This window comes from Bacillus mesophilum (assembly GCF_008923265.1).
Classification (GTDB): Bacteria; Bacillota; Bacilli; order Bacillales; family Cytobacillaceae; genus Cytobacillus; species Cytobacillus mesophilum.
In genome coordinates this window covers 288,357-345,662 of record NZ_WBOT01000004.1, presented here as the reverse complement: position 1 = coordinate 345,662, position 57,306 = coordinate 288,357, and the positions used below count along the sequence as shown (strand labels likewise).

Annotated in this window: 61 protein-coding genes, 1 pseudogene and 2 riboswitches (2 of these 64 running past the window's edge); of the genes and pseudogenes, 23 read left to right on the top strand and 39 right to left on the bottom strand. The window is 39.4% G+C overall.

Features of this window, described 5'->3' with window-relative positions; translation table 11 throughout:
• Positions 1-1,028, bottom strand: partial view of a fumarate hydratase gene (locus F7732_RS14845; RefSeq protein ID WP_151574796.1) — the 5' portion only. 520 nt of this gene lie to the left of the window's left edge; the window shows 1,028 of its 1,548 coding nt (coding positions 1-1,028); it begins with the start codon at positions 1,026-1,028; its stop codon lies off the left edge, out of view.
• Positions 1,029-1,207: 179 nt separating this feature from the next.
• On the opposite strand from F7732_RS14845, the gene F7732_RS14840 reads away from it, so the two are divergent.
• Complete coding sequence (locus tag F7732_RS14840) at positions 1,208-2,431, top strand: translocation protein TolB (protein ID WP_151574795.1); 1,224 nt, start codon at positions 1,208-1,210, stop codon at positions 2,429-2,431.
• A gap of 283 nt (positions 2,432-2,714) precedes the next feature.
• On the opposite strand, the gene F7732_RS14835 is transcribed toward F7732_RS14840, so the two are convergent.
• From F7732_RS14835 to F7732_RS14825, 3 genes are all read right to left on the bottom strand, one after another.
• The gene (locus F7732_RS14835) at positions 2,715-2,900 is read right to left on the bottom strand and encodes an SE1561 family protein (RefSeq protein WP_080848407.1); all 186 of its coding nucleotides are present in this window, start codon (positions 2,898-2,900) and stop codon (positions 2,715-2,717) included.
• A gap of 84 nt (positions 2,901-2,984) precedes the next feature.
• Positions 2,985-4,670, bottom strand: coding sequence for a gamma-glutamyltransferase (ggt, locus tag F7732_RS14830; RefSeq protein WP_151574794.1), 1,686 nt, complete (start codon positions 4,668-4,670; stop codon positions 2,985-2,987).
• An 88-nt stretch (positions 4,671-4,758) separates the two neighbouring features.
• Positions 4,759-5,301 carry a hypothetical protein gene (locus F7732_RS14825; RefSeq protein WP_240056639.1) on the bottom strand — a complete coding sequence of 181 codons (543 nt, stop codon included), beginning with the start codon at positions 5,299-5,301 and terminating at the stop codon, positions 4,759-4,761.
• Positions 5,302-5,453: 152 nt separating this feature from the next.
• Between F7732_RS14825 and yfkAB the strand changes: the two genes are divergently transcribed.
• Positions 5,454-6,593: a radical SAM/CxCxxxxC motif protein YfkAB gene (gene yfkAB, locus F7732_RS14820; RefSeq protein WP_151574793.1), complete on the top strand. Its 1,140-nt coding sequence runs from the start codon at positions 5,454-5,456 to the stop codon at positions 6,591-6,593.
• A 29-nt stretch (positions 6,594-6,622) separates the two neighbouring features.
• Here the strand turns inward: yfkAB and F7732_RS14815 are convergent, their stop codons facing one another.
• Positions 6,623-7,468 (bottom strand): YfkD famly protein, encoded by an 846-nt coding sequence (locus tag F7732_RS14815; RefSeq protein WP_151574792.1) that lies wholly within the window; start codon positions 7,466-7,468, stop codon positions 6,623-6,625.
• A gap of 400 nt (positions 7,469-7,868) precedes the next feature.
• Entirely contained in the window at positions 7,869-8,924 is a 1,056-nt protein-coding gene (gene cax, locus F7732_RS14810; protein ID WP_151574791.1) for a calcium/proton exchanger, read from the bottom strand.
• A gap of 357 nt (positions 8,925-9,281) precedes the next feature.
• Here cax and F7732_RS14805 point away from each other — a divergent pair, with 357 nt between their 5' ends.
• On the top strand, positions 9,282-10,457 hold the full coding sequence (locus F7732_RS14805) for an MFS transporter (RefSeq protein WP_151574790.1): 1,176 nt from the start codon (positions 9,282-9,284) through the stop codon (positions 10,455-10,457).
• Positions 10,458-10,653: 196 nt separating this feature from the next.
• A complete protein-coding gene (locus F7732_RS14800) occupies positions 10,654-12,576 on the top strand; it encodes a heavy metal translocating P-type ATPase (protein ID WP_151574789.1) in 1,923 nt (640 codons plus the stop codon).
• Between the two features lie 793 nt (positions 12,577-13,369).
• Here F7732_RS14800 and F7732_RS14795 read toward each other — a convergent pair.
• Positions 13,370-14,194 carry a YihY/virulence factor BrkB family protein gene (locus F7732_RS14795; protein WP_151574788.1) on the bottom strand — a complete coding sequence of 275 codons (825 nt, stop codon included), beginning with the start codon at positions 14,192-14,194 and terminating at the stop codon, positions 13,370-13,372.
• A complete protein-coding gene (locus tag F7732_RS14790) occupies positions 14,170-14,541 on the bottom strand; it encodes a YtxH domain-containing protein (RefSeq protein WP_192913034.1) in 372 nt (123 codons plus the stop codon). The genes F7732_RS14795 and F7732_RS14790 overlap by 25 nt, the downstream gene beginning before the upstream one ends.
• A 189-nt stretch (positions 14,542-14,730) precedes the next feature.
• Here F7732_RS14790 and F7732_RS14785 point away from each other — a divergent pair, with 189 nt between their 5' ends.
• The gene (locus F7732_RS14785; RefSeq protein ID WP_151574787.1) at positions 14,731-14,955 is read left to right on the top strand and encodes a DUF1128 domain-containing protein; all 225 of its coding nucleotides are present in this window, start codon (positions 14,731-14,733) and stop codon (positions 14,953-14,955) included.
• Between the two features lie 33 nt (positions 14,956-14,988).
• Here the strand turns inward: F7732_RS14785 and F7732_RS14780 are convergent, their stop codons facing one another.
• Together F7732_RS14780 and treR are read right to left on the bottom strand one after the other, a co-directional pair.
• The gene (locus F7732_RS14780; RefSeq protein ID WP_066449542.1) at positions 14,989-15,501 is read right to left on the bottom strand and encodes a type 1 glutamine amidotransferase domain-containing protein; all 513 of its coding nucleotides are present in this window, start codon (positions 15,499-15,501) and stop codon (positions 14,989-14,991) included.
• A 78-nt stretch (positions 15,502-15,579) separates the two neighbouring features.
• Positions 15,580-16,299 carry a trehalose operon repressor gene (gene treR / locus F7732_RS14775; protein WP_192913033.1) on the bottom strand — a complete coding sequence of 240 codons (720 nt, stop codon included), beginning with the start codon at positions 16,297-16,299 and terminating at the stop codon, positions 15,580-15,582.
• Positions 16,300-16,502: 203 nt separating this feature from the next.
• On the opposite strand from treR, the gene mnmH reads away from it, so the two are divergent.
• The gene (gene mnmH / locus F7732_RS14770) at positions 16,503-17,570 is read left to right on the top strand and encodes a tRNA 2-selenouridine(34) synthase MnmH (RefSeq protein ID WP_151574786.1); all 1,068 of its coding nucleotides are present in this window, start codon (positions 16,503-16,505) and stop codon (positions 17,568-17,570) included.
• A gap of 171 nt (positions 17,571-17,741) precedes the next feature.
• Positions 17,742-18,065, top strand: coding sequence for a helix-turn-helix domain-containing protein (locus F7732_RS14765; protein WP_151574785.1), 324 nt, complete (start codon positions 17,742-17,744; stop codon positions 18,063-18,065).
• Positions 18,066-18,194: 129 nt separating this feature from the next.
• On the opposite strand, the gene sinI is transcribed toward F7732_RS14765, so the two are convergent.
• The 8 genes from sinI to F7732_RS14725 form a co-directional block, all read right to left on the bottom strand.
• Positions 18,195-18,332, bottom strand: a complete 138-nt coding sequence (gene sinI, locus F7732_RS14760) for a DNA-binding anti-repressor SinI (protein ID WP_151574901.1) — start codon at positions 18,330-18,332, stop codon at positions 18,195-18,197.
• A gap of 39 nt (positions 18,333-18,371) precedes the next feature.
• Positions 18,372-18,515, bottom strand: a riboswitch (cyclic di-GMP riboswitch).
• Positions 18,516-18,621: 106 nt separating this feature from the next.
• Positions 18,622-18,861 carry a PHD finger domain-containing protein gene (locus F7732_RS14755; protein WP_151574784.1) on the bottom strand — a complete coding sequence of 80 codons (240 nt, stop codon included), beginning with the start codon at positions 18,859-18,861 and terminating at the stop codon, positions 18,622-18,624.
• Positions 18,862-18,921: 60 nt separating this feature from the next.
• Entirely contained in the window at positions 18,922-19,221 is a 300-nt protein-coding gene (locus tag F7732_RS14750) for a DUF5658 family protein (protein WP_151574783.1), read from the bottom strand.
• A 24-nt stretch (positions 19,222-19,245) separates the two neighbouring features.
• The gene (locus F7732_RS14745; RefSeq protein ID WP_151574782.1) at positions 19,246-19,809 is read right to left on the bottom strand and encodes a TasA family protein; all 564 of its coding nucleotides are present in this window, start codon (positions 19,807-19,809) and stop codon (positions 19,246-19,248) included.
• A 27-nt stretch (positions 19,810-19,836) separates the two neighbouring features.
• Positions 19,837-20,784, bottom strand: coding sequence for a TasA family protein (locus F7732_RS14740; RefSeq protein ID WP_151574781.1), 948 nt, complete (start codon positions 20,782-20,784; stop codon positions 19,837-19,839).
• A gap of 65 nt (positions 20,785-20,849) precedes the next feature.
• The gene (locus F7732_RS14735; RefSeq protein WP_151574780.1) at positions 20,850-21,443 is read right to left on the bottom strand and encodes a TasA family protein; all 594 of its coding nucleotides are present in this window, start codon (positions 21,441-21,443) and stop codon (positions 20,850-20,852) included.
• A gap of 85 nt (positions 21,444-21,528) precedes the next feature.
• A complete protein-coding gene (sipW, locus tag F7732_RS14730) occupies positions 21,529-22,110 on the bottom strand; it encodes a signal peptidase I SipW (RefSeq protein WP_151574779.1) in 582 nt (193 codons plus the stop codon).
• Positions 22,111-22,857: a hypothetical protein gene (locus tag F7732_RS14725; protein WP_151574778.1), complete on the bottom strand. Its 747-nt coding sequence runs from the start codon at positions 22,855-22,857 to the stop codon at positions 22,111-22,113.
• 329 nt (positions 22,858-23,186) lie between these two features.
• Between F7732_RS14725 and F7732_RS14720 the strand changes: the two genes are divergently transcribed.
• On the top strand, positions 23,187-23,519 hold the full coding sequence (locus tag F7732_RS14720) for a helix-turn-helix domain-containing protein (protein WP_066449573.1): 333 nt from the start codon (positions 23,187-23,189) through the stop codon (positions 23,517-23,519).
• Positions 23,516-24,136 (top strand): class D sortase, encoded by a 621-nt coding sequence (locus F7732_RS14715; RefSeq protein ID WP_240056638.1) that lies wholly within the window; start codon positions 23,516-23,518, stop codon positions 24,134-24,136. Before F7732_RS14720 ends, F7732_RS14715 begins: the two co-directional genes overlap by 4 nt.
• A 360-nt stretch (positions 24,137-24,496) precedes the next feature.
• On the opposite strand, the gene F7732_RS14710 is transcribed toward F7732_RS14715, so the two are convergent.
• Both F7732_RS14710 and F7732_RS14705 read right to left on the bottom strand, forming a co-directional pair.
• Positions 24,497-25,408 (bottom strand): pseudouridine-5'-phosphate glycosidase, encoded by a 912-nt coding sequence (locus tag F7732_RS14710; protein WP_151574777.1) that lies wholly within the window; start codon positions 25,406-25,408, stop codon positions 24,497-24,499.
• 15 nt (positions 25,409-25,423) lie between these two features.
• The gene (locus F7732_RS14705; RefSeq protein WP_151574776.1) at positions 25,424-26,521 is read right to left on the bottom strand and encodes a carbohydrate kinase; all 1,098 of its coding nucleotides are present in this window, start codon (positions 26,519-26,521) and stop codon (positions 25,424-25,426) included.
• A gap of 141 nt (positions 26,522-26,662) precedes the next feature.
• Between F7732_RS14705 and F7732_RS14700 the strand changes: the two genes are divergently transcribed.
• On the top strand, positions 26,663-27,079 hold the full coding sequence (locus F7732_RS14700; protein WP_151574775.1) for a MarR family winged helix-turn-helix transcriptional regulator: 417 nt from the start codon (positions 26,663-26,665) through the stop codon (positions 27,077-27,079).
• A gap of 11 nt (positions 27,080-27,090) precedes the next feature.
• Positions 27,091-28,281: an MFS transporter gene (locus tag F7732_RS14695; RefSeq protein WP_151574774.1), complete on the top strand. Its 1,191-nt coding sequence runs from the start codon at positions 27,091-27,093 to the stop codon at positions 28,279-28,281.
• Positions 28,282-28,531: 250 nt separating this feature from the next.
• Here F7732_RS14695 and motB read toward each other — a convergent pair whose 3' ends face one another.
• Together motB and motA are read right to left on the bottom strand one after the other, a co-directional pair.
• Complete coding sequence (gene motB, locus F7732_RS14690) at positions 28,532-29,356, bottom strand: flagellar motor protein MotB (RefSeq protein WP_066449589.1); 825 nt, start codon at positions 29,354-29,356, stop codon at positions 28,532-28,534.
• Entirely contained in the window at positions 29,349-30,143 is a 795-nt protein-coding gene (gene motA, locus F7732_RS14685; protein ID WP_066449592.1) for a flagellar motor stator protein MotA, read from the bottom strand. Before motA ends, motB begins: the two co-directional genes overlap by 8 nt.
• Positions 30,144-30,443: 300 nt before the next feature.
• Between motA and F7732_RS14680 the strand changes: the two genes are divergently transcribed.
• On the top strand, positions 30,444-31,148 hold the full coding sequence (locus F7732_RS14680; RefSeq protein WP_151574773.1) for an alpha/beta fold hydrolase: 705 nt from the start codon (positions 30,444-30,446) through the stop codon (positions 31,146-31,148).
• 368 nt (positions 31,149-31,516) lie between these two features.
• Here the strand turns inward: F7732_RS14680 and F7732_RS14670 are convergent, their stop codons facing one another.
• A complete protein-coding gene (locus F7732_RS14670) occupies positions 31,517-31,891 on the bottom strand; it encodes a DnaJ family domain-containing protein (protein ID WP_151574771.1) in 375 nt (124 codons plus the stop codon).
• Between the two features lie 141 nt (positions 31,892-32,032).
• Between F7732_RS14670 and F7732_RS14665 the strand changes: the two genes are divergently transcribed.
• Positions 32,033-32,224 carry a hypothetical protein gene (locus F7732_RS14665; RefSeq protein WP_066449594.1) on the top strand — a complete coding sequence of 64 codons (192 nt, stop codon included), beginning with the start codon at positions 32,033-32,035 and terminating at the stop codon, positions 32,222-32,224.
• 52 nt (positions 32,225-32,276) lie between these two features.
• Here the strand turns inward: F7732_RS14665 and hutH are convergent, their stop codons facing one another.
• The gene (hutH, locus tag F7732_RS14660; RefSeq protein WP_151574770.1) at positions 32,277-33,773 is read right to left on the bottom strand and encodes a histidine ammonia-lyase; all 1,497 of its coding nucleotides are present in this window, start codon (positions 33,771-33,773) and stop codon (positions 32,277-32,279) included.
• A 232-nt stretch (positions 33,774-34,005) separates the two neighbouring features.
• Entirely contained in the window at positions 34,006-36,198 is a 2,193-nt protein-coding gene (locus F7732_RS14655; RefSeq protein WP_151574769.1) for a DNA topoisomerase III, read from the bottom strand.
• Positions 36,199-36,365: 167 nt separating this feature from the next.
• On the opposite strand from F7732_RS14655, the gene F7732_RS14650 reads away from it, so the two are divergent.
• The gene (locus F7732_RS14650; protein ID WP_151574768.1) at positions 36,366-36,947 is read left to right on the top strand and encodes a GNAT family N-acetyltransferase; all 582 of its coding nucleotides are present in this window, start codon (positions 36,366-36,368) and stop codon (positions 36,945-36,947) included.
• Between the two features lie 28 nt (positions 36,948-36,975).
• The gene (locus F7732_RS14645; RefSeq protein WP_151574767.1) at positions 36,976-37,761 is read left to right on the top strand and encodes a MerR family transcriptional regulator; all 786 of its coding nucleotides are present in this window, start codon (positions 36,976-36,978) and stop codon (positions 37,759-37,761) included.
• A 49-nt stretch (positions 37,762-37,810) separates the two neighbouring features.
• Here F7732_RS14645 and F7732_RS14640 read toward each other — a convergent pair whose 3' ends face one another.
• Together F7732_RS14640 and F7732_RS14635 are read right to left on the bottom strand one after the other, a co-directional pair.
• Complete coding sequence (locus tag F7732_RS14640; protein ID WP_151574766.1) at positions 37,811-38,272, bottom strand: hypothetical protein; 462 nt, start codon at positions 38,270-38,272, stop codon at positions 37,811-37,813.
• A gap of 187 nt (positions 38,273-38,459) precedes the next feature.
• Positions 38,460-39,077 carry an HAD family hydrolase gene (locus F7732_RS14635; protein ID WP_151574765.1) on the bottom strand — a complete coding sequence of 206 codons (618 nt, stop codon included), beginning with the start codon at positions 39,075-39,077 and terminating at the stop codon, positions 38,460-38,462.
• A gap of 501 nt (positions 39,078-39,578) precedes the next feature.
• On the opposite strand from F7732_RS14635, the gene F7732_RS14630 reads away from it, so the two are divergent.
• From F7732_RS14630 to F7732_RS14615, 4 genes are all read left to right on the top strand, one after another.
• Positions 39,579-40,583: a TRAP transporter substrate-binding protein gene (locus F7732_RS14630; protein ID WP_151574764.1), complete on the top strand. Its 1,005-nt coding sequence runs from the start codon at positions 39,579-39,581 to the stop codon at positions 40,581-40,583.
• A 17-nt stretch (positions 40,584-40,600) separates the two neighbouring features.
• Positions 40,601-41,143, top strand: a complete 543-nt coding sequence (locus F7732_RS14625) for a TRAP transporter small permease (RefSeq protein WP_151574763.1) — start codon at positions 40,601-40,603, stop codon at positions 41,141-41,143.
• Complete coding sequence (locus F7732_RS14620) at positions 41,140-42,435, top strand: TRAP transporter large permease (RefSeq protein ID WP_151574762.1); 1,296 nt, start codon at positions 41,140-41,142, stop codon at positions 42,433-42,435. Before F7732_RS14625 ends, F7732_RS14620 begins: the two co-directional genes overlap by 4 nt.
• A gap of 180 nt (positions 42,436-42,615) precedes the next feature.
• Complete coding sequence (locus F7732_RS14615) at positions 42,616-43,848, top strand: aminopeptidase (RefSeq protein WP_151574761.1); 1,233 nt, start codon at positions 42,616-42,618, stop codon at positions 43,846-43,848.
• Between the two features lie 47 nt (positions 43,849-43,895).
• Here F7732_RS14615 and F7732_RS14610 read toward each other — a convergent pair whose 3' ends face one another.
• The 3 genes from F7732_RS14610 to queF form a co-directional block, all read right to left on the bottom strand.
• The gene (locus F7732_RS14610; RefSeq protein WP_151574760.1) at positions 43,896-44,102 is read right to left on the bottom strand and encodes a hypothetical protein; all 207 of its coding nucleotides are present in this window, start codon (positions 44,100-44,102) and stop codon (positions 43,896-43,898) included.
• Positions 44,103-44,572: 470 nt separating this feature from the next.
• The gene (locus tag F7732_RS14605) at positions 44,573-45,706 is read right to left on the bottom strand and encodes a hypothetical protein (RefSeq protein WP_151574759.1); all 1,134 of its coding nucleotides are present in this window, start codon (positions 45,704-45,706) and stop codon (positions 44,573-44,575) included.
• A gap of 334 nt (positions 45,707-46,040) precedes the next feature.
• Positions 46,041-46,538, bottom strand: a complete 498-nt coding sequence (queF, locus tag F7732_RS14600; RefSeq protein WP_151574758.1) for a preQ(1) synthase — start codon at positions 46,536-46,538, stop codon at positions 46,041-46,043.
• A 95-nt stretch (positions 46,539-46,633) separates the two neighbouring features.
• Positions 46,634-46,680: riboswitch (PreQ1 riboswitch) on the bottom strand.
• Positions 46,681-46,924: 244 nt separating this feature from the next.
• On the opposite strand from queF, the pseudogene F7732_RS14595 reads away from it, so the two are divergent.
• Positions 46,925-47,356: pseudogene (locus F7732_RS14595) on the top strand (peroxiredoxin-like family protein); the annotation flags it as partial.
• 312 nt (positions 47,357-47,668) lie between these two features.
• Here the strand turns inward: F7732_RS14595 and F7732_RS14590 are convergent.
• The 4 genes from F7732_RS14590 to cls all read right to left on the bottom strand — a co-directional run bounded on the left by F7732_RS14590 (position 47,669) and on the right by cls (position 52,700).
• On the bottom strand, positions 47,669-47,956 hold the full coding sequence (locus tag F7732_RS14590; protein WP_151574756.1) for a hypothetical protein: 288 nt from the start codon (positions 47,954-47,956) through the stop codon (positions 47,669-47,671).
• 263 nt (positions 47,957-48,219) lie between these two features.
• Positions 48,220-49,560: a TldD/PmbA family protein gene (locus tag F7732_RS14585; RefSeq protein WP_151574755.1), complete on the bottom strand. Its 1,341-nt coding sequence runs from the start codon at positions 49,558-49,560 to the stop codon at positions 48,220-48,222.
• A 1-nt stretch (position 49,561) separates the two neighbouring features.
• The gene (locus tag F7732_RS14580; protein WP_151574754.1) at positions 49,562-50,953 is read right to left on the bottom strand and encodes a TldD/PmbA family protein; all 1,392 of its coding nucleotides are present in this window, start codon (positions 50,951-50,953) and stop codon (positions 49,562-49,564) included.
• 229 nt (positions 50,954-51,182) lie between these two features.
• On the bottom strand, positions 51,183-52,700 hold the full coding sequence (gene cls / locus F7732_RS14575; RefSeq protein WP_151574753.1) for a cardiolipin synthase: 1,518 nt from the start codon (positions 52,698-52,700) through the stop codon (positions 51,183-51,185).
• Between the two features lie 158 nt (positions 52,701-52,858).
• Here cls and F7732_RS14570 point away from each other — a divergent pair, with 158 nt between their 5' ends.
• The gene (locus F7732_RS14570; protein WP_151574752.1) at positions 52,859-53,377 is read left to right on the top strand and encodes a GNAT family N-acetyltransferase; all 519 of its coding nucleotides are present in this window, start codon (positions 52,859-52,861) and stop codon (positions 53,375-53,377) included.
• Between the two features lie 94 nt (positions 53,378-53,471).
• Here the strand turns inward: F7732_RS14570 and F7732_RS14565 are convergent, their stop codons facing one another.
• The 3 genes from F7732_RS14565 to F7732_RS14555 form a co-directional block, all read right to left on the bottom strand.
• Positions 53,472-53,798 carry an SCP2 sterol-binding domain-containing protein gene (locus F7732_RS14565; RefSeq protein WP_151574751.1) on the bottom strand — a complete coding sequence of 109 codons (327 nt, stop codon included), beginning with the start codon at positions 53,796-53,798 and terminating at the stop codon, positions 53,472-53,474.
• 152 nt (positions 53,799-53,950) lie between these two features.
• Positions 53,951-54,466 carry an acyl-CoA thioesterase gene (locus F7732_RS14560; RefSeq protein ID WP_151574750.1) on the bottom strand — a complete coding sequence of 172 codons (516 nt, stop codon included), beginning with the start codon at positions 54,464-54,466 and terminating at the stop codon, positions 53,951-53,953.
• Between the two features lie 22 nt (positions 54,467-54,488).
• Positions 54,489-55,430, bottom strand: a complete 942-nt coding sequence (locus tag F7732_RS14555; RefSeq protein WP_151574749.1) for a magnesium transporter CorA family protein — start codon at positions 55,428-55,430, stop codon at positions 54,489-54,491.
• A gap of 213 nt (positions 55,431-55,643) precedes the next feature.
• Here F7732_RS14555 and F7732_RS14550 point away from each other — a divergent pair, with 213 nt between their 5' ends.
• Both F7732_RS14550 and F7732_RS14545 read left to right on the top strand, forming a co-directional pair.
• The gene (locus F7732_RS14550; protein ID WP_151574748.1) at positions 55,644-55,910 is read left to right on the top strand and encodes a hypothetical protein; all 267 of its coding nucleotides are present in this window, start codon (positions 55,644-55,646) and stop codon (positions 55,908-55,910) included.
• A gap of 73 nt (positions 55,911-55,983) precedes the next feature.
• Positions 55,984-56,637, top strand: coding sequence for a cation:proton antiporter regulatory subunit (locus F7732_RS14545; protein WP_151574747.1), 654 nt, complete (start codon positions 55,984-55,986; stop codon positions 56,635-56,637).
• Between the two features lies 1 nt (position 56,638).
• Here F7732_RS14545 and F7732_RS14540 read toward each other — a convergent pair whose 3' ends face one another.
• Complete coding sequence (locus F7732_RS14540) at positions 56,639-57,175, bottom strand: RNA polymerase sigma factor (RefSeq protein WP_240056637.1); 537 nt, start codon at positions 57,173-57,175, stop codon at positions 56,639-56,641.
• An 84-nt stretch (positions 57,176-57,259) separates the two neighbouring features.
• Positions 57,260-57,306, bottom strand: partial view of a polysaccharide biosynthesis protein gene (locus F7732_RS14535; protein WP_151574746.1) — the 3' end only. It continues 1,288 nt past the right edge of the window; 47 of the gene's 1,335 nt are visible here — the last part of the coding sequence; its start codon lies off the right edge, out of view; the stop codon is at positions 57,260-57,262.

The following is a 57,306-nucleotide window of genomic DNA, read 5'->3' as shown; positions in this document are numbered from 1 at the left end:
TCTCCCACTTTTAGACTGCGGATTTTCTCTTCAGTAATCGGTGCCTGCAGTTCAATCACCGCATTGTCCTCTGAAGTCGCAGCTACTTCCTGCTCTGCATCCGTTTTGCCAAAATCAATCTGTTCTCCATCCTGATACATCCAATCTTGGATTTCTCCAGTTTCTGCATCAATTGTGATTCCGAGACGGCGGAATGCCCAGCAGTTATAAGCAACAGATACGAAGAAACTGGCAGGGATACGGTTCATGACGCCAACTTTACAGCCTAGCAGCGTAATCTCACCGCCAAAACCCATTGTGCCAATGCCAAGCTTGTTGGCATTTTCAAGGACATACTCCTCAAGCTTGCGCAGGTCTTCGTTTTCGTTTACATCTTCAACAGAACGGAAAAGCTGTTCTTTTGCTAGATCATATCCAGAAGAACGGTCTCCGCCGATGCCAACACCAATAAAGCCGGCGCTGCACCCTTGTCCTTGTGCTTGGTACACAGAGTGCATGATGCATTTGCGAATGCCATCTAAATCACGGCCAGCACGGCCCAGGCCGTCCAGCTCACATGGAAGGCTGTATTGGATATTTTTATTTTCACAGCCGCCTCCTTTTAAAATAAGGCGCGCATCAATATAGTCTTTTTCCCATTGTTCAAATTTAATGACAGGTGTCCCTCCGCCAAGGTTGTCCCCGCTATTTTCGCCTGTTAAGGAATCAACGGAGTTTGGACGCAGCTTGCCGTTTTTCGTCGCAAGTGCAACAGCGTTCGTAATTGCTTCTTTAATCACAAGCTGATTGACGCCAACTGGTGTTTTGATTTTAAAGGTTGGAAGTCCGGTATCCTGGCAGATTGGCGAGATATTATCGTCAGCCATTTTGATATTGTTTGTGATCGTGTCCAGGCTCATTGCAGATCTTGTTCCAGCGCTTTCTCTTTCTTTTCCAGCTCGAATCGCACGGCGAACATCGTTTGGCAGCTTTGTTGACGTTTCTACCACTAAGTCATACATGCTTTGCTGTAATTTTTCAAGATTCATTATTGCCTTCCCCTCTCTCTTCTCCCCTGTTTTGCCCATTACAATTCTAAATATTTTCTCTTTTATTATACCCTGTTCTCCTATGTGTGCAAGGGATTGAATACGCTTACGAATATCTGCCATTTTTACTACATTGCATGGATAGTTTAGGACATCTTATTGGGTAAGGAGGGTTGTTTATGAAAATTAGGGTGTTATTATTCTTAATGATTTTCTTATGCTTTCAGGTGGGAATTGCTAGTGCGGAGAGCCCGCTTACAGCTGCATTTATTCGGGATCATCAGTTATGGATTAAACAAGGCGAAAAAGAAGTGCAGCTGACCAAGGGTGCTTATGTTCGTTCCCCGAAATGGTCTTATGATGGCCGCTTTATTGCTTATACAGATGGAGATGAGAGCGGCGAGAAGTCAGAGCTTTTTATTTATGATATTGAGAAAAAAGAGAGTTTTCAGCATTATCCTCATGTTAATACTTTTAGCTTTAAATGGTCACCTGTACGAAATCAGCTGGCTTATACTGACGGTACTGTTCTTAACGTGACTAATGAAAAAAATGGCCGCCCTCAAGGATTTGAAAATGTTTCATTAGGAGTCAGCTCTTTCGAATGGTTTCCTAATGGGAAAGAGTTCATTGTTTCCGCTGAGCCCAGTATAAGTCCCGCCGGCTGGGGACCTATCCACCTTTTTAAAGTTGCTAGTGATGCTAACCTTTCCCAAGATAAGATCCACCCGTTTTATACGATTCAAACGAATGATTCTGATTTGTTCGCCATTTACGCAAATGATTTTAAGTGGAGCTATGATGGAAAATGGCTTAGCATGATTGCTATCCCTACTGCATCATGGTCAAATGATAGCAATTCATTATGTGTGATCGACAATCAAGGAGGGCAGTTCCAGAAGATCGGTAACATGCTAGGATTTAAAGACTGGGTAAAATGGGCCCCATCTTCCAACCAATTAGCCTATATTTCTGGCGAAGGCCGATTTTTTGTGAAAGATAAAAAAACAGCCATAGCCGACATGCCTGCTATTAAGAATGAAAAAGTTTATACACCAGAAGGGTTTGTTGATTTGGATTTAGAATGGTTCTCTCAAAATGAGGTAATTGTGGCACGAGCGAAAGAAAATCTGGAGTGGAACGAAGGACCGGTGCCGACTATGTACACTGCTTTATATGTGATTGATATTCATTCAAGCATCCAAAAGCAAATTTCATTTCCTAAGAAGAGGGAAATCGACCTGGCTCCGCAAGTGGTTGGAAATAAGCTTACTTGGAAGCGGAGTAGCGCTGTGTACAGTCCTGGTGATGTGTGGGTGAGGGATGGAGTAAACGGAGAAGAGTATGTGTGGCTGAAAAACATTGAAGAGGCGCCAGTATTTTATCAGAAACGAGGGAATTAAAAAGATTTTTCATAAAAATATGGTGCAAGGAGGCATCCTGTCCTCGTAAAGGGCAATCTTTCACCGCAAAAGCTCTTATTGACTAGAGTTTGCATCTTAAAAACAGGCTATCCGCCGTCCCAGACAAAATATCTGCCTTTAAAATGATATATCCGCCGTAAAAAAATTTTTTCCGCCGTTATTTGAATTTATACGCCAAACGCCAAAACTAAACAAACTTCCAGCAACAAAAAAGCAACCAAAAAGGGCCGCCCGCGCACTAAACACGGACAGCCCTTATCCCTTACATATCGCGATGCTTAAATTCACGGCATTTGGATTCTAAATCGTCAATCATATCAATTAAGCGGTCAATATCTTCTAGTTCTGTATTTTCAGGCTCGATGGCATCCAATACGTCTAAGAACATATTAAGGCGCTGTTTTAGAAATACTACTTGTGAATTTTTGTCTTGAATCTGGCTACCCATGGGCTCTCTCCTTTCATCTCAGAACAATCCTACAGGAAAAGAAGCTGTGACGCAAATGGATATCCCCTTTATTATGCCCGCCAATTAATCGTTTAAGCCGGCAGCTTTTCCTTCCCGGCTGAAATCTGCGGCTCCATGTAAAAGACCATTTTCGCCATCAATCACAATAGCCTGGACATTGCCGATTGAGCTTGGCTCGTCTCCAAAATCAAAGCCCATTGCCTGAAGCTCGCCTTTGGCATTCTGATCCATCTCTCCTTCCCATTCGACTAATGGGCCGGTGGTGACAAATATGCGCGCCTCGTCAATGGCATCTTTAATACTCACACCAAAATCAAGATAATGAACAATCGTTTGAAACACTGAAGCAATTATCGTTGGACCACCCGGTGAACCTAAGGTCAGGACAGGTTTCCCATCCTTGAATAGAATGGTCGGGCATTTACAGCTGACAGGACGCTTCCATGGTCCAGGTTCGTTTGTACCGCCTGGATTAGCATCAAAGTCAGTCAGCTCGTTATTCAGTATAAAACCATAATCACTGACCATGATTCCTGATCCAAATGGATGCTCGACTGTTGAAGTACAGCTTGCGATATTGCCCCATTGGTCCACAACGGTAAAATGAGTGGTTTCACTTTTTTCCATATCATCCGGCTGTTTCACAGGGGGCTTCTGATCATCTTCAAGCTTCCATGGATTTCCGAAATCGATGGCATCGTTCCTTCTTTTAAAATTGATATATTGTAGTCGTTCTTTTATATATTGTTCATCCAGCAGTCCTTTTGTCGGAAGTTCAGCAAATTCCGGATCGCCTGAAAAAGCCACTTTATCGGCAAAAGCCAGACGCATGGCTTCTAAAAATAAATAATATTTTTCTTTTGATTTGATGTCATATTTGGATAAATCAAACGTATCGAGAATCTTTAAGATCTGCAGCATGGTAACGCCACCTGCTGTTGGCGGTGCTGCACTGGCAATTTTGTGGCCTCTGTATTCGCCCCAGACAGGCTCATCTACTGTGGCGGAATATTCCTTTAAATCCTCAAGTTCGATTAATCCTCCTTCCTCTTTCAGCTCAGCTACAATCGCTTCGGCGATCTCCCCTTCATAAAAGGCTTTTATCCCTTTTTCCTGAAGCAGGCGAAAAGTGTTTGCCAGCTTCTCTTTCACAAGAAGATCACCTTCTCCGAGTGCAGCTCCTTCTGGGAAGAAGAACGATTTTGCATGTTCACCTAAACGGTGGCCATGCTGTTCAAGCGCATTGCTTAACACCCAATTGACTTCCACCCCTTCTTCAGCCACATCAATAGATGGCTGAATTAAATCAGCAAGAGGCATTGAACCATACTTTTTCAAGGCAGCATCAAGTGCACTGAGGATGCCGGGAATGCCCACTGCTGACGCATGTGTTGACCTTTCTTTAAATGGAATAACCTCTTTATTTTCATCTACAAACATGTTCGCATAAGCAGCTTTCGGGGCTCTTGAATGACCGTTAAAAATTTGCACTGTATCCTCTTTCTTTTGATAGACCATAAAGAAGCCGCTGCCGCCGATTCCTGTCATCATCGGTTCAACGACATTCAATGCAAACTGGATCGCTACAGCAGCGTCTACCGCATTTCCGCCTTTCGCCAATATGTCTCTGCCAATATCGCTTGCGATTGGATGCGCTGTCACAACCATCCCTTTTGTGCCGGTATCTGTCTCCCTTTCATGGGAGGTTTTCTGCATTTCTCTCGTTAATGACTTTGCTCTTCTGCTCATCTTTTGGGGTCTCCCTTCACACTTCTTTGATGATAAAAACCTCTGCCGGAGCAGAGGTTTGCATGAAGCGAACTACATAATCATACGTTTATTTTGAATACTTATTTTCTTGTGGATCTGTTGCAAGATCCTCATTATTTACTGGAAAAGCTGTACCTGCCTGGCTGCCATAGAATTCAGATTTTTCTTGTGTGCCTCCAGTGGAAACAGGCTGATCCATTACCTCGGAGCCGGCTTGTTTTACTTTTGAACCGATATCCTTAAGATCATGTTTAGCATCCTTTGCAACTTCTAATGCATCATTGGAAACCTCTTTAACCACATCCATGTTGCTGAAGATATCTTCATTCACACGCTGATATAGCTTTTGAGCATCACTGATCGCTTCTTTTAATGTGTTAGAAGCACTTTTAAACTGGCTGATCATTTGATCTTTTACCTCACCAGGGTTTTCCTTCACTTCTGTAATCATTTTGCTGGATGTTTCTTTAATGCCCAATGCTGTATCTTTCACCTTATTTCTAGTTGTCGAATCAAGCAATGCCAATGCTCCGCCAATCATGCCACCGATTAGAATGCCTTTTAATAATTTGCTGTTCTGTTCTTGGTCTGAATAAGTTTGATTACCCATTGTTGATCCTCCTCAAAAATATATGATGCTTGTCTTTTCCCATATAAAAGGAGAATTAAACGCCTAGTTGACAGAACGCTGTGTTCGATTAATAATGACTAGAGATTTCTCCCCCATTTTGGGAGTATTATTTTTTTAAAGGAGTTAACGTAATGACTTTGCCATTAGCCCCGATTACACCGAATTTTGATCCTTGGGAAGCTTATATGGATATAGAAGAATTTGGCGGAATGACGCTTTCAAACGTAGAGTTTACAACTACAGTGCTTTGTAATATGAGATGTGAGCATTGCGCGGTCGGCTATACATTGCAGCCGAAGGATCCTAGCGCACTGCCGATTGAATTGTTCTTGAATCGCCTGGAGGAAATACCTCATCTGCGCTCACTTTCCATTACCGGCGGCGAGCCGATGCTTTCAAAAAAATCAGTGGAAAATTATGTCGTCCCATTGCTTCGTTATGCAAGAGAACGCGGAGTGCGCACACAAATCAACTCGAACTTAACAATTGAGCTTAGTAAATATGATGCGATTTTACCTTACTTGGATGTGCTTCATATTTCGCACAACTGGGGAACTGAAGAGGATTTTATTGAAGGCGGCTTTGCCATGATGGAACGAAAGCCTACCATCAGCCAGCGCCAGGCATTATTTAAACGCATGATCGATAATAGCGCTGAGCTTGTCAAAGCAGGTGTGATGGTATCGGCAGAGACGATGCTAAACAAAAGAACACTGCCTCACTTAGAGAATATTCATAAGCAGATTACGGAAGAGATGAAATGTCAGCGGCATGAGGTGCATCCTATGTACCCTTCCGATTTCGCTTCATCATTAGAAGTTCTTTCTTTGAATGAAATACGCTCTGCTATTCATCATTTGTTAGACATACGAAATCCATCTGTATGGATGCTTTTTGGTACACTTCCGTTTTATGCCTGCCAGACAAACGCTGAAGATCTTGCTCTATTGCAGCGCTTAAACGACACTGACAAGGTAACCGTCCGCAATGATCCGGATGGCCGCTCCCGTTTAAACGTCAATATTTTCACTGGCGAAGTCATTGTAACTGACTTTGGCGATACACCTCCGCTTGGAAATGTGCAGACAGATTCCCTGCCGGATGTGTTCAAAAAGTGGAGTCAAACAAGTCTTGCAAAATCATTAAGCTGCCATTGCCCGCAAGTAAAATGTCTTGGTCCAAACGTACTTGTAAAGGATAAATACTACCCAGGTGTTGATTTTCAAAACCGGAAAGCAAACCTTTCCTTCTCTTCAGCAGCAAAAGTATAATAAAAAAACGCCCTAGGGCGTTTTTTTGTTTAGCGAGGTCTTTCAGATACCATAAACCCAAAGGACATATGGTCCTGTACAGGTATCCATGCTCCAATTCCTTGCGAAGTTACATTTTTCACGACAATGACCTTTTTGCTTCCTTTCAGCATAAGAAAAACTTCGCCATATGTCACTTTTCCTTTTTCATTGATGGCAGGAGCATAGCCATATAAATAGCCAAGGCGTTTAGGAGGGATATTATACACATTATCCTTTTTCGTTCCGCCTCCAATGATCGTTTCAAACGCAAGAGACAATCCTGTTTTCTCGGTTGCCTTTAACAGCATCATTTTTTTAACATCTTCTGAATTGGGAATTTTAGCGGTTAATCCGCCTTTTACTACTTTCTGAGCTTCTTGAACATAGTGAATTTGATAGGGAGCTTTTCCTCCGCGATTATCAAAATAGTTCGTATTAATTTTTTGATATTCCCAGTTTGGCGCTGTTTCTGTTGATTCATAATTCAGCGGCCATTGCCCTAAATACACAATAGCTTTATAGCCAAAAGCAAAAGGCGTGCTATTGACTGTTGTTTCATTTAACATCCGGATTAAGTCCGGATTCTCAATTTTCACCTTTGTAGAATCAATCAGCTGCTGTGTAAGCTCGCTAGGCTGAAGAGTCGGCATATCCTGATCTGGATTCGGATACGTATTTTCCTTTGTAATATTGAGAACCGAGCTTGGAATATTGATGGCTTTTGCTGTTTCTTCCTTTTCGGTTTTTTCTTCTGCTTTTTCAGCTTTTTCTTCTGTTTTTTCAGCCATAACAGATGTCTGTAAGGACAATATGATTAATAGAGCAGATACAATGGGTAGCATTCTTTTTTTCATGCTGAAGAACTCCTTTCATATTTAGCCATTATGATTTACTGTTAGTTTTTTCGTCCCGAGGCCATTCTATCCATCCATAAGAAATAAAAATGTAACACCATTGTAAAAATCAGAATATTTACAAATATCAAAATATATGTCATAATTACCTTAATACAACAAAGGAGGGCAGCTAAATCCCATTCGCTTATAAAGGAGGCTAGAGCATAATTGACTGGCAAGCAGGAAGAGAAATCATCCTAAACAGGAAGATGGTGATTCATGCCGATTAGCGAAGAGATAAAGCTTACCTAAACAATCATGATTTAAAAATACTTATAAGACTACCCTATAGTGAAGAAAGCTACTGCTTTCCGTAAACATGAAAACGGCTCTTTCCCCTGAGAGCCGTTTTTATCTTTTATAATAAATAGAAACCTATCCCCATAATTAAATAGGCGGCTAATAACGTCGCACCTTCAAACCAGTTGGATTCGCCATCATTTGAGATCACAATCATCAAAAGAACCGCTGTCACCATTGAAATTAATTCTGGCAATGTGAAAACAAGCGACATTGGCTCCGCAAAAACTAATGAAATTAACACAAGAACTGGTGCAACAAACATAGCCACCTGCAAGGTTGACCCCACCGCAATTTCGACTGCAATGTCCATTTTATTTTTATAAGCCATAATGATGGCCGATGCATGCTCGGCAGCATTTCCGACGATTGCAACAATGACCACCCCAATAAAGAGCTCAGTCCAGCCAAACGCTTCACCAACGGTTTCAAATGTGTGAACAAGATTCTCTGACACATAAGCAACAGCAACCGTGCTGATGGCTAATACAGTAATAGCCTTTCCTTTTCCCCATTCCGGTTCTTCATGAGCATGCTGCTCATTTTCAGTGGTTGTTTGATAAACACCCCGATGTGTAACAAGTTTAAAAAATAGAGCTGCCAGATAAAGAACAATTAATATAATCGAAATTCCTATGCTAAAACTAATTTTTTTCGTTCCATCCATTGTCATGGAGAAAACTTCCGGAATCACAAATGCCACAATGACACCAAACATTAACAGACCCGAATTATGTCTTGCATCAAAAACATTATAAGTCTGCCGTTTAAATTTTAATCCTCCCACAAAAAAGGATAACCCAGCCACGAGCAGCAGATTGCCAATGACAGAGCCTGTTAAAGAGGCAAGAACAACACCCACAAGTCCTTCTTTTAGAGCAAATACAGAGATAATCAGTTCAACAGCATTGCCAAATGTTGCGTTGAGCAACCCGCCGATTCTTGGGCCTGCTACAATCGCCAAACTCTCCGTTGCTCTTCCCATAAAGCCCGCCAGCGCTATAATCGTTAAGCAATAGATCCCAAACAGGATAATATTAGACCAATGCAATAATGTTCCTATTACTGAAAGCGGAACACCTGCAAAAACAAGCACTAAAAATATTTTATTCATCCAGGACAACTCCCTTTATGCAGCATGGTGTAGAGAGGAATCTATCTTCCTTTTCTTAAGGTTATTCTGTGCAAAAAATGGATGTATAACCAATTTATTTATTTTTCAAGCAATCCTCCAATTTTATTCACGAAAAAACCTTGGTGAAGGGTCTATTTTGTGTTTGTTTCGATCATTTCCCATTTTTAATGTTTAATTCGCGACTGTTTCCGATCAATCTTTCCTTCTCCTCTTTTCACAGTCCGCTCTTTAAGCTCGTTCTCCCTTGATCATTGGACATCTTTTCCTTGCCAATCTTCTGAATTGCATATACCATCTTTTAGGGAGACTAAATTTTTACAAACTGAGGTATGGGTAATGAAAAATAGAGCAAATATGCGCTTTTGGATCTTAGTAAGCATTGTGGCGATTTCAGGATTCAGTCAGGGGATGCTGCTGCCTTTAATTGCGGTTATTTTTGAAGCGGATGGAGTATCTTCGAGTTTAAATGGTCTAAACGCAACTGGACTTTATATTGGAATTCTGCTGATTTCTCCGTTTATGGAATATCCGCTGCGTAAATACGGCTATAAACCGGTAATCATTTTGGGAGGTTTGCTCGTTGTACTGTCGCTGCTGCTTTTTCCTTTCTGGAAAACGTTTTGGTTTTGGTTTGTGCTGCGGTTATTGGTTGGAATAGGCGATCATGCCTTGCATTTTGGAACTCAGACATGGATTACCAGCTTTTCACCTGATCATAAAAGAGGACGTAACATATCTTTATATGGTTTGTTTTTTGGTTTAGGTTTTGCGGTCGGACCTTTGATGACACCGCTTGTTGAGGTTAATGAAGCATTGCCATTTATTATTTCATCTATTTTATGTTTTATAGCCTGGTTATTTTTATTCACATTAAAAAATGATTTTCCTGAGCAAACAGTCCAAGTGAATTCTTTCAAAGAAACGATGAAGCGTTTTAAAGCGGCATCTAAATATGCGTGGGTTGCCTTTCTTCCTCCACTAGGCTATGGATTTTTAGAAGCTTCTCTGAATGGAAGCTTTCCTGTGTATGGGTTAAGAATTGGCTTAGAGGTTTCGAGCGTATCCTTGCTATTAACATCTTTTGCAGTGGGAGCAATCGTTTTTCAGCTGCCACTTGGTATGTTAAGCGATAAATACGGAAGAAGGAAAATATTATTGAGTGTTCTTCTGTTTGGCTCACTTGCCTTTGTAACAGCAAGCTTTCTTGAGAGTTCAGCAACAGCACTTGCGGTATGTTTGTTTGTTGCAGGCATGGCAGTTGGATCAACTTTTTCGCTTGGAATTAGTTATATGACTGATCTTGTGCCGCGCAATCTGCTGCCGACAGGCAATCTGCTCTGCGGCGTTGCTTTTAGCATGGGAAGCTTGTCCGGGCCATTTTTAGGAGGAATTTTCATTGAGTATTTCCAGGCTTTAAGCTTCTTTCATATAATAAGCATTATGCTGCTTCTCATCTTCTTGAGTATCGCCTTATTTGGCGGGAAACCGAGCAGTGTTGCAGAGCATGCCTAATTGGAAACTTTTTGCTATGCAACTTCTATTAGATAAGGTATGATAGGAATATACAAAACAACCACATATAAAATTTGTCTTGAATGCTGTCACCTCTATGGTGGCAGCTTTCGTCGTTTTATTGGGGTATTGATGTTGATTATTCTTCTCACTTGAGATCGTGTGTATAGTCCAACTAAACAAGGAGGAACTCCAAATGAATACTGAAACAAATCCCGTTTACCAAACACAGCCAGCAGCTGAAACACGAAACCCATTTGCAGCGATTAAAACTCATGCAGAACTTATTGCCGCTCTTTTTAGCGGTGTGCTTATTCTGGCAGGCTGGCTTTTAGATCGAGAAGGCTTCCAGTCTGCATCAGTTGCCGTATATTTGGCTGCATTTGTGATCGGCGGCTTTGCAAAAGCAAAAGAAGGTATAGAAGATACTATTGAAAACAAAGAATTGAATGTAGAAATGCTGATGATCTTTGCAGCCATCGGCTCTGCAATCATTGGCTATTGGACTGAAGGAGCTATTTTAATTTTTATTTTTGCATTAAGCGGTGCTTTAGAAACATATACAATGAACAAAAGTCATAAAGAAATCTCTGCACTGATGGATCTGCAGCCTGAAGAAGCCTTACTTCTCTCCGCTGGACAAGAGAAAATAGTGCATGTATCAGAGCTGGTCATTGGTGACCATATTCTTGTGAAACCTGGCGAACGAGTTCCTTCTGATGGCAAAATTGTAAAAGGTCAAACGACCATTGATGAAGCCGCGATTACTGGTGAGTCGATGCCCGTCTCAAAAGGCGCGGATGATGAAATCTTTGCTGGAACCGTTAATCTAAACGGATCTATTACTGTAGAAATCACAAAGCTCAGCAATGATACTCTCTTTCAAAAAATTATTAAATTGGTGCAATCCGCCCAAAGTGAAAAATCTCCATCACAGCTTTTTATTGAAAAATTTGAGGGGCGGTATGTGAAGGTTGTTCTGTCTGTTGTTGCCTTAATGATGATATTGCCTCATTTTCTGTTGGGCTGGTCATGGACTGAGACATTTTACCGAGCAATGATTCTTCTGGTTGTTGCCTCTCCATGTGCATTGGTGGCATCGATTATGCCTGCGACATTAGCGGCAATCTCAAACGGTGCCCGTCATGGCATCTTGTTTAAAGGCGGCGTTCATCTTGAAAATTTAAGCCACTTGCATGCCATCGCTTTTGACAAAACTGGAACACTGACAAAAGGGAAACCGGAAGTCACTGATTTTGTTGCGGTTTCCGATGTTTCCGCTGAAGAAATTTTAGCTGTCACAGCTTCAATCGAACGGCATTCTACACACCCTCTTGCACAAGCGATCGTGAAATATGCGACAGAACAATTAAATCAGCCTTTATCGGAACCAGATTATATCGAGGATGTTCCTGGCTGGGGTGTAAAAGCAGTCATTGCAAATGAAGAGTGGACGATTGGGAAGGCGAACTTTTCACCAAGTAATCAAACGGAAGAATTCAAATTAAAAGCCGAAGCATTGGCTCAAAGCGGAAAAACGGTTGTGCATGTAACGCGAGGCGGAGAACTGGCTGCCATTATTGCCTTAAAGGATGTTGTTCGCCAAGAAACAAAGGCTGCCATTGAACTGCTGAAGAAACAAGGCATTTATACGATTATGTTAACAGGCGACAGCAAAGAAACAGCAGCCGCGATTGCCGCTGAAAGCCATGTCGACGAATTCATTGCCGAGTGCCTGCCGGAAACAAAAGTTGACCAGCTCAAAGCGTTAAAAGAAAAATACGGTAATGTTGCCATGGTTGGCGACGGAATTAACGATGCACCTGCACTTGCATCGGCAAACGTTGGAATTGCCATGGGCGAAGGTACAGACGTCGCTCTCGAAACCGCAGATGTTGTATTAATGAAAAATGAATTGCCGAAAATTGCTGAAGCCATCTCATTGTCCCGGAGGATGAATGCAATTGTGAAGCAGAATATTATCTTTTCCATCACTGTCATCATGGTTTTAATATCCTCTAACTTTTTGCAGGTGCTTGATCTGCCTTACGGAGTTATTGGTCATGAAGGTTCAACGATTCTTGTCATTTTAAATAGTTTGCGGTTGTTGCGTTCTTAATACGTATAAAAAAGTCCGAGAAGTCTATTCTCGGACTTTTGCTTTTCTATTGTCCAGCTACAGTGGCTAGCCCCTCGAGGTCTTAAGCTTGTCGCCCCTGAGCAAGCGCCTTCCGCTTTTCGTTTGTCCAGCTGCAGGCGCTAGGGGCTCGAGGTCTTAAGCCAATCTGTCCTAAAGGTTAAAGAACAACCTTTATGCCATCTCGCCTTAAGCTTGTCGCCCCTGAGCAAGCGCCTTCCGCTTTTCTATTAATGATATCCGTTTTGGCCGTTGGCAGATCCGGATGTTTTATGTTTTGGTTTGTTTTTGCCTTTTTGTTTTGTGCCGCCGTCTTTTTTCGTATGTTTTGTCATGTGAAGTCCTCCTTGGCGTTAGGTGTGGTCTTACCATGTTATTTTGCGGCACCCTAATCCTTTTTATACAGGAGAAAATTGGACACAAAAATTCCTTTCTGAGCAAGACGCTTCCGCTTTTCTTGGTGTCTAACTGCAGCGCCTAGCCCCTCGGGGTCTTAAGCCAATCCAGTCAAAAGGTCAAAGAACGACCTTCTGTCTGGATCGTCTTAAGCTTGGGGCCCACAGGATGTGGGTTGTGCAGACGTTGCCACAGGACGTGGCGGTTTTAGTCTGCGTTCCTTAACTTGAGCAAGGCACTTCCGCTTTTCTTAGTGTCTAGCTGCAGCGCCTAGCCCCTCGAGGTCTTAAGCCAATCCAGTCAAAAGGTCAAAGAACGACCTTCCGTCTGGATCGTCTTAAGCTTGTCGGGGCTGAGCAAGGCGCTTCCGCTTTTCTATTTAGCAGTCCTGTTTCGTATTTTTCATATGAATAGCGTTGATTTCTCCGCCGATCAGAATGATGATGCCGGATAGGTAAAACCATACCATCAGAACGATGATTGCCCCAATACTTCCATATGTCGCCGAATAGTTGCCAAAACTGCTTACATAGTAGGAAAATGCCAGCGATGTTAAGATCCAGCCAAGTGTAGCAAAAATGGCACCTGGAATCACACTGATGCATGTTAGTTTTTTATTCGGAGCAAACCAATAAAGTCCCACAAAGATGATAAACAAAATTACTGGACTGACAAGCCACCTAAGCATATTCCAAACAGTTAAGAAAAAGTCAGACAGACCAAAGACATTAAATAAAAATTCTCCGATTTGTCTGCCAAACACCGGTAAAAGCAGAGCAACGACAAAAACAATAATCATCCCAAAAGTCAGAAGAATGGCCATTCCTCTTGAAACTAGAAAAGATCTGCTTTCCTGGACATCATAAGCTTTGTTAAAAGCCCGCACCACCGCGTTGATCCCATTAGAGGCAGACCAGATCGTAGCGATAATCCCGAATGAAAGCAGCTTTCCATTTTTCTCGGATAACTGATTCACATTGTTTTCAATTAAAGCCATCGTATCTCCAGGAGCGTAATCGCGGACAACACTTAAAATATCTTCTAGCGTAATCGGCAGATACGGCACTAATGTGACCAAGAATAACAGCAAAGGAAATAATGATAGCAAAAAGAAATAAGCTAATTGAGCCGCAAGACCAAACACATCATCGTTATGCACACGATTCCAAAGGTTTTTGATTAAACCTCCGTATGTTTGTCCCATTCATTCACCTCGTTTTCAATGTGAGGATCTTTCTCCCCTTTAAAAGCACTTTTGGTATTTTCCACAAGCGTTGTCACCTGAGGAGCAGCCTCCCGCAATTCTTCTACCGTTTCTGCAATGAAAGCTACATCTTCGCTTACCTGCTGAGCAGCAATTTTTACTCGTGCAGAAAACTCTTTTACATTGTTGAATGTTTCATTTGGATTTTTCACATAATACGCCGTGCTGCTTGCCGTTTTTTTACAAAATGCTGCTGTAGACTCACGCGTGCTTTTATCCAGCATGGTTAAAGCTCCTCCGGCAATGGCACCATAAAAAACACCTTTCCAAAACAATGATTTCCCCATCTGATCATTCTCCTTTTCATGTATACGAATTGAATTCTGGAATTTAGAACTAGATTCCTCTATTTCATTTTCTTCTATTTCTCATGGTTCATGCAACTTATATAGCATGGCTGCAAAAGAATAATGTTTGACTTTTATCTAGGAACATGGAAAGATGAATTGACAAGCTTAATAAGAGGGGGATGTCGGATGAATTTATCAGAGAAATCAACTGAAAATGTCGAATATATGATTGAAAAAATTAAGGATAAGCTTAAGGTGTTAAATATGGGTGCTATCAAGCCTTCTCATTTTGATGAAGAAATGTATGAGGAATTACGCTACCTTTATGACCATATCATGAAAAAAGATTCATTCAGCCCAAATGAAATGCAGGCGCTTGCTGAAGAATTAGGAAATTTGCGTAAAGTGTAATTAAAAAACAGCCCGGAGGCTGTTTTTTTTGTTTTATAAAAGATTCAGTGACTCACGCGTAAAGGCTGGAATGTCATCAGGCTGTCTGCTTGTGACAAGCTGATTTTGACAAACAACTACTTCTTTGTCTGCATATTTAGCACCTGCATATTCCATATCAACTTTAATGGATTTAAATCCAGTTGCATCACGGCCTTCTAATGCCTTGGCCGTAATAAGAAGCTGCGGTCCATGACAAATAGCAAAAACAGGCTTCTTTTCATCCATAAATGCTTTTGTAAATTGAACAAAACGATCATCTGCACGAAGCTGATCAGGTGAAAAACCGCCTGGTAAAAACAATGCATCGAAATCCTCTGGTTTCACGTCATCGATGCCTTTATCAATAGAAACAGTAGCTTCCCCCTGCTTTCCTTTAACGGATTTGCCTTGTTCCTTTTCAATTGTCACAACTTCATGTCCAGCTTCTTTAAAGCTCTTCGCAGGCTCCGTATATTCAGAGTCCTCAAACATATTTGTGATTAAGCATGCAATTTTTTTACCCATGTTAGATCATCTCCTATCAGTTCTCTCATTTTTTGCACATTATGAGAGTTCCCTGAAAAAAGAGCATTAAAACATAGACTACGCATTCCCCATTCTGCGGGCAAAATCAACAAACCTGAACTTATCTGGCCGATGTCTTGATTCTGTATATTGAAAAAGTGCTGCATCATCGAGATAAATATAATTCTTCACAACGACAATGGCATGGAAACCTTCCATGTCAAGCAGCTTATAATCCTCCGCAGTCGGCTCCTCAACGGTGAATTCCTTCTTCGCAAAACCAATCTTGCGGCCAAGCACCTTTTCAATATATTCAAAAATGGACCGCTTACAAATCTCTTCAGTTAAACCGGGGATCTGACTTTCAATTATGTAATCTTTATCAAGAATAATCTTCTCGCCTTCAATCTTTCGAATGCGATGCACTTTCCATACCTTTTTATCTTTTTCAATTTGAAGCTGCTTCATAATATTGCTGTCCGGCTTCTTCAAGGTGAATTCCGCGACAATAGTTTCAGCCTGCTGACCCATTGTACCTGTCAGCTCTTTAAAACTGACTAACCCAGAAATCGGAAACTGCAGCTTCTTCAAATCAAGTACAATAGAGCCTTTTCCGCGAATTTTTTGGATATAGCCATTTTGTGCAAGCAAATTCAAAGCCTTGCGGATCGTCTCTCTTGAAGTAGAATACAAATCAGTCAGATCATTTTCAGACGGTAATATGGAATGAACAGGATATTCTTCCTGATGAATTTTCTCTACCAGATCTTCATAAATCATTAAATATTTATTTTTCACAAGAATCACCACAATAAAAGAGTATAATCAGATTGTAAGATGTTAGCTAACATCCATGAATAAGAGCCAGATGCACAGCTTCGAAACGTTCTTCTATTTTCAGTCTCCCTGTTTCCCTGCTATAGTATCCGTAAGTATCTTATATTTCTTAAGCTAACACCACATTCATATTGTGCACTAGAAACCTATTGGAGGCAATGAAAATGAAAGAAATGAGTGTTGAACAATTACTGAAATTAGACAGAGCCGTTCCGGTCGATGTCCGCTCTCCAATTGAATTCCGTGAATTTAACATACCAGGAGCCGTTAACATCCCTTTATTTACGGATGAAGAACGGGCAGAAATCGGCACATTGTATAAACAGACCAGCGGTGATGCAGCACGCTGGCGCGCAATGGAAATCGTTTCTCCTAAAATTCCTCAGCTATTAAAACAAATCAAATCCATTAAAGATAAAGGCAATGAACCTGTGATCTACTGTTGGCGCGGCGGTACTCGCAGTAAATCAGTCGCAACTTTTCTGCAATTTGCCGGACTCCCCATGCCTCGTTTGATTGGCGGATATCGTGCTTATCGTCAATATATTTTAGAGAAACTGCCGAGTATGCTGAAGAAAAAAGCAATTGTTTTACACGGTTTAACAGGCAGCGGCAAGACAGAAGTACTTAGCCGACTAAGTGAGCAAGGCATGCCCGTCATTGATTTAGAGCTTATCGCGCGTCATCGAGGCTCAATCTTTGGCAGTTTTGGCCAGGAAAATCCACATAATCAAAAGATGTTCGATGCATTGCTTTTTCAAACATTGCATACCATACAGGAGTCACCATTTGTCATTATGGAGGCTGAAAGCAAAAGAATCGGAAAAGCTGTCCAGCCTGAGGAGTTAATTCATCTAAAAAAAGAAGGCATTCACATTCAATTGGATTGTTCAATGGAGCAGCGAGTGAACCGTTTGTCCACTGAATATGTGAAACCATATATACAAGAAGAATGGTTTAATGTTAAATTAGAGGAATCCTTTATCTTAGTCAAAAAAAGGCTAAGAGACAAAGAAGCCATCGCGCTTATCGAGGATGCACTGCTGCAAAAGGATTATCGACGTTTTATTCAGCTGCTTCTGGAAACATACTACGATCCTCGTTATACATTTAAACTTAATGAATATGATGGTCCGTTTTACTATATAAACTCAGATCATATCGATAAAGCAGTTGAAGAAATTGCAGACATTTATAAAAAAGAAGAAGAAAAAGAAAAAATGCTAAATTAGGAATAAAGACCTAAAAACAAGCAATAAAAAGATTAAATTTTTGTGAAATTTTGGCGAAATTTATGATACTATAATATAGAAATTATTGAACAAATTGTTCGTAATATGGAACTGGTAAGGAATTTTCTGATATGATGAACTTACCAATGTTGATAAGGTGTGTGAGATTGAATGATTGGAGATCGAGTGAAACAGCTCCGAATGGAAAAAAAATTATCCTTATCTGAGCTTGCTGAACAAGCAGGAGTTGCAAAATCTTATTTGAGTTCTCTGGAAAGAAACCTCCAAACGAACCCTTCAATCCAGTTTCTGGAAAAAGTTGCTGGCGTACTAGATGTTCCAGTTGATCATTTAATACATGAGCAAATTAATAAAGATGAGCTTGATTCTGAGTGGATGAAAATTGTAAAAGAAGCCATGGAATCAGGAGTATCAAAGGAACAGTTTCGTGAATTTCTCGATTTCAATAAATGGCGAACAACACAAAATAAATAACCAGCTTCAGACTTGGTCAATCATTGATTGAGATACATTTCTAGCAGACTCTGCAGCAAAAAAAAGCAACAAACTTAGGCGTGATACTATATGTATCACGCCTCATTCATTCCGACTGTCTTCCTCATTTTAAACCTTCTCCACTTCTTTTTCTAAATGACATTGAAGAAAAGCTCTGATTTCCGCTTGTTCCAGCCCCATATTCTTGGCTTCGGTAATCAACTGGATCCATTCAGCATCAACGACTTCACGATTATTACTCATCATCTCGATCACTCTTTTTCCCCCCAAAATACGTATCGTATCCTAGGCAATCCGGCCATCATAGTATCTTCTCCAGGCGGTGTGTATGACAGTAAAACTTCCTTACATCGGTAATGACGCCCAATATTATACGTTAGATCCGTGACTTTGCGTCCTTGCCTTTCAGCAAGTTTGCCTTTTCTTCAAAGTATTTCCTCACTATCTATCATACTATATCCTTTTGTTAATGTTTGTCACTTTTTGTACATTATTTTATTTTTTTCTATATTTTTCAGAATATCGGTAAAGTAATTTAAATAATAAGATTAATAGATTTACTTACCTCTGAAACAGCAGGCTGATAAGGAGTGTCCTTTTCAATTTTCTTTTTTTGTTCTTTTACTTTATAGGAAACATTTACTCTTTCCTGTGTCATAGCATTAAAAAAAGGCTGGCTGGTCAGATCATTTCCGCAAACCGGACAGAGCCAATCCCCCTGTTCACTGCTGCTGAAGGATGGACGCTGACAGCGATCACAATTTTTCTGATACATAAAGCACCTCTTCTCGAAGAAATTCTTCTATCATCCTATTCACTTACAAAGGCATTCATGTTAAAGCACAAATGGAATAATCCAAAGACTGTGCAGAACACAAACACCTGTATACAAAATCACAGCAAACATCGCCAGCTTTCTAATTCCTTTTCCATCCGGAACAGCCCCAGTGAAATTCAATCCATACAAAATCACCGAAAGGGCAACCTTTAGTATAAGAAACCAATGAGGTCCTGCCTCATAAATAGCATCCATTAAAGGGTTGGCTTCTGTGATCATGTTGTGTTGAAGACCGAGATAGGTTACAGCACCGTCGAGTAAATTTAAAAGCGCAAGATAATACAGTATGACTTTCATCTAATCACCGTAATTTCTAAAAAATCATCTAGATGATCCAGCTTCTTGGTTTGCTTTAAATGTCCATTTAAGCTCTAAGGCATCTCCTTGGTATATATTCTGATCCTGCCCATTATCAATAAATTTAAACTGAACTGTAAATTTCGTTGCGTTTCTTGCACCTGCTGGCATATTTTCCAAAACTTGAACTGGATTATTCGTTAAGTTGGCTAAGCTCTCTGTAAATATCACTTGTTCTTTGCCTGATACATTATATAAATATTGAACGATAATATGCTCACCAAAATCTTCCCCATTGTTATCGCCCTTTTTATCGTATACTTCGTATTCAGACTGCAGAAGAATATCTTTAATATTTAATGAACCAGCATTCTTTAATTCAAAAGCACGAAATGCATAATCACCTGGTTTGAGATTATCAATCTTGATAATATTTTCTTTGTTAATCTCTAAATCTAATGTACCGGCAGCAAAAAAGCTCTCTGCAGTTTCCTGATCGCTAAAGTAAGCAAATGTTCCTCCTGCAACCAGGCTAAGTCCTAATGCAGATGATAAGACACCAGCAGCTAATTTCTTTTTTATATTCAAGTCTCTTTCCCCCATATCATTTCGCGTCTAACCTGCATTGCGAATTTTTCTAATATAAATAAGTAAAAGGAAACCTCCACCGATAGTTGCAAGCAGACCTGCTATGAGTATGTTGTAATGATTCGTTGCCGTATTTGGAAGTGTATTTACAACTTCTGGACTTACAACAATATCTTCCGCCGGTTGTTCATCATCAGGTAGGGTTGGATTTGGATTGTTAACTGGATCGGCAGGATTTGGGTTCGTTGGATTTGGATTTCCGCCTGGATCAGTCGGATCTGGGTTCTCTCCAGGGTTCGTTGGATCTGGATTTTCTCCCGGATCAGTCGGGTCTGGATCCTCTCCTGGATCGGTTGGATCTGGGTCTTCTCCTGGATCAGTCGGATCTGGGTCCTCTCCAGGGTCGGTTGGATCTGGATCTTCTCCTGGATCAGTTGGGTCTGGGTCTTCTCCTGGATCGGTTGGATCTGGGTCTTCTCCTGGATCAGTTGGGGTTGAGTCTCCAATTCTCTCTGCTAAAAAGATAATTTCAACTTCAGCCGAGCTGCCTTGAAAACTGTTTCCTAACGTTTCGGGCACTTTTACTTGAAGGAACAATGTCTCTTCTGATCCCTTTGTCAGTTCCCTTGGAGAAAAGCCAGTAAAATCTTTCAGCTTTCCATCATATAAAAGATCGTTTTCCTTTTTCACCAGGAACTCCAGCTCTTCGAATAAACCCTTTACAGACTTTTCATCTCCAATTCTAGCGATATACTTAAAGTCCATTAAGCCATTATTCTTTACGGTAATATTTCGCGGCATCCAATCTCCAGGTTTTAAATTGTCAACTTGAAAAAGATATCCATGAGGATTGGTTTGAATATCAACCTCTCGATCTTCTGCATGAACAGGAAGCCCGCCAATGCCCAATGAAAGCATAAATATAAATAGGATGAAAACGATCTTTGGTTTTGCCAGCAAACCTTGATTATTCATGGCATTACCTCACTCATTTGATTTGACAAAAGGCGGGAATAAATTCCCGCCTTTTTGTGTTGCTATTATCTGCTTTCGCCTCTAGTTTGTTGTGCTTCGAAAGTCCATTCAAGCTGCAATGATGCTCCTTGGAAGGCATTTTGATCTTGCTTGTTATCAACGAATTCAAACTTCACTTGAAGATCGTCTGATGTACCTGCTCTTAGTCCATCTTCTTCGCCACCAAGGAACCAACCTAATACATCTCTATCTGTGACATTACTAGTACTCAGTGCTTTTAGCGTTGTTTCATGTACAACTCTAGTCTTTTTATCTTTATTATCGATAAACTGTACCTTAATATGGTCACCGAAATCTGCATTACCATCAACTCCTGTTTGTGTATATTCAGAAGTTAACAATACTCTTGATACATTCAATGATCCAGTATTATTTAGTTTAAAGTTGCGAGTCATAGTATCCCCAGGTTTGATATTAGAAACGTTAATAATTGCATTATCTGTGTCGTTTCCTTTTACGTTAATATCTAAAGTACCTGCAGCAAAACTACTGTTATTTACTTCAGTATCATTAAAGTATGCAAACGTTCCCCCGCCAACTAATGACATTCCAAGTGCAGCTGATGCAATACCTAAACCTAATTTTTTCTTAATGCTCATTACTAATTTCCTCCCTGACCCTTTTTGGGTATGTATTATTGTTTTATATTGACTCTTGTAGGAACAAGAGGTTCAACCGATTCTATTAAGCTGTTTTTTCTGTTGTTTCTTCTTCTTTTTTTGCTTTTGGCTCTAATTCTCTTAAGCCTTGATATATGCTGAATGCAGCATAAGCAAGTAAGAGAACTCCAGGACCAATGAGTAAGATTGCACTTCCTTCTTTCGATTGTGCAAAGTCTATAAAATAACCTGCAAATGGAATCGTGAAACCGGAATAAACGGCTCTGATATTGTCTGATAAGACAGATTCCATATCTGCAGTCTGGTTGTTATCCCCTTTTGTTTCATACATAACCTGGTCGCCGCTTTCAGTGACTCCGATAATTCTGTGTGTGACTAAAATTTCATCACTTGTTACATACGTGATGACATCATCTTTCTTAAGCTTTTTTGCTTGTTCAGCATCTACTGGTTTGACTGCAATAATAGAACCTGTTTGAAAGGTTGGTTCCATAGAGCCTGATAGTACTGATTTCAGCTGATATCCAAAGGCCTGTGGTTCCCCTCCTGACGCTTTGGAGGAAACCACTAGAAAGGCCATTAGTATTAAGTTCACAAATAATACTCCTGTGATCACATTGCTAATTATTTTTTTAGCTTTCTTCATCTAATCACCAGCCTGTTCTATTGTTTTTTCAGAATTTTGTTCACTCGGTGGTTCTTCCACTGGTGGCTGAACTGGTTCACTTGGCTGCTCTGGTTTCTGCTCTTTTGTTTCTTCAGCAGGAGGTGTAACCGTATTTCCATCCCCTTTACCGCCAATATCCGCTGGAGGTGCGGGTTGTTTAGGATCATCTTTGTTCGCTGGCGGTTCTGGCTGCACCTTATCTTCAGTACTTTCTTCCCCGTCTTTAATCTCTTCAGCTGGCGGATCTTCTACCTTTTCATCAACTACTTCTTTAGGTTCTTCTTGCTCTTCTATCGTTATTTCTAATAACTCTGATAAACTATCTTCTGACCCTGGGGCAGATATTCTAAATTGATAGCTTCCGCTTTCACTGGCTTCGAAGGTAATAGTGGTTGATCCACCTTCACTTAATAAGTCAATTGAACCTTCGTAAACAGCTTCATTCGCTTTTAAAATTTGATATGAACCCGTAGATTCCATTGCGGCACCAGCATTTTCAACTTTAGCGTAAATGCCTTTGCCATCATCAGAGTAACCTGTTGCAGTGATCTTCAATGAAGGAAGCCATACTCCGGCAGTAATTTGTCCGCTTACTTTGCTATCATCAATAAAATATGCATTTGTATTTCCTGTTAGATAGGCTGCCATTCCAAAGAACAAATACCAAATTGCCGTTATTTTTATTACATTGATTAACTTCTTATTTTTCTTTTTGAACTTTCTCAAGCGTTTCTTTCTTATTGGAATCCCCCCCAACAGGAAATCGTTCATTATCTTTTCTTTTTTTCGTTCGTTTTATCGAACTTACAAACTGAGTATATTTCAAATTTACTAGTTTGAAAAATACTAAAAATAGCCAAATTTTCGTTTTAACGAACGTTTTTCCTGCATTTTCTTACTTTATCTTCAGTTTTCTCATTATTTCGTATTTTTTACAGAACACTTTGTTCGTTATAATGAATGTGTTGATTTGTTTTTTTAATATACATTTCCTCTAGTTTCTTACAGATATAAAATTATGCTGATAAGGTGATCTACAAAAAAAGGAGTCTTTTATGATCGGGATAAAGGTGAAATATTTAAGAGGAAAAAAGGGATATTCTTTAAATGAGTTAGCGGAACTCGCAGGAGTATCAAAATCATATTTAAGCTATATTGAGCGGGGCATTCAGAAGAATCCCTCTCTGCAAATCCTAGAACGTCTGGCGTACACGCTTGATACCACTGTTGAGGACTTATTAGATAAGGAAAAAGATTTATCTAATCTGGATGAAGAGTGGGTCCTTTTAATCAAAGAAGCTATTGAAAATGGAATTACAAAAGATGATTTTGCTTATTACTTATCTTTTATGAAGTTTAAGAACTCACAAAAGGAGGAGTTGGAGTGAAGGGTGGCTCGATTCTGTTGCTCGTCAGTGCCAGTATTCTGATGATTGTGGGAGGAGGATTATTATACAAAGGAATTTCTGCCATTGCTGAAACTGAGGCAAAAACAGCAGAATCTCTTGAACAGGCGTATCGTAATATCGGAAAAAGTTCGGAGAGTAACTTATCTTCTGTTACTGAACAAACGCCAATCGAGATTCCTTCTTTTCAGATTGGAGAGTCAATCGGAATTCTTCAGCTTCCAACCATCGATGGTGAACTTCCTATTATAGAAGGAACAGACGAGGATGAGCTTGAAAAAGGCGTTGGTCACTTTAGCAGCACCGTTTTGCCTGGGCAGGCTGATCAAATACTGCTTTCCGGCCACCGTGATACCGTGTTTCGCCGGCTTGGTGATGTGCAGATTGGGGATCTTGTTCACATGATTATGCCTTATGGGGAGTTTACTTATAAAATTAAGCGAAGCTATATCGTGGACGCAGATGATACAACGGTTATACGCTCCACAGCTCCAGAGGAACTATTAACAATTTCTACTTGTTATCCGTTCTCCTTTATTGGCGATGCGCCTTATCGGTATATTCTAGAGGCAGAATTAGTTGAAACAACTCAAGGGTAACTTGCGGAGAATGCTTGCGTTATCTTTTGTGTATAAGCTCGCAAAATTTCTTCAGATCTCTGCCTGTTTTTAGAGGAAAAATGCCTTTATCCGGCTTTTTACGCTGCAATTATTCAGAAAACGTCTGAAAATCCTAACAAGTCTATCGCTTTAGCTTAGATATCCGCCGTCCAGAAAATTTATCTGCCATTATTTTGATTTATCCGCCGTAAAAAATTATTATCCGCCGTTATTCTCAATTATCCGCCAAAAACGCCGTTTTATCCGCCAAACGCCACCAGCAAGCATCATCCCCAGTCCCCTGCCAACAAAAAAACCGCCATCAAGTCCAAACGACTCAATGGCGATCCCTAACCACAATTACTTTTGAAGTTTTACAGCAATTCCAGCTCCAACAACAGCATTATGCTTTACTAATGCAATATTAGCTGTCAGGCTTGTCCCTTCTGTCAGCTCTTTTACTTTCCCAAGAAGGAATGGTGTTACGTTTTTACCGGCAATATTGTTTTCTTTTGCTTCTTTTAAAGCCGTTTCGATTACGTTTGTAATGAACGCCTCTTCTAGTGCGTGCTCTTCAGGGATTGGGTTTGCGATCACAACGCCCCCGTTTAAGCCTAGTTCCCATTTCGTGCGGATTAGGTCAGCTGCTGTAGTTGCATCATCTACTCGGAAATTGACATCAAATTCGCTTGAACGCGTGTAGAATGCAGGCAATTTGTCTGTTTCGTACCCAACTACTGGAACGCCGTTTGTTTCTAAGTATTCCATTGTTAGACCGATATCTAAGATAGATTTAGCTCCTGCACAAACAACCGCAACATTTGTTTTAGCAAGCTCCTGCAGGTCAGCAGAAATATCCATTGTTGTTTCTGCTTCGCGGTGAACCCCGCCAATTCCGCCTGTTACAAATACTTCAATGCCAGCAAGCTCCGCACAAATCATCGTCGCAGCTACTGTTGTTGCACCATTTTTCTTTGTAGCGATGAGATATGGAAGATCTCTTCGGCTTGCTTTTTCAATATCATTGCTTGTTGCCAAAAATTCTAGTTCTTCGTCTGAAATACCGATCTTAATTTTTCCATCTAAGATGGCAATTGTTGCTGGAATAGCTCCGCCTTGGCGAATAATATCCTCAACCTCTTTTGCCGTTTCTACGTTTTGCGGATATGGCATGCCGTGCGAAATAATTGTGGATTCTAAAGCAACAATTGCTTTTCCTGCTTTCTTTGCTTCCAGTACTTCTGCTGAGTATTCCAAGTATTTTTCTAACATAATGTATGATGCTCCTTAGTTAAAATTTTGTTTAAATGTATCTTGCAGTCGTGAATGATTTAATTCAGGATTTACCGTTTCTTGTGATTGCAGAGTCAGCATGGAGCAGGCAATTCCTATCTTGCATGCATTCTCCGTATTTAACCCTTTTAAATCAGCAAACATAATGCCTGACACCAATGAATCACCCGCTCCTGTTACATCGGCCACTTTTACGTGAGGCGGCAGCAGTACTCCAGCATCGCCTTCATTTGTAAAGTAGATTAACCCTTTATCTCCACGAGTGATGACCACTTTTTCAACGCCTTTTTTAATCAGCATCTCAGCTGATTTAAAAAAGTCGCCTTCATTCTCAATCTTCATTCCAGATAAAGCTTCTGCCTCATCTTTATTGGCAATCAGCCATGTTACTCCATTTAAGTTGGCAGGCAGTTTCTTCACTTTTGGAGCCGAAACAGGAGTAATGCAAAGACGAATTTCTTCTTCCTCACATCGTCTGATAATTTTCTCTAATACCTCTTTTGAAAAATTCGTATCAAGTATGACCATTTCGGCAGATGCAAAGTAGCCCCATCTTTTATCGATAAAATCATAATTAATTTCATCGTAAATAGACATATCCGCAAGAGCAATACTCATTTCTCCTCTTTCATCTAAAACAGCTGTATATGTCCCTGTTGAGCGATCTGTGAAAACATGTGATGGGGTGATATCTACGAAACTTTTGGATGAATCCAATAGCCAACTTCCTTCATGATCACCGCCTACAACTGTCAGCAAGGAGACGTCAGAACCTAATCTGCCCAGGTTTTCAGCAATATTTCTTGCTACCCCGCCGCATGACTGAGCACTTTCTGCCGGATTGGATGTGCCGTATTGCAGATTTTCAATTACTTGTATCTTTCTGTCCACATTGGCTCCGCCAACACAAAGAATATTTCTTTTCTCTGGCAGGACATATGCTCTGCCCAGCAGTTTCCCCTGCTTCACTAAAGAAGAGATATAACCAGCTGCAGCTGAGCGCGATAACCCAGTCTTCTCGGCAATTTCATTTTGAGTCATAAATGGATCTTCTTTTATAAGCTGTAAAATAAGAGATTCTTTTTCATTCATGATTTCACCTCCAACACTTATAAACTTTTGTCTTAATTATAAACATATGTTTAGCGTTACTGCAAGCCAAATCTATATAGACATTTGTGAACAATGTGTGTATAGTTACCTAGGTAACTATTTTTATAAAGGGTGAATAAGTTGGATAACAGCAGTGATTTTTTTCATAGCATAAATCAATTTTCACGTCATTTTTCTAAGCTTCTAAACGAAAAGCTAGTTCCTCTCGGTCTGTATTCTTCCCAGTGGAGTATTATTTATCTCTTGCACACAAAAGGACCCCAAACACAAAAAGAAATTGCAGCTTATTTAGCTATTGAAGCTCCATCTATTACAAGAGCTGTGGCACGATTAGAAAAGGCTGGATTTATTGATAAAACGCAAGGAAATGATAAACGTGAAAAAAGAATTATGCTTTCAGCTGAGGCGGTTGATAAATTTCCAATCTGGCTCGAGGAGATCAAATCCTGCGAGAAACAGGTTTTATCTCATTTAACTGAAGATGAGTTTCTAACCGTACTGAACATTATCCATAAAATGAACAGTACTTTACTGTAGAAAAGGAGGACATCATGAAAAAACCATTATGGACAAAAGATTTTTTAGGTATTTCATTTATTAGTTTTTTTCTATTTATCGGATTTTATATATTGCTGACAGCACTGCCGCTTTATGTTTTAGATGACTTGCACGGAACAGAGGCGGATGTTGGGCTGGTGACAGCCTGTTTTTTAATTTCTGCTGTACTCTGCAGACCGTTCACTGGAAAATGGATTAATGGAATCGGCCGCAAAAAGCTGTTATTGATATCTTTATGTATTTTCTTTATTAGTTCTTTTCTATACTTATTAGCTGATTCCATTCCATTCTTGCTGGCACTCCGCTTTATTCATGGCATTGGCTTTGGCGTCGCGACAACAGCTACAGGGACTATTGTTGCAGACGTGATCCCTGATGAACGAAAAGGCGAAGGACTTGGCTATTATGCATTGTTTATGAATATTGCCATGGTTGCAGGTCCATTCACTGGATTAACCATTATTCGCTCTTTCTCATTTGACGCTCTTTTCATCCTTGTTGCGATTTTAGCTCTGTTTGGTTTGCTGCTTTCATTAATTGTTAAAGTGCCAGAGAGAAAACCGCTTCAAAAGGTAAGAGAGAAATTATCCTTTGCCAGCTTTTTTGAAGCATCAGCAATTCCAGTTGCAATTGTAGGGGGGATTCTTGCTTTTGCTTACTCAGGAATTCTTTCTTTCATTTCGGTTTATGCAACGGAATTAGGTTTACTCAAAGCTGCAAGCTATTTCTTTGTAGTATTTGCTGCGTTTATTATCCTTTCCCGTCCATTTACGGGAAAATGGTTTGATTTATATGGCTCACATAAAATCATTTATCCTGCTATTGTCATTTTTGCAGTTGGGATGTTTGTTTTAAGTCAGGCATCAGGCGCCTTTGTGTTTTTATTGGCAGGCGGGTTAATTGGCCTTGGTTTCGGTACTCTTTCTCCAAGCCTGCAAACCATGGCGATTAATCGGGCCGCCCCTGAAAAGAGAGGCTTAGCAACCTCCACTTTCTTCACGTTTTTTGATTCAGGCTTTGGCATAAGCTCTTATGCATTGGGTGTTGTTGCAGCTTATATGAGCATTGGCAGTTTGTACAGTATTCTTTCGGTCGTTATTCTGCTGACGGTTATTCCTTATTATTTTCTATGTCATTATCAGGGTGGCCGGGGAACACAGCAGACCGATTTGTCTGCATAGGGTGATCTTTGCACCTAGGATCATCTTTCCGATCCGAAATGATCTGATTATTAAACTATTTCTATAACATGTTTACAACTGCCTATTTATGGCATCCTTTATAAGGAAACAGCTCCTTTCGCATTATAGCTCTGATTTGGTTCATACCAAATTAACCTACGTCCTGCGATAGGAGCTATTTTTTATATCTAATTATTCGCTGAGAAGTACTTTCTATATTTATAAAAAAAAAGCTGAACCCTATTACGGGTCAGCTTTCTGTTCTAGGTAAGATCAAAATTTCAACTCTTCGGTTTTTAGCGCGGCCGTCTGCTGTGTCGTTTGCTGCAGCTGGCTGGAATTCTCCAAAGCCTTTGGCACTAAATTTGCCAGGATCGAGTTGATCATTTTCTAAAATTATTTTCATAAAGTTAACGGCGCGCATAACGCTTAGTTCCCAGTTTGATGAAAATCGAGCATTGCTAATAGGGACATTATCCGTATGTCCGCTAATCATAATATTTCTCGGCGGATCCATGACGAGCAGCTCAGCTATCTCTCCGGCGACATCATAATCCTGTCTTCTTACGTCCGCACTTCCTGACTGAAATAATACGTTATCACGTATCGTGACAAGCAGCCCTTCTGTGGTTAAGGATGTTTCCAGTTTATCCGTTAAATCATTGTTTGTAATATATGAATTCACTTTTTCCTGAAGAGAAGATAATTCTTCTTGGTCAGCTTGTTTTCTCAGCTCTTCATTAGCAAGCTGTTCAAGAGCTGCTTGTGCCTCCTGATCCTGCGGCTGTGGCTGTTCCTGCTCTTGTCCACTTTCCGGCAGATTATCTTTGCTCACATCAGTAGCTTCCCTTGACCCTTCAGGTATGGGGCTTGGAAATTCCATAACCCCTGTACCGCCAGTAAACACATCATTAAACGATTTTGAAAGCTTTTGAAACTTTTCAGCATCAACAGAACTCATTGCAAATAATACGATAAACAGCGCAACAAGCAATGTTAATAAATCTGCATAAGGCAATAGCCAGGATTCATCTACATGTTCTTCATGATGCTCTTTCTTTTTTCTTTTACTCATTTGCAGTCACGCTGCCTTCATCGAGGATTCTTTTCCTCTCGCCAGCAGGAAGATAGGAAGCAAGCTTTTGCTCAATAACACGTGGAGCTTCTCCCTCCAGGATCGATAAAATCCCTTCAATCATCATATATTTTTGCTTTGCTTCAAGCTTTGATTTCCGTTTTAACTTGTTTGCGAATGGGTGCCATAATACATACCCTGTGAAAATTCCCAGAAGTGTGGCAACAAAGGCAGCACTAATTGCGTGGCCTAATGAATCTGTATCACTCATATTACCAAGTGCCGCGATTAAGCCGATAACTGCTCCAAGCACCCCTAGTGTTGGTGCATATGTTCCAGCTTGTGTAAAGATTTGCGCACCTGCCTGATGTCTTTCCTCCATTGCTTCTACTTCTTCACTTAATACGTCACGGATATAGTCCGCACTTTGGCCATCAACTGCTAAGGAAAGACCATTTTTTAAAAATGCATTATCCACTTCATTCGTTTTCGTCTCAAGCGCAAGCAAGCCTTCTTTTCTTGCCAGCTGAGCCCATTCAGAAAACATTTTGATTAATTCGGCTTGGTCAATTGCTTTTTCTTCTTTAAAAATAACTCCGAATAGTTTAGGAACTTTTTTCACTTCACTCGTTGGAAATGCGATCGCTACCGAAGCGGCAGTTCCCAGAATAATAATTAATAAAGCTGCTGGATTGGCAAGAACGCCAGGGCTTACCCCTTTAAAAACCATCCCAATTCCAACTGCGACTAAGCCTAAAATCAACCCAATTATTGTTGTTTTATCCATATGTGCCACACCTATTCATTAGATTCTCTGTTAACATGACTTTCAACCTAGTAAACTACCATTATAGGTAATTACTGCAGTCATACTCCCTATACTATCTATTTCGACATTTTTCTATTTTCCTTTAGCAAATTAGTGCATGTTATAGAAATAATTTATCTAAGTGATGGCACATAAAGCTTTCTTACGATAGTATAAATATGGAAAATCCATTTGAGTATAATCCCAATTGGCGCTGGAAGAGACATTATATGGGGTTTTAAAACGATTGGATACTAAAAATTCATAGGAGGTGGAAGGATGATTTTACACACATCCATTACAGGTGACGGAGAGCCAATTGTACTTATACATTCTGGCGGTATGACCGGTGTGACTGAGTACAAAGAACAGACTGAATATTTTTCAGCACAAAACTATAAAGTCATTAGACCGGATCTAAGAGGACACGGTAAATCGGTGGGTTCACTGGAGAATTTTTTTAGCGATTGTGTGAAAGACTTATATGAAACTTTGGACCATTTACAGATCAAGCAGTGCCATGTTGCCGGAGTGTCTGTAGGCGGGATTGTTTCCCTGATGTTTGCCAAAGAATATCCCGGTATGGTAAAGTCACTCTGTTTTTCAGGAGTATTTCCAATAGAACCTGAAAATTGGGCAGAATCATCAAAAGAAGAGGCAGAACATTATGAACAGTTATTTCATAACGATGAAGCTGTAGCTTATTTAAACGAGATTCATGGCGACAATGATTGGAAATCACTCCTTCGTTTTATGGCGGAAGATGATTTTTATCCATTTGAACATACAGGCAATGTGTCTGCATTGCAAATGCCGACGCTTTATACAGTAGGAGAACAGCAAGAACAAGAAGTATCCGCTGCTATTACTTACAAACAATTAAATCCAAATATACATATAAGCGTAATCCCTTTTGCTGGTCATTTAGTGCATCGAGAGCAGCCTAACCTATATTCTCAAATTTTACATACATTTATAAAATGATTAATGAGGCTGAGACATAATTATTTAACACCCTCATAGAACCGAATGGTTAAGAAGGTCATCTTTCTAATCATTCGTTTTTTTATTTATTAATTTATCATATATCATTCAAACATTAGTGAAATGGAGCGGAGGACCCTCGACTCCTGTGGGCAATAGAGGAAAGGGTGAGACCCCGCAGGAGCGCGCGACGAGGAGGCTCAGCTTCCTCCCCACGGAAAGCGAGGGTCTGCAGCGCAATGGAACGGACTTGTTTAGAAAGATTAATTTTGTTTTGTTTCAGGCTCTTCTATGTGCCCGGCTTAGGGGCTAAGAGCCATTCGGGTTTCTTGTGCGCAGCACCGGCGACTAACCGCCTTCGCGCTTCCCTACAGCAATTTATTCTGAATTTTATTCTCATAGCTTTTAAAGACAGTTGAGTTTGTGTTGGTTTTTCTTTTGGAAAGAATGCGGTTATAGTGAAGCAGTTTTTCGTTGACCTTTTTTTGCAATTCCTTTTTTTCTTGGGGATCTTCGCAAAGTTTTATCAAATCTTCTATTGATTTTATTTCATTTTTCAAGTCGTTTTCTTCAGGTGTGTATCCTGCGTTTTTGAGGATGCGATAAGCCATGCGCATGCTTTCAGGCACTGCTGCTAAATCATCCTTTGGCAATGGCTTTCCATAGCCTGGCAGGTTTTCAAATTCTTTATCTTTGTATGCTTTTTTGATTTTCTCTTCTGCAATAATGGAAAATAAGTCGATTGTCCTTCCCTCCCATTTAAGAATTCTTTACTTTTATTATACCCAATTATTGTAATGGCATATATACATTTATCTGTACATAGTGATGCCTCTCTAGGAAAGAATATGATATGAAGCTGACAAATGGAAAGGAGCCAAACAATGGGACGCGGTGAACATTTCAATCACAAAAATAAACATCATCCAGGAGATCTTCCTGCCAGCGCTGAGCAAGTAGAGCGCCATACAACTGAAGCACAAGAGGATGAAGAATTTATTGTTGTTCAGGAGGCTTTTAAAAATCGCTTTGAAGAAGATGAAGCGAAAGAGCTGGAAAGCCGTGCTAAGCAATAATAGAAGTAAGCCTGCAGTGAATTTGAGCCTGCAGGCTTCTTAATAAGACTATTTATAACGCCACTTCTGTATGATTATTCCTCAGCCATGCTGCACAGGCTTCCATATCGTGTGCAAAAACCCGATCTTTTGTAATAGATGGAACGATATCTCGCGCCAATTCAAAATAATCTCTTGTTTTCTTAGCCATATTTTCAATTCCTTTGAATTCAGCAGCTTGAAGAGCACAAATCAGTTCAATAGCGAGCACCTTATTTGTATTTTGAATGATTTGATACGCATGTCTCGATCCGATTGTTCCCATGCTCACATGGTCTTCTTGGTTAGCTGAAGATGGAATCGAATCCACGCTTGCCGGATGTGCCAATGTTTTATTTTCGGAGACAAGGGAGGCCGCACAATATTGCAGAATCATTGCTCCAGACTGCAATCCAGGCTCTGGGCTTAGAAAAGCCGGCAGATCATTAAGCTGCGGATTGACAAGTCTTTCAATTCTTCTCTCAGAAATATTAGCAAGCTCTGCAACAGCAATTTTCATAAAGTCCATTGCAAAGGCAATTGGCTGGCCATGAAAATTACCTCCTGAAATCACCTTCATCCCATCATCAAAGATGAGCGGATTATCTGTGGCAGCATTTATTTCGATTTCCAATTTTTCTTTTACATAATCAAGGGCCTGCCACGAAGCTCCGTGGACTTGTGGGATGCAGCGAATCGAATACGCATCCTGCACCCGGATTTCACCTTGTCTGGAGATCAGCTTACTCCCTTCTAAATGCTCTCTCATTCTTCTCGCTACATCTGTCTGCTGGTGGTATCCTCTTGCCATATGGACATCTTCATCAAATGCATCAATAATGCCATTTAACCCTTCCATGGTGATCGCTGCAATGATTTCAGACTGCAGCGCCAATCTTTCCGCTTCCAAATATCCAATGACTCCCATTGCAGTCATCGCCTGTGTTCCATTAATAAGAGCCAGCCCTTCCTTTGCCTCTAACACAAGCGGGGTTATGCCTTCTTCCACTAAAGCGAGGGATGAAGCCTTTCGTGTTCCTTTATGAAATACCTCACCTTCTCCAATTAGAGCAAGAGCCAGATGCGACAGAGGTGCCAAGTCTCCGCTTGCACCAAGTGAGCCTTGCTGCGGAACAACAGGATGAACCCCATGATTCAGCAGCTTCAGCAGAGTATCAATTACGACCGGCCGTACGCCTGAAAACCCTTTTAATAATGCATTCGCCCGTAAAAGAAGCATCGTTCTTGAGACAGATTCAGGAAAAGGGTCGCCTGTCCCGCAGGCATGTGAGCGGATTAAATTCAGCTGCAGTTCCTTTACATCACCTTGATGAATCAGCACATCACTAAATTTGCCAAAACCTGTATTAATCCCATATACAACTCTTTGATCTTCAACAATTTTTGTTACGGCATCATGGCTTCTTGCAGCTTCCGCCAAACTGGCTGGTGAAGCTATAACTTTTTCTCCTTCGAATATAATTTTAGCTGCCTCTTTCAAAGTTAATGAATGCCCTGTTAAAATAACCATTTTATTCCTCCTCATTATGTTAGCAGAGTAAAGAAAAAGGCTGTATCTCAAACGAGTGTTTGAAATACAGCCTTTTTTGCTTGTATATTTACGTTCTGCATATGATTCATCATCAACAGTCCCATAGCTATAAATTTTCTGAATATACATTTATATTATCGAAGCTGCAGCTAGTCTGTCAATTTATTTTACCATATTTTAGTATATCAGCGAATTATCAGAGTAAAGGATTTTAGTCATCAAACTTAATTCCTTTTAATAGATCAGCAAACGCGTTGTTGATTGGTTCTGCCTCTTTTTCCTGCTGTTTTAAATATTTTTGGACAGTGCGTTTATCCGCTTTTCCGCCTGAGTCCTTTTTCCTTCTTTCTTCAAAGGAGGATAGCTTTTCACGATAACCGCATTTACATGCAAAAATCTGCCCTTTCCCTTCGCCGCGAAGTTCCATTTTCTTTTTACATTGCGGACAGCGGGCATTCGTAATTCTTGAGACATTTTTTCGATGTCCGCATTCACGATCCTGACAGACGAGCATTTTTCCTTTCTTGCCATTCACTTCAAGCATCGGCTTGCCGCAATCTGGACAAGATTTTGTCGAGATATTATCATGCTTGTATTTTTTTGTGCTGTTTTTAATGTCCGTCACAATTTCTTTCGTATGCTTTTTCATCTCATTAATAAAGACATCTTTTTTCAGCTTGCCTTTAGCAATCAGTTCAAGCTTTTGCTCCCACTGTGCCGTTGTAGAAGGTGACTTTAATTCTTCTGGTACAAGATCAAGCAGCTGACGGCCTTTTGAAGTAATAAAAATATCTTTTCCGCCCCGCTTTTCGATTAAAAAAGAGTTAAAAAGCTTATCAATAATATCCGCACGAGTTGCAACCGTTCCAAGTCCGCCTGTTGATTTCAAAGTATCTGCTAACTTTTTATCGTTGGTTTCCATATACTTCGACGGGTTTTCCATTGCTGATAGCAATGTTGCTTCTGTAAAGCGGGCTGGCGGTTTCGTTTGTCCGGATGTTAATGAAATTAATTTTGTTTTAAGGACATCGCCTTTTTCAATTTTCGGTAAGAGCTGTTCTTTAACATCATCTGTTCCTTCATCATCATCAAACCGATTTTCATATACTTCTTTCCAGCCTGACTCTAACACTCTTTTTCCTTTGGCAATAAATTTCTCAGCACCGATTTTCGCCTGCAATGTTAATTGCTCATACTCATGTGCTGGGAAAAGAACAGCCAAAAATCTTTTAACAACGAGGTCATATATTTTTCTTTCTTTATCTGTAAACGCCGAAAAATTCACATAGCCTTCTGTTGGAATAATGGCATGGTGATCGCTCACTCTGCTGTCATCTACAAACGCTTTAGTTGCTTTAATCGGTTTTTTTAACACTTTATTGGCAAGCGGACGATATTCTCCTACCCCGCATGCCTTTAACCTTTCAGGAAGGGTGCTGACAATATCAGAAGAAAGATAGCGTGAATCCGTTCTTGGGTATGTTAATACTTTGTGTTGCTCATATAGCTTCTGCATGATATTAAGTGTTTCTTTGGCAGAGTAGCCAAAGATTTTATTAGCATCACGCTGCAATTCGGTTAGGTCGTATAATGCCGGAGCAAATGTTTTTTTCGCTTTTCGGTCAATGGAACCTACTTCCGCATCCTTATGCCCGAGCGATTTCACAATGGATTCCATTTTTTCTTTATCAAAGCTGCGGCTATTGCCGTTAGAATCCTGCCATGTTAACACAAGACCATCTGTTGACGCTTCAATCCCGTAAAAAGCCTGCGGTTTAAAGTTCTTGATCTCGTCTTCTCTCGAAGCAACAATTGCAACAGTTGGTGTTTGCACACGACCAGTGTTTAGCTGTGCATTAAATTTAGTCGTTAATGCACGTGTTGCATTTAAGCCGATATACCAGTCTGCTTCCGAGCGCGCGACGGCTGCTGCATATAGATTGTCATACGCTTTTCCTGGTTTTAAATTGCTGAATCCCTCTCTGATCGCTTTATCCGTAACAGAGGAGATCCATAAACGTTTAATTGGCTTATTAATTTTTGCCTTATCAATGATCCAGCGTGCCACTAACTCGCCTTCTCTTCCAGCATCTGTTGCCACAATAATTTCTTTTACATCACTGCGATTTAACTGTGTTTTCACTGCATTAAACTGTTTGCCTGTCTGCTTGATAACCACTAATTTCAGACGCTCTGGGAGCATCGGCAAATCTTCAAGCTTCCATGATTTATATTTTTGATCGTAATTTTCTGGATCTGCTAATGTCACTAAATGCCCTAGCGCCCAAGTTACTATATATTTGTCGCCTTCTAAAAATCCGTTCCCCTTTTTCGTACATTTCAGTACATTTGCGATATCACGGGCAACGGAAGGTTTTTCAGCGATGACTACACTTTTTGCCATTTTTTCCGAACTCCTTTACTAGCTGTGTAACGTCTAATATACCATACATTTCACGAAAAGTTAGTATGTCCACCTCTACCCATACGTACTGTTCTTGTTGACCTTAGAATCACTAGAAGGTTTATACTGACGTTAACAAATGAATAATAAAGGAAAGTTGGATATACATGATCAGAACAATACAAGCAAAAGATTCAATGGAAATTACAGCTTTATTATGGGAAATATTCGAGGATATGGAATTGCCTTTATTAAAGGAAATTCCGCAATCGAAATTAATAGAAATGGTCTCAGAGGCAGCGGAAGACCCTAACTATCGTTATGGCGTGAACAGAGGATTAGTCTATGAATACAATGGCAAAATTGCCGGTGCTATATTTGGATATCCAGCGCAGGATGAGCCTAGTATTGATGACTCTTTTAAACATGTTTTACAAACACATGGGTTCGCTCCAAGTTTAAATTTATTCATTGACCAAGAGGCACTTCCGAACGAGTGGTATTTAGATTCCATTGTCGTTAATAAAGCATATAGAGGAATGGGAATTGGAACTAAATTAATAGAGGCTATGTGTCAAACCGCATCTGATGCAGATTTTGAAAGAATAGGATTAAATGTAGATGTTGCAAATCCGAAGGCAAAAAAGTTATATTCTTCTATAGGATTTAAAAAAGTAGCTGATATCACGTTAAGTGGCCATCACTATGAGCATCTCTGCAAACCGTTAGAAGCTCATACAAAAGCTTAATTTACAAATCTAGTCTGGAGCAGGAAACATGAAGTGGAAAATAAACGAAATAGCCCGCCTGTATGATATCAGTTCACATACATTGCGATATTATGAAGAAATTAATCTGGTCGTTCCCCATAGAGGGGAGAACAATTATCGTATCTATACCGAAGAACATCTGCAGAAATTAAATATTATCCGGGATCTTAGAAAATTTAATGTTCCTTTAGAACAAATTAAAGATTATGTTGAAAATCGAACTGTCGATAAAACGCTAAACTTATTAAAAAAACAAAAGGCTTTTATTCAACAAGAAATCCTTTTACTACAGGAACAGCAAAATAGAATCAATGAACGAATTAATTTGTTCACACAAAGCTCTGAAGCAAGCGAGGGTGAGTGCATTGTACTTGATCAGCCTGATCGGTATGTTATTGCCAGTTCTGACAAACAGATTGAAAGTGCAAATATAGATTTCGCCTTAAAAGAATTATATAAAGAATACGAAAAAAAGCTTCCCCACTTAGATCAATACCTGTTTGGGAGTTTTCTGTACGATCTTTCTGATTCTGCCATACATCACAGTGTATTTTATTTTCTCGAACAGAATTCTGCTAATTTTACAACGCTTATTCCAAAAGGCCGCTATGCATCAATTTGCTACAGAGGCAGCTATTCCAAAACACATACCTATCTTTTGAATTTAACAGACTATTTAACAAAGAATCATTATGTCATTGATGGTGACTTTTTTGAAACCTATCTAATTGATTTTCATGAAACAAGCCATGTCAATCAGTATTTGACCAGGATCGAAGTAAAGATAAAGTGACGAAATAACTGTTCCTGTTGCCGCAAGGCTCTAGATTAAACACCCCTGACTAGTAATTAATTGTTTCTTTGAGAATAATTCCTGCATACCGGTATTTTATAGTTACACTATTCAGAGCTTCTCTTGACAGCATTGTAATTCCGTAAGAAAGTGTATCTTTTTCTTTGCTATTTAACCTTTCCTGTATACCTGTTTCTGCGGGAAGGACTGCTTCATTTAAAGCTTTAAACCTTTCCTCATTTTCGATATCAAAAGTAATATAAAATGCCTCATCATCATTGTTGGGGATTACTTGCATTAGGACTTTTTCTGGCTTCTTATCATTTATTAGCACTTCTGTGGGCTTAAGATTAAAAAAACCTTTATTCCCCACTTCGATTAAATACGTATCGTTATCTGCTCCATAACTCAATGCACCCGCATCTAATGGTGGATTGAATAGCAAATAGGCATAAAAGACAATAGTGATTATAATAACACCACCTGGTATAAGAAACCATTTGTTCTTCATAAAACCGCCTCTTCTCCGTTTATTTAAGTTTTAATGAAAGACAGATTTTCATAAGTATTCATTTTAACCTTATACGCATGATCGAGATAAATGGTTTCATAAACACTGTTAGAAGGCCAATAATACTTTCCTGCAAATTGAAAGCTACTGCAGCTGATTACTGCAGTAGCTTTTTAAATCAATCTATTCAGTATAACGTCAACAAATCCTCAAATTCCTCAATCACTTCATCATATTCGCTTACTTCGCCAAATCCGTATTTGGCATATACAAATGGAATTCCCGCGAATCTTGCCGCTTTTAAGTCACCGTCCGTATCACCAACATAAACAGGGTTTGATAACTGATTCCGCTTGATGATCAGCTGAATATTCTCTCCTTTTGAAAGACCGGTGCGCCCTGGATTCTCAAAATCATTAAAATACTTTTCCAGTCCATGATATTTATAAAAAGCTTCTATGTATCCTTCCTGACAATTGCTGACGATGAAAAGTTTATATTTTTTGGAAAGTTCCTTTAAGACGTTTTCAACATTTTTGTAAGGGATACCTCCATGTTTTTCTATATAAGTATTTTCGACTTCAAAGCATTCATTTAGAATCTTACTGCGAACTTCATCTTCTAGAGCAGGAAATAGTTTTTTAGCAATGTCATCCATCTGCAGGCCCATTACCCCTTCAAGGTCTTCCCGAGTTAGTTCTTCTCGTATCTGGTTATTTGCTTGAATCACATTGTTCCAGGAAACTTTAATAGAATCTACAGAGTCCCATAGGGTGCCGTCTAAATCAAAAATAATACTGTCCATTTTCAAATACCCCTTTCGAAAAAATTATATTCTCTCTTCATCCTAAACGATTGGTGAAAAAATAGGAAACATCTTTACCCTATTTTAAACATGTATTCATATCCCTACATTATTATTTCCAATGTTCATGCTTCCCTCAGAAAATAAATCTGCTTGCTTGATGAAGATTTTTTAAAAGTGGTTATATAATAGGGCTATTTATAAATAACTAATTTTTCTGAAAATAATATAATTCACTTAAAAAAGTCTTTTAAAAGGGAATTATATACATTTTCTCTGAAACTCTTTTTATGACCCTTTGTTCTAGGTTGTTTCATTAAACGAATTTTTGGGAATGTTATTCCTACATAATTAAATTCAAAGTTTTGTCTTTATCGCCACCTCTACCAACCTTTGAGATGCTAGCACATTCTACTGACCACCCGGTTAGTAGAACCATTCGTATCGGTGTTTTTAGAAGATTTCCAAATTAATAGATTCCATTCTAAGGGAGGAGTATATATGAAAAAGTTCATTACATTCAGTATGATTCTTCTATTACTTGCAGGGGTAATCTCTGGATGCGTAGCACAGGCTGCTGAAGAAGAAAGCGCCATTACGATGAGACTTGCCCATAATCAGGGGGAAACACATCCTGTACATAAGTCACTTGTTGAATTCGCCAGACTGGTGGAAGAAAAGACGGATGGCAGCATAAAAATCAAGCTGTATCCTAATGGACAAGTAGGCAGTGAGCGTGAGGCTATTGAATTAACGCAAACTGGGGCGATTGATATTGCAAAAGTAAGTTCAAGCACACTTGAAAACTTTTCTAAGGTTTATTCTCTTTTCAGTCTTCCCTACCTTTTTGACAGCCAAGATCATTACTATCAAGCCATGAATAGCGATATAGCTAAAGAAATCTACCAAATGACTTCTGATATTGGTTTCAGCGGACTGACATTCTATGACTCTGGTACAAGAAATTTTTATACTGACAATGTAGAAATTACTCATCCAGATGATTTAAGAGGTTTAAAAATCCGTGTGCAGCCGAGTCCTACATCCATTAAAATGGTGGAACTAATGGGCGGCTCCCCTACTCCGATGCCATATGGCGAGGTTTATACGTCATTGCAGCAAGGTGTAATTGATGGGACAGAAAACAATGAAACAGCTTTAACAGACAGCAATCACGGAGAAGTAGCGAAGGAGTATAGCTACAGCGAACATGCCATGGTCCCTGACATTCTGATTATGAACAACAGCAAATGGGATCAATTAAGTACAAAACAGAAGAATGCGATCACAGAAGCAGCTGAAGAGTCGACTGCCTTTCATAAAGTAGTTTGGGAACAGGCAGTTGAAGATGCAATAGAAGGGGCGAAGGAGAAGGGTGTAAACTTCAGTACTCCTGATAAACAGCCATTTATGGATGCTGTTCAGCCGCTTCATGATGAGTTTGCTGAAAAGAAAGAAACAGCAAAATACTATAAAGAAATCCGCAAACTTGTGGAAGAAGAATAACTGGGGAGGTCATTTCATTGCAGCGCATTCAAAAATGGATGAATAAAGGAATCATCTTTATCACCTGTACATTATTGACGGTCATGGTCTTTATGGCCGTCTGGCAGGTTTTTTCCCGATATATTTTAAATTCTCCAAGCACAATTTCCGAAGAATTTCTACGCTATTCATTAATTTGGATTTCCATGCTTGGCGCAGCTTATGCATTCGGCAGCAAGAAACATCTGGCAATTGAACTTTTTGTCTCAAAACTCACATCTGACAAAGCTAGAAAGGTCAATATCCTAGCAGAAGGAATCGTTCTGCTGTTTGCGATTGTAGTGATGATTATTGGCGGCGCACAAACGGTCAGCCTTGCTACAAATCAATATTCGGCAGCATTGGGGATTCCGATGAGCACCGTCTATTTTTCTCTCATTGTCAGCGGCATTTTAATCGTTATGTATTCAATCATTTCAATCTATGAAATTATAACCAAAGAAAAGGTCCAAATGTATGCGGAAGAAGCAGAAGCAACTGAGACCCTTCACTATCATAATAAAAAGGAGGGCTTACATTGACACTAAGTGCAGGACTTCTGTTATTATTTCTGTTTTTTCTACTATTGTTAATTGGTGTTCCGATTGCCATTAGTATTGCCGGCGCTTCAATACTTACTATGCTGATCCTATTTCCGTTTGATGTGGCCGTGTTTACAAGTGCACAAAAATTAGTATCTGGATTAGACAGCTTTTCTCTTCTAGCTATTCCATTTTTTATTTTATCCGGAATCATTATGAATAACGGCGGAATTGCTATTCGATTAATTAATCTCGCAAAAATTATTTCCGGCAGAATGCCGGGATCTCTCGCACATACGAATGTGGTGGGTAATGCCTTATTTGGCTCAATCTCCGGAAGTGCCGTAGCTGCAGCTGCAGCCATTGGCGGAGTAATGTCACCACTTCAGGAAAAAGAGGGGTACGATCGTACATATTCTACTGCTGTCAATGTAGCATCTGCTCCAACGGGGCTACTGATTCCACCGAGCGGATTACTAATTGTATACTCCCTTGTTAGCGGAGGTACTTCTGTTGCCGCTCTATTCATTGCCGGCTACCTTCCTGGAATTCTCTGGGCCATTGCAACCATGATTGTTGCATATGTTATTGCAAAGAAAAAAAACTATCCAGTTTCAGCTAAGATTTCATTCAGTGAGAAAATAAAAGTCTTTTTGGATGCCATTCCAAGCCTGCTGCTGATTGTAATTGTAATCGGCGGGATTATTGCCGGGATATTCACTGCAACAGAAGGATCTGCCATTGCGGTTATTTATTCTTTTATCTTATCGCTTTGTTATCGTTCATTAAAGCTAAAAGATATTCCAAGAATCTTAGTGGAAACCGTTGAGATGACAGCTATTATTATGCTTCTTGTAGCAGCATCTTCCATTCTGTCTATTGTCATGAGCTTTACAGGGATTCCAGAAGCTATTACTTCAGGAATATTAAGCTTAACGGATAATCCAATCGTGATTCTGTTGCTTATGAATATCATTTTGCTCTTTATCGGAACATTTATGGATATCACACCTGCAGTACTTATTTTCACACCGATTTTCTTCCCTATTGTCAGTTCCTTTGGAATGGATCCCGTACACTTTGGCATTATGATGTGCTTAAATCTATGCATAGGAAGTATTACTCCGCCAGTGGGCAGTGCTCTGTTCGTAGGAGCAAGCGTCGGCAAAGTGAAAATTGAACAGGTAACAAAGCCGCTTCTACCTTTTTACGGAGCTATTATTGTAGTCTTGCTCGCTGTCACTTATATACCGGAGATATCCTTGTTCCTGCCAAATCTGCTCGACTTATAAAGAAAATGCCGGCATATTAATGAATGCTTGTCCGATAGTGTAAAAGGCTGTCCGTATTGGACAGCCTTTTCTTTACTAGAAATTTGCCTTGCACCTCTTCGTTCCTCAAAACGATTCTATTTATTTTTTTATCATTACAGGCTACAATAAGGAAAGATTCTGACAAAGGAGCCAATACATATGACAAACTTTCAAACTACGCTAGAGAAATATGCTGAACTTGCGGTTAAAGTCGGTGTCAATGTCCAAAAAGGACAAAAACTCGTCATTACGGCAACACTTGATGCGGCTGAATTTGTACGCATTGCTGTAAAAAAAGCTTATGAAACAGGTGCAAAAGAAGTAATTGTAAACTGGAACGATGACGGTGTTACACGGACAAAGTATGAGCTTGCTCCACTGGATGCGTTTGAGGAATATCCAAAATGGAGAGCAGAAGAAATGAAGGAGCTTGCTGAAGGCGGCGCTGCCTTTATGTCTATCGTTTCTTCAAGCCCTGATCTGTTAAAAGGTGTTCAATCCGAAAAGATCAGCACATTCCAGAAGGCTTCCGGAAAAGCAATGGCGCCATTCCGCAAGTATATTCAATCCGATAAGGTCAGCTGGACTGTAATCGCTGTGCCATCGCAAAGCTGGGCAAATATGGTGTTCCCAGAGGCAGCTGAAGAAGAGCGTGTAAGTCTATTATGGGATGCCATCTTCAAAGCAACTCGCTCTGATTTAGACAATCCTGTTGAAGCATGGAAGCAGCATGATGAAACACTGCATACAAAAGTAGACTATTTAAACGGCAAACGCTATAAAAAACTGCACTACACTGCTCCTGGAACTGACTTAACAATCGAATTGCCTGAAAAGCATATTTGGGCTGGAGCAGGCAGCATTAATGAAAGCGGCAATGAATTTATGGCCAATATGCCGACTGAAGAAGTCTTTACTGTTCCTTTCAAAACAGGTGTAAACGGCAAGGTTGCAAGCACAAAGCCATTAAGCTACGGCGGTAATATCATTGACAACTTCACTGTTTACTTTGAGAACGGAAGAATTACTAAAGTAGAAGCAGAGCAAGGAGAAGAAATCCTTAAACAGCTTGTTGATACAGATGAGGGCTCTCATTATCTTGGCGAGGTCGCGCTTGTTCCGCACAATTCACCGATCTCTCAATCAAACCTGCTTTTCTATAACACATTGTTCGATGAAAATGCATCAAACCATTTAGCGATCGGCAGTGCTTATGCTTTCTGTATTGAAGGCGGCAAGCAAATGTCTAGTGAAGAACTTGAAGAACATGGCTTAAACGAAAGCTTAACACATGTTGACTTCATGATTGGTTCTGCTGAGATGAATATCGATGGCATTACGGCTGACGGTCAGGAAGAACCGGTATTCCGTAACGGAGATTGGGCGTTTTAAGTTCTATTCATAAATAATCTTATACAGAAGGCTGGCCATATTGTTCATCATTGTGGCTGGCCTTTTTCATTCATTTCTCCCTTCTTATCCCAGTTATCCCAGAAGTGATAGATAATAGCACTCAATAAGGCAAAAGCTAAAAACATGAAAAACGTATTCACATTAAAATATTGATTATTTACATGATAAGATAAAAACCCCGTCATACTTTCAACATAGTGAAGATCTGCTATTCCATCCCTCTCAAGCAGCACACCCTTAATAACCTCCCGATATTCATTTAACTCCTTCCTCTGATATAAAAACCCTAAAATAAAATGAAGGATTAAAATAATCATGGTGAAATACAAATATTTATTCTTTATAGAGTATGAGCGAATAAGAATGACTAAAAAAAGGACGAGACAAATAAGAATTGGGATTAGTATAAAAAACAGAATTAGCGCGGGGTTTCCGTTCCCAGATATTGTTCCAGGGGGTGGAGTCATTGAATTTCCCACTAAAAAAAGGATCAAGCTAATAAAACTTAAAATAGCAAACACAACACATGAAAATCTCACTCTCTACACTCCCCACTGAATCAAGATAAGCCTCAATCTATTTTAGCCGTATACTGCTATTCTGATGATAAAGCATTGAGAATCTCATACTGCTATCCCACTCATTATTTTGTATGACAAATAGCCCGGGCTAATTCAATACCCGAGCCATTTTTTACCATCCACTATCTTCTTTTTAATCGCAGCAACTTCACCTTATCATCATGATCGGCCACTGCTTCAATTTGATACTTTTCCGTATTTAAATAGATGGATGTACCTGTTTCGTTTTTCAATGTTTCTCCAAATTGCTTAAATATCTTTTCTGCCTCAGTTAGGGATGTTCTCAAACGTTCTCCAGGGATTTCAGCTGCTGTCACCTTACTGTCTTCAGCATTATAATAATAGGTGATTTCAGGATACATGACATACGGGCCTTCCTCTTTCACGCCTTCCCGCATGTAATATGGTTCAGCCTTTTTTATTTCTTGTATATTGGTGCCAAGCGGGTATGGGCTTCCAACTGGAATGCCTTGCTTTGCTTTTGCCAAGAGATCTGCATTTAGCTCCAAATCTTTAAATGGATAATAAAATGCATTTTTTTCATTTAAACTTTCCAGCCAGAAATCTACTTTTTCTTCATCTGTAATTGTTTCTTGGTCCTGTTCAACTAATTTTAGGGTTTCTTCATTTAATCCCCATGTTGTAAAGTATATGGTATCTGAAGAACTGTCCCGCTTTATTGTCTGAAGATATTTTTGGTTAATGTTTCTGATTGTAATATCATTTAAAGACTCAATTTCTCCATTGCTTATAAGTTTTAATTCTCCATTGTCAATTCCAGCAAACAGAAATTGGCTATGTACCTGATCTATTTGTTCAGCCACAGCAAATATCGTTTTCTTTCCAAGTTTCAAAGGATAAATTTGCTCATCATTCCCTGTTTTAAAAGTTAGTATTTCTTCATCTTTTAAAACATTTTGTTTATAAGCTACCGTTGAATCTTTTTCAGCCAGGTAAAATGCATAATGGCCAGAGTAGAAAACATCCTTTTTTTCAGCATTTTTAGCGTATACGAACACGTTATAATCATAGCTGCCATCTTTAACTTCGAATTTGAACAGAGATTCCTCTTTAAGAGTAACCGTATCCATCTTTTCTTTACCTTCCGCAATTACCGCTGGTTCTGCCTTTTCCTCTATAGCTGCATCTTTTGCTTCTTTCGTTTCAGAAAGTGTCTCCGATTTAATTGACGCGATTGTGTCATACGAACAAGCCGTCAACAATAATAAACAAACCGTTATATAAAATTTTTTCATGATAATCTCCTAATAAAGCATTCATTTTAGTAATCTCATAATTATACATTCACAGAGATTTAACCAATTATCAGTTTAACAAATGGACAATCAATTCACAAACCCATTTATTACAAAGATTACAAAAGAATTATAAATTTGTAGTATTTATAGGTAAAATGAATGTACATTATCCTAAATAACAAAACCATCTCAAAGAGAATACATACTTTTACACAAAGATGAAGCACTTTAGTCATAAAAAAAACCAAACAAATTTAACAGCTAAAAATGATCTGCTTAAATGTTTGGTTGCATTATTGGTTAAAATATGGATCTTCAGCCTCTTTTATGATTAACGATTATCAATGGTCTCAGGATATAGATCATGATTCATTAATCTGAACTCAGCCATTTTTTCGTATTTTGTGCCTGGTTTTCCATAGTTTGTGTAAGGATCAATGGAAATGCCGCCTCTAGGTGTGAACTTGCCCCATACCTCGATATAGCGCGGGTCCATTAGTTCAATTAAGTCATTCATAATGATATTCATGCAGTCTTCATGGAAATCTCCGTGATTGCGGAAGCTGAACAAATACAATTTAAGCGATTTGCTTTCCACCATTTTTTGATCTGGTATATAACTGATATAAATCGTCGCGAAGTCTGGCTGTCCTGTTTTAGGGCATAAACTCGTAAACTCTGGACAATTGAATTTTACAAAATAATCACGGTTTGGATGCTTATTATCAAAGCTTTCTAAGATATCTGGGGAATACTCAAATAGATATTGTGTCCCTTGATTTCCCAGCAGGGTTACCCCTTCTAATTCTTCATCTTTTCTTCCTGTCATGCTAGTGCCTCCTTGGATTGCATTTCATGCTGGAATGAGGGAATTGAATATAAAAAAACCATGCCCTCCATGGACATGGCTGAATGCAATTCATCCGTTCCATAGTTTTTTATAGAGGGTAAGTGCTATGAACCTCTCTCATTTTGCGTGAAACACATATTTTAAAATACCAATATAACTATAAAAAACTTTCTATAGTGTGTCAATTACTTCAAAATATCTAATAATAACGTTATGATAGACTAATCGATTCGAAAGGTGGTATTTTCATGAATTTTCTGCTTGAAAGAACAGATTCTGAAGAAAAGCTCTCTCTAAAAGCATTGATTCAAGGAAAACCAAGTGTTGTGGTGTTTGTACGCCATCTTGGCTGACCTGTCTGCAGGCAGTATCTCACGCAGTTGCGTGAGCATTATGATGAATTTTCAAAGCGCGGCTATCAGCTGATTGTGATTGCACCTTCTAAAGGCAGCTTTATCAACATGTTCTTAGAAGAGTTTGGTCCTTATCCCTTTCCGATTTTAGGAGATCCTGCAAGAGGAGCCTACAAAGGAATGGGACATAAGACAATGCCAAAATGGAAGCTGCTCTCCAAAGCTGCCTTCGGTTTTGTTACCGGAAAAGTGAAAGGATTTGTCCCAGAAGACGAAAAGCAAAAAAAGTTCGTTATGGAGTCAATGAAGACACAAGATGTTTATGTTCAAGGGGGAACTTGGATTTATTCTAGTTCAGGAAAAGTCCTTTGGAACCACATTGACGAATCACCTGAAAATCATGCACCCCTTGCAAAAATAATAGAAATCATGGACAAACAATAATATTTTTGTTGAGAAATGTTTTAACTCTTCCTATCGTGGTAAACAAATAATGCAAGGCCATTACCACTTGCAGAAGGGACTGGTTCACCTTGAAGAACATAACAGCGACTTCAGATTCTAGTGTTGGCATTGCTTTGGATCAAGGAGGGTTTGCAGAGCGCTCGATAGGCACTCTCGTCTTTAACCGATATACTTAAAATCGGACGGCCTCAGTAAACGTACCTTGAATGTCCGTTTTACGGACCAAAAAAGGTGCATTCCCATTCGCGGAATGCACCTTTTTATTTGGACTTTTTAGCTATTGAAAAATTTCTACAAGCTTGCTTTTATTTTTATAAAGTGGTCAATAAACTGTGAAGGATTTTGTTTCACATAAAAAGCATTTACACCGCTCCTGGTATGTAAATAAAGCAGCCCAGTGCCTGCGCTGGTACTTTTATAGGAAACATCCCATACGTCTCTTATATAATGAACATGAAATTGTGTTTCGATGCGATCTTCATATAGTATAAGCGAAAGTTCTTCTTCAATGATTTTCTGCTCAGTCCATTTGATCTGCCTGCTGACTTTTATATACGGATGCTGTGCAATAAACCGCAACAAATCACTCCTCTGCTATTTTTTCACTACACCTCTCCCATTAAGCCAACTATAATTTTGTTCCATTTACAACTATTTTACACTAGTGAAGATTATTATTGACTAAAATAGACAAGGTACCACGGTTGTCTCTCCTTTAAACAACAGTGCTCTTATTCCATCTATTCAAAATGACCCAAGGCAGCAAGAAATTGATTTCTCGCTGCCTTGGGTCAGGAAATTTCCAAATGATTCTATTTCTTTATTTTTATTAGAAAAGCACTTTATTCAATCGTCACAGCCAGCTCTTTAATCAGCAGTGATGGCGACCCAAAGGCCAGTGAAAATTCGAGATCTGAACCAACTTCTTCAATTTGCTGAAGCAAGTCAAAAAAGTTCCCTGCAACCGTCATTTGTTTTAGTGCCGTTTTTATTTCTCCATTTTCAATAAGAAAACCGCCTGCTGCAATGGAAAAGTCACCGGAGACAGTATTGGTTCCTGAATGAAGACCCGAAAAAGATGTGACCAAGATACCTTCATCCACTTGAGCTACTAGATCAGACAGTTCTTTATCAGCAGGAAGGATATAAAAATTAGAAGGTGCGACTGTTATAGTTCCTTTATATGAAGCTTTATAAGCATTTCCTGTAGATTCCACATTATCCTTTTTCGCTGTTATGCTATTATGCAGAAAGGTAAGGAGGTTTCCGTCTTTGATGACATCTTTTTTCCTTGTTGCATATCCTTCACTGTCAAAATTTCCGCTTCTAACTCCATCCCCGTAAAATGGATCATCAACAATTTGCACATGCTCTGCCGCTACTTTTTCTCCTAATCTCCCCTTGAGAAGTGATTGGCCCTTCTGTATATGTTCAGCAGAAAAAATCGGCGAAAATGTTTGAAGTAAAGCTGCGGCAGCTTTATTGCGCAGGATGACAGAATAATTTTTGCTATCTGCACTTTCTGCATTCAGCTTAGACAACGCCTCTTTTACTGCATGCTCCGCAACCTCTCTTGCTGCTAGTGACTGGTAGTTTCGAGTGACGCGTGAAAACACTCCATTTTTCACTTCTTTTCCTTGTTTTACAATAACGGATACGGAGAGTCCAATATGATTCGTTCGATCTTTAAGGTCCAGTCCGTTAGAATTCACTAATTTCTTTTCCTTTTCTGCGCTGCTTAAAGATAGAGTATTTGTACCGGTTACGCGCTCATCAAAAGCATAAACCTCTTTTTCTATCTCTTTTAAAAACTCGATTTTCTCTTCAATAGATACATCGTTTAACTCCTCAGAATAAAAGGTATGGTCGCCATATTGTTCTGATCCATTAAAAATCTCTTCCTGAACATCCTCTTCAATTAAAAGAGAATTCGCTTTTGCTTCATTAACCAAATATTGAACAGAATCTTCATCCATGTTTTCTGTATATGCATAGCCCATCTTTCCGTGCATCTTTCCCCTAAAAGAGACGCCTAATGTTTCAGATGTTTGATATGAATCGATTTCTCCCTTATAAAGCTTACATCCTAAACTCTCTACTTTCTCCGAATAGATCTCCATCTCTGTGAAACCAAGCTGCTTTCCAAATTGAAATATTCTCTCCTGAAAATCTTCTATTCTCATCTTATTCTTCCCCCTTTCTTCCGCCAACGGTCATCTCGCTTACACGAATCATCGGCTGCCCAACGTTTACCGGGAGACTGCCGCTTAACGATCCGCACATGCCCGCTCCATGTGCAAGATTGTTTCCGACCATATCAACAAGCTTCAATGTTTCTGGCCCATTTCCAATTAAGGTTGCACCCCTTAGCGGTTTGCCCATCTTTCCGTCTTTTACAGCGTAAGCCTCCATGACCGCAAAGTTGTAATCACCTGTCGTTGTATTCACTTGTCCGCCGCCCATGTATTTCGCATAGATTCCATGCTCGGTATTGGCAATGATCTCCGCTGGTGTCGACTTTCCATTGGCGATGTATGTATTCGTCATTCTTGAAGTCGGAGCGAAACGATAAGACTGACGTCTGCCTGAGCCTGTCGAGGGCAATCCCATTCTTCGTCCGTTCAGCTTATCGATTAAATACCCTTTTAGAATTCCATTTTCAATCAGGACATTCTTTCTCGCGGCTTCTCCTTCATCATCAATCGCTAAAGAACCCCACTCATTTGCAAGCGTTCCGTCATCTATATAGGTAACAACATCAGATGCTACCTTTTCTCCAATCTGATCGGCAAACACAGAATTGCCTTTTGCCACACTTGTTGCTTCAAGACCATGCCCGCATGCTTCATGGAAAATTACGCCGCCAAATTCATTATCAATAATAACGGGAAACTTTCCGCTTGGACATGGATCGGCACCTAGCATCGTCACCGCAATCCGCGATGCTTCTGAAGCGTAATGACTTAGATCCAGACCCTCCATAAACTCAAAGCCTTGATGTGCACCTGGTCCATAATAGCCTGACTGCATCCCATTGCCGTCTGAAGCAATCGATTGAATTGACAGTCTGCTTCGCACACGCTTATCTTCTACAAACTTCCCTTCAGAATTCGCAATAAGTACATGTTGTTCTTCGTCTAAATAACGAATACCAACCTGCTGAATGCTGGAATGATAATTCTTTGCTATTTCATAAGCTTTTCTCATTACATCGGCTTTACGCTGCTTTTCAACCTCACCTGGAAAAGTAGCAATTGAATGAGCTGATACGATTTTTTCCTGTACTAAAGGGCTGGCTGTGATATTCCTCTCCCCTTTAATTCCTGCTGCAGCCTGATAGGCAGCCTTTAGCAAGCCTTCTTTTGAACCATCGGTTGTATAGGCATAAGCACTTTGAAAACCTTTAAATACTCGAATGCCAATGCCAAAATCGCGGCCAGATAGACTGCCCTCTACTTTGTTCTCTCTTAATGACAGCGTGTTGGCAAATCGATCCTCTGCGAATACCTCAGCAAAATCTCCCCCCGTTTGGAGTGCTGCTGTTAATACATCTTCAATTATGGATTTTGCAATCATAATTTCCCTCCTAAATAAAAAAGCGCAATACCTCTGAGCGGTCAAAAAATTCACTCCTTATAAAAGGAAAAAATGCGCTAAATATCAATTATTTTTATACAATTCTAACTATTCAAATCATACCTTATTTCGTCAGACGAAACAATTATTTTCAAAAAAAGAACGAATAGAGAGATTCCTGCAAATTCCTCTAAATCGTTCGGGTTATCTTTCAAACAACTATTTATGTTTATAAAACTCCAGAAAATAATCTTGCGAATGACTCCTTCGATCTCTCCACAAAACCTCGTTTATAATATTGGACCGGGCTGATTTTCTCACTTTCGCGCATGTCTTCCTCAAAATGAGCGACAAGCTCACGAATACTGCTTGTCTCCAGCAAAAATACATTCACTTCAAAATTCAGGTGAAAGCTGCGCATATCAAGATTAGCTGTCCCAATGGTTGCTAAATTGCCGTCTATGATAATAAGCTTCTGGTGCAAAAATCCCTTTTTATACGAATATATCTCTACACCATATCGAAGCAGCTCAGAGAAATAAGATCGGCTTGCATATTGGGTCAGGAACCCATCGTTGATTTCTGGAACGAGGATGCGCACTTCAACCCCTTTTGCAGCAGCTACCCGAAGAGCTGTCCGGATTGATTCATCTGGCACAAAATAGGGGGTGGCAATCCAGATAGAATGCTGAGCTGAAGCAATCATGGCAAAATATAAATCGCCCATAATCCCAGGCTGTGTATCTGGTCCGCTTGCTACAACTTGAATAGCTCCATCAACAACATCTTCATTGACAGGGTATTTTTTCTCCTCACGATACAACTCCAGCACATCTTCTCCGCTCACATACTCCCAATCCAGCAAGAAGATTGTGTGCAGTGTGTATACTGCTTCCCCCTGAAGCATCATATGCGTGTCACGCCAGAAGCCTATTCGTTCGTCCTCACCTAAGTACTCTACACCGACATTTAATCCGCCGACAAACCCAACCTTCCCATCGATGACCACAATCTTCCGGTGATTACGGAAATTAAATTTCTGATTGAAAAAGCCGTATTTAAGAGGGGAAAAAATCTTCACCTGAATACCTGCTTCCTCCATACGGCGCACATTTTTGGGGGACATTGTCATACTTCCTGCAGCATCATATGTAAAAAGAACTTCAACGCCCTCTTTCGCTTTCATCATTAGAATATCAATAATTTCTTTTCCAAGCCGATCCGAGCGAAAAATATAATATTCCATATGAATATACCTTTCGGCACGAAGCAATTCCTCTTTAATAGCTTGAAACGTTTGCTGTCCATTTTTTAAAATTGTCGCTTTTGATGCTGTTGTCATTGGGGTTAAAGCGGACTCGTTCACATACCAGGCAAAGTTCCTCTGATTATCATTTAAAAATGAAATATCAGGCGTTTCCTCTCCTATTATCATCCTTTTCCATTCTTCACGATCTCGCCGTCTTTTGCTTTTAAATAAATAGCCCTTTAAATACAGCTGACCTGAAAATAAATAAAATAAGTAGCCTGCCACTGGGAAAAATAATAGTACATACATCCAAAGGAGTGTATGCTGTGGAGAACGATTTTCAAGCATGAGAGAATAAATAGTTATGAAGATAATACTTCCATATAAAATCAATGCTCCAATCTTATATGGCTGGCCAACGTCTGTAAATAAAACGATATAGGCAATCAAGATAATAATTAATACAAAAGCAATTTCTATTCTGCGTCGTTTTCTCATCCTTTTTCCTTCTCTCATTCAAGATCATACATTTTGTATACCCTGATGAGGGCATCGGAGAAACTATTGTCTTCTAGTATTTCCAAATGACTGTGCCTTTAACGTTAATCTGCCTTATGGTATATACTAATGGAATGAATGAAAGGAGGATTTTTTATATGCCTGCAGCTTCGATCAGCATACGCCCCCTGCTTAAACAAGACGGGGAACTTTATAAAGTACATAGACTTGAGGCCTTACAGCAGCACCCTGAGGCATTTGCAGCAAGTTACGAAGAAGAAAAATCTCAATCTGTACAATCGTTTGAGGAACGCCTTTCTTCAAGTAATGCTATCACCTTTGGCGCCTTTGCAGGAGATGAATTAACAGGAAGTGTTACCTTGTTTCGGGAAAGCAAGGTAAAGATGCAGCATAAAGCTTATCTATTCGCTATGTATGTATCGGAAGAACACCGCGGAAAGGGTATCGCTAAGACTCTGATAAATGAAGCAATTAAAAAGGCAAGAGAGTGCAGTGATATTGAACAGCTCTATTTAACTGTCATGTCTGAAAATCATTCAGCAAAAAGGCTTTATGAATCTTATGGTTTCAAAACCTATGGTGTTGAAACAAATGCTTTAAAGGTCGATGGAGCTTATTATGATGAGGATCATATGATGTTAATATTGAGGCACTAATTCCAGACTATCTGTTTTATCGGCTCCATTCACAAATTGAATAAAAGGTGAATTTCGGTCACCATGGCAGTGGCCGTAATCACCTTTTCCTCTTTTACTGATACTTCTTAACGATTTCCTGAAGCTTTAAAGCCAGCCCCATTTTTCCCTCAATTTTAAGTCCTCCTGTCATAAATGCGACTGTTGTGTTGAGATTATCTTTTAATAGTTTAGAAAAGTTTTCTTCATTCAAATGAAGTATTACTTCGGTGTTTTCTGCTTCACCTTCTTCAATTAAAACTCTTCCATCCTGGATAATAATTTGCAATGGACCATACTCTGCTAAATTCACTTGAAAAATTCGATTTTTTTCACTTTGAATAAACTCTGGATGTTCATTCATTTTAGAGACAAGTTCATTTAATTCAGTTATAACAGACATTTCTAATTTCCCCGCCTTTTCTGTCCTATTCTGATTGAAAATACATAATCTTTTCGCTGATTCTTGCAGATTATGAACCTTCTTTCTACATTAATTACGACAAAGAAAGGGGAAAAACCTTCATAAAATGAATATTAATTCATTTTCTCATTTTATTGCCATGGATATTCTGATCCATACTTTTTGGCTCTTTCTTCACTGTCTTTTCTTCTGTTTTTACGGTTCTCTGCACGATCCTTAGCTGTAGCGTAAAGGCTTTTTTCTTCATCCGATTCCGGTAGGACTTGCGGCACTTCAGCTGGACGGCCATGTTCATCAATCGCCACCATTGTTAAAAAAGAAATCGCACAAACATTTCGTTCCCCGCTCAAGAGGTTTTCTGCAATCACCTTCACAAAAATCTCCATTGAGGTTCTGCCTGTATACGTACAATATGCCTCTAAACAGACAGAATTTCCTTCGTAAATGGGGTGAAGAAAATCCACCGAATCTGTTGATGCTGTTACAACAGCCTTCCGTGCGTGGCGCATCGCTGCTATTCCTGCAGTATCATCAATATACGCCATCAATTTTCCGCCAAATAACGTTCCATAATTATTTGTATCTGGCGGCTGCACAATACTCGTTTTCACCACAAATGATTCTCTGCATCTCTTTTGTTTAATCATCCCATACCCTCCAAATAGACAATTACTTAAAGAAAGAGTTCTTCTTTCGTCCTTTTAAAATATCTCCCATCCAGCCTTTCTTTATGAGAAGAATATAAAGCGCTGCAGTTGATCCAATGATGATCAACAATGAGAGCGGATATCCCAGTCTCCAATCGAGCTCAGGCATAAGCTTAAAATTCATTCCCCACAAAGCTCCCCAAGCACTTACAGGGGTAAAGAGTGTCGTAATAACAGTCAGGGTTTTCATAATCTCGTTTCCTCTATGTGTGGAAACCATTTCTTCAAAGTTAACTAATGTATTAATCTCATCTTGGTACTCTTGAATTAGCATTGAGCCCCGTTTAATTCTACTACATATACGTTTATATTCAGGCAAATTTGAATCCTCACTTCCAAAGGCTTCATTAATGCCAATCTCAAGCTCTTTAATAGGAATCATTAAATTTTTCCATACTAATAGTTCATGTCGTAATTTATAGATCTCTTCCAATCTTTTTATACTATTTTTTTTCTTCACTTTCCATAACAAATCATTTAACCTTATTTCGAATTGGTCAATTTTTTTAATGCTGTACGACAATATTTCACCAAGAAGAACGAAAAAACCTTCTATTCCATTTTGTGCCTGCTCCATTTTCCTCATTAATGTATCCTCTTCTATCACATCTATTGCTTCTAAATCGAAGCCTACAGTATATAAAGAATCAACTGTTATAAAATAATGAAAAATTCGATTTTCACGCTGCTCCTCAATGGTTTGCTGATAAATTAATGAACCCCTCACCGATTCTGCATTGGGTTTCGTTGAGTCTATTGTTAAAACATTGGTGTCCCTTTCCTGCAAAGAATCAATCCATATCTTAAATACTTCTTGAAAAGGCGGAGTTATCTTCATATCCAGTTCTTCCTCATGATTATAGTGAAGCCACTTCCAATTCGAATACTTAAATTCCTGCCCCATTATCAATTCCTCCATCTGTTATGATACTTTCACAATTTTTAAAGGATTATTACTAAATATTTCCCTTATCTTCTCTCCTATAAAACCCATTGCTCTAAAAACCTATTCTTCCATTGTTTACATTTTTCATATTTTTGGAAGTTTGCTATTATTCTTAGCGGGGTATTCATTAAACATGCTAGAAAATTCTAAACAATGGGAGGAGTTTTGACTATGAATTCTCGTCCACTTAACTCATATTTATTGGCAGGAGTAGGCATCACAAGTGTTTTATTACTTGCAAACAAAGCTAACAGAAACAAGGTGCAAACGGTAACGGTTAAGTTCAAAAACATGATTAAAGACAGGTTTTCCAACGAAAATCTTCCGCTCAAAAAAGCAGGTCATCCGGATCCTCAAGATATTGAAGATAACAAGATGGTTAGTGAAGGGGCAATGTATTCTGTCACCTACTATAATGAAAATGAACAGCAGAAATAACCTAAGGGCATCTTTGCCCTTAGGTGTTTTTTAAATTCGTTAGTTAATGACTCATTATTAGCAGGGGGATACTATGGGATTTGTTTTTATTGGTGTTTATTTGACTGTTGTTTTAATCGTTATTGAGATAAGTGCGATGTTATTTGAGTATACTGGATTGGATAAGCAAATATCCAGGTTTCAAGCAACTTCAATGCTGACAGGAACGGGATTTACTACTGGAGAATCCGAATTAATCATCGATCATCCGATCAGAAGAAAAATTTGCGGTTTTTTAATTTTTTTTGGAGCATTTTCTCTTGCCGTCATCATTTCGGCAATTTCAAATATATTAGCTGACGATTTTTATACATCAAAGATAGCTTTTATTGCTGGTATCCTTTTCATCCTGCTTCTAATTCTGAAAATGCCAAAAATTAGAAAACGAATAACAAAAGAGATGACTCATGAACTCGAAGAAAAGTTTGATTTGCAGGATATGCCAATGAAGGATGTATTCTTAATGGATGAAAACGATGGATTATTGGATTATACGATTGAAGATTCCTCCAGATACAAAGGAAAACCCGCAAAAGAATTTATTAAAGATTTTGATCTGACAGTGCTTTTCATTAAAAGAGGAGAAAAAATTATCCGAAATGACATCTTACACACTAGCCTGCATGAAGGAGATATATTATATCTATTTGGAAACCAAAAGGAAATCGAGGATGCATGCGGCTCATAGGCTATTGCATCCCCGCTACCAATGGTCTTAAGCGGTCCTTGCCCCTTCTAATTCTCGTTTTCACTGTTGATAAGGGTATATTTGAGCTGCGGCTAATTTCAACAAGAGTTTGATTATGATAATAAAATAGAAGCAGAGGCTCCTTATAAATTTCAGGTAAATCCTCTATCGTCTCTTTAACTTCCTTATTGGTATCTTTTTGGATGATTTCATCTTCTAAAATAGGATTTACTAAGAAATAATCATCATTCATGTACGCCTTCTCTTCCCAATACCGCTGCTGCGCCTTTTGTTTTCTCCAATGATCGCGGCATTTATTAATCGATATTTTAAATAGCCAGTTCTTCATCTTTGTCTGTTCCTGAAAGGACGGCAAGGCAATAAAAGCTGCCATCAGCACATCCTGATATAAATCCTCAGCCAGCTGCTTATGTTTTACGAGTGAATAGATATAATGGAACAGCGCGTTACCATGCTTTTCTATGCATTCTTCAAATTGCTGCTGCTTCGATTTTTGATCCAATTGGAGGTCCATCATGATAACGGGCCTGCCTCCTTTCTATTTTTCTTTCACTCTTATAAACGAAATTTTACTTACCAATCCCTACACTTTTTTAAATTTTTATGATCTAAAGTCAATGCGCTTAACTGGCATTAAGTTTAAGTTGA

Coding starts and splice junctions, on each gene's coding strand:
- F7732_RS14840 (WP_151574795.1), top strand. CDS start 1,208: ATGAAAATTAGGGTGTTATTATTCTTAATGATTTTCTTATGCTTTCAG.
- F7732_RS14835 (WP_080848407.1), bottom strand. CDS start 2,900: ATGGGTAGCCAGATTCAAGACAAAAATTCACAAGTAGTATTTCTAAAA.
- ggt (WP_151574794.1), bottom strand. CDS start 4,670: ATGAGCAGAAGAGCAAAGTCATTAACGAGAGAAATGCAGAAAACCTCC.
- F7732_RS14825 (WP_240056639.1), bottom strand. CDS start 5,301: ATGGGTAATCAAACTTATTCAGACCAAGAACAGAACAGCAAATTATTA.
- yfkAB (WP_151574793.1), top strand. CDS start 5,454: ATGACTTTGCCATTAGCCCCGATTACACCGAATTTTGATCCTTGGGAA.
- F7732_RS14815 (WP_151574792.1), bottom strand. CDS start 7,468: ATGAAAAAAAGAATGCTACCCATTGTATCTGCTCTATTAATCATATTG.
- cax (WP_151574791.1), bottom strand. CDS start 8,924: ATGAATAAAATATTTTTAGTGCTTGTTTTTGCAGGTGTTCCGCTTTCA.
- F7732_RS14805 (WP_151574790.1), top strand. CDS start 9,282: ATGAAAAATAGAGCAAATATGCGCTTTTGGATCTTAGTAAGCATTGTG.
- F7732_RS14800 (WP_151574789.1), top strand. CDS start 10,654: ATGAATACTGAAACAAATCCCGTTTACCAAACACAGCCAGCAGCTGAA.
- F7732_RS14795 (WP_151574788.1), bottom strand. CDS start 14,194: ATGGGACAAACATACGGAGGTTTAATCAAAAACCTTTGGAATCGTGTG.
- F7732_RS14790 (WP_192913034.1), bottom strand. CDS start 14,541: ATGGGGAAATCATTGTTTTGGAAAGGTGTTTTTTATGGTGCCATTGCC.
- F7732_RS14785 (WP_151574787.1), top strand. CDS start 14,731: ATGAATTTATCAGAGAAATCAACTGAAAATGTCGAATATATGATTGAA.
- F7732_RS14780 (WP_066449542.1), bottom strand. CDS start 15,501: ATGGGTAAAAAAATTGCATGCTTAATCACAAATATGTTTGAGGACTCT.
- mnmH (WP_151574786.1), top strand. CDS start 16,503: ATGAAAGAAATGAGTGTTGAACAATTACTGAAATTAGACAGAGCCGTT.
- F7732_RS14765 (WP_151574785.1), top strand. CDS start 17,742: ATGATTGGAGATCGAGTGAAACAGCTCCGAATGGAAAAAAAATTATCC.
- sinI (WP_151574901.1), bottom strand. CDS start 18,332: ATGATGAGTAATAATCGTGAAGTCGTTGATGCTGAATGGATCCAGTTG.
- F7732_RS14755 (WP_151574784.1), bottom strand. CDS start 18,861: ATGTATCAGAAAAATTGTGATCGCTGTCAGCGTCCATCCTTCAGCAGC.
- F7732_RS14750 (WP_151574783.1), bottom strand. CDS start 19,221: ATGAAAGTCATACTGTATTATCTTGCGCTTTTAAATTTACTCGACGGT.
- F7732_RS14740 (WP_151574781.1), bottom strand. CDS start 20,784: ATGAATAATCAAGGTTTGCTGGCAAAACCAAAGATCGTTTTCATCCTA.
- F7732_RS14735 (WP_151574780.1), bottom strand. CDS start 21,443: ATGAGCATTAAGAAAAAATTAGGTTTAGGTATTGCATCAGCTGCACTT.
- sipW (WP_151574779.1), bottom strand. CDS start 22,110: ATGAAGAAAGCTAAAAAAATAATTAGCAATGTGATCACAGGAGTATTA.
- F7732_RS14720 (WP_066449573.1), top strand. CDS start 23,187: ATGATCGGGATAAAGGTGAAATATTTAAGAGGAAAAAAGGGATATTCT.
- F7732_RS14710 (WP_151574777.1), bottom strand. CDS start 25,408: ATGTTAGAAAAATACTTGGAATACTCAGCAGAAGTACTGGAAGCAAAG.
- F7732_RS14705 (WP_151574776.1), bottom strand. CDS start 26,521: ATGAATGAAAAAGAATCTCTTATTTTACAGCTTATAAAAGAAGATCCA.
- motB (WP_066449589.1), bottom strand. CDS start 29,356: ATGAGTAAAAGAAAAAAGAAAGAGCATCATGAAGAACATGTAGATGAA.
- motA (WP_066449592.1), bottom strand. CDS start 30,143: ATGGATAAAACAACAATAATTGGGTTGATTTTAGGCTTAGTCGCAGTT.
- F7732_RS14680 (WP_151574773.1), top strand. CDS start 30,444: ATGATTTTACACACATCCATTACAGGTGACGGAGAGCCAATTGTACTT.
- F7732_RS14665 (WP_066449594.1), top strand. CDS start 32,033: ATGGGACGCGGTGAACATTTCAATCACAAAAATAAACATCATCCAGGA.
- hutH (WP_151574770.1), bottom strand. CDS start 33,773: ATGGTTATTTTAACAGGGCATTCATTAACTTTGAAAGAGGCAGCTAAA.
- F7732_RS14655 (WP_151574769.1), bottom strand. CDS start 36,198: ATGGCAAAAAGTGTAGTCATCGCTGAAAAACCTTCCGTTGCCCGTGAT.
- F7732_RS14650 (WP_151574768.1), top strand. CDS start 36,366: ATGATCAGAACAATACAAGCAAAAGATTCAATGGAAATTACAGCTTTA.
- F7732_RS14645 (WP_151574767.1), top strand. CDS start 36,976: ATGAAGTGGAAAATAAACGAAATAGCCCGCCTGTATGATATCAGTTCA.
- F7732_RS14640 (WP_151574766.1), bottom strand. CDS start 38,272: ATGAAGAACAAATGGTTTCTTATACCAGGTGGTGTTATTATAATCACT.
- F7732_RS14635 (WP_151574765.1), bottom strand. CDS start 39,077: ATGGACAGTATTATTTTTGATTTAGACGGCACCCTATGGGACTCTGTA.
- F7732_RS14630 (WP_151574764.1), top strand. CDS start 39,579: ATGAAAAAGTTCATTACATTCAGTATGATTCTTCTATTACTTGCAGGG.
- F7732_RS14615 (WP_151574761.1), top strand. CDS start 42,616: ATGACAAACTTTCAAACTACGCTAGAGAAATATGCTGAACTTGCGGTT.
- F7732_RS14605 (WP_151574759.1), bottom strand. CDS start 45,706: ATGAAAAAATTTTATATAACGGTTTGTTTATTATTGTTGACGGCTTGT.
- queF (WP_151574758.1), bottom strand. CDS start 46,538: ATGACAGGAAGAAAAGATGAAGAATTAGAAGGGGTAACCCTGCTGGGA.
- F7732_RS14585 (WP_151574755.1), bottom strand. CDS start 49,560: ATGAGAATAGAAGATTTTCAGGAGAGAATATTTCAATTTGGAAAGCAG.
- F7732_RS14580 (WP_151574754.1), bottom strand. CDS start 50,953: ATGATTGCAAAATCCATAATTGAAGATGTATTAACAGCAGCACTCCAA.
- cls (WP_151574753.1), bottom strand. CDS start 52,700: ATGAGAAAACGACGCAGAATAGAAATTGCTTTTGTATTAATTATTATC.
- F7732_RS14570 (WP_151574752.1), top strand. CDS start 52,859: ATGCCTGCAGCTTCGATCAGCATACGCCCCCTGCTTAAACAAGACGGG.
- F7732_RS14565 (WP_151574751.1), bottom strand. CDS start 53,798: ATGTCTGTTATAACTGAATTAAATGAACTTGTCTCTAAAATGAATGAA.
- F7732_RS14560 (WP_151574750.1), bottom strand. CDS start 54,466: ATGATTAAACAAAAGAGATGCAGAGAATCATTTGTGGTGAAAACGAGT.
- F7732_RS14555 (WP_151574749.1), bottom strand. CDS start 55,430: ATGGGGCAGGAATTTAAGTATTCGAATTGGAAGTGGCTTCACTATAAT.
- F7732_RS14550 (WP_151574748.1), top strand. CDS start 55,644: ATGAATTCTCGTCCACTTAACTCATATTTATTGGCAGGAGTAGGCATC.
- F7732_RS14545 (WP_151574747.1), top strand. CDS start 55,984: ATGGGATTTGTTTTTATTGGTGTTTATTTGACTGTTGTTTTAATCGTT.
- F7732_RS14540 (WP_240056637.1), bottom strand. CDS start 57,175: ATGATGGACCTCCAATTGGATCAAAAATCGAAGCAGCAGCAATTTGAA.